Source organism: Arcticibacterium sp. (assembly GCF_055134445.1).
Window position 1 is genome coordinate 1 of the sequence record NZ_JBSRVI010000166.1, and the last position, 57,671, is coordinate 57,671.

Consider the following 57,671-nt stretch of genomic DNA (forward strand, 5'->3'; position numbering starts at 1 on the left):
GGGCTTCCGCTTAAAGTCAAATCTCCTGTTCCCAGATTTTCTATAGTAAAAGTATTGACATTGGTTCCAGAAGCAAGAGCAACAACTCCAAAATCAGTATCATCTGCTGTTCTTGGTGAGTTATCACAATCGGCTATATCTTGGCCGTTTCCTTTTAGGTTTATTTCGGGTGATGAACAGCTTTGAGGAGTTACTGAATTTACTGCATTTGCCGAGGTAGAAAATGGCAAAAAATCAAAATCTCCAGAAGAGTAAACCATGGCACTACCTCCACTGCCTTTTACCGTTGTTTCTTTAAATAGGCCAACACCTGTTCCGCCGGAATTTGTAGAATAATTTGGTCCATTGGATGCTCCCCAATAATTATTATCGAAATTGTATTTACCCAGATTATCAGCTGTTCCAAAAAAACCGTTCGGTGCTATCCCAGCTATATGAGTCACACCATAGCCCCCAGTAAGGCTGTAGAAATTATTATTATTGATAAAGGCGATGTCTTGTGAATCTTGCCAACCCGCTATCTCAATAGCCAGTCCATTAAATGAACTGGAAATGTCATTATTGGAAATTAACACGCCCTGCACATTACTATTTAAAATGGTAATAGCTCCTATACCTAGCTCATGGCTAGTGTTGGCATTCACAACAGTATTATGACTAATGTTTGCATTTTCTGAGTTATACCCATTGGCTGAGGAATATCCAATCTGTATACCAGCATTTACAGTATTTGAAACTCTATTTCCATTAATCTTTAAATTAGTATATCCATCACATAAAATTCCAGCCCATCTAGTATTGTCAATAATGTTGTCGGAAATAACAAAACTATCACCTGCTTCCCCTAACCACATAGCTGAAACGGCGACAGGTGTGGTACAGTGACCAGAGCCGTCATAAAATCCTATATTCTCAAAAACATTTCCCTGGATATCCCATGCTCCCCGGTCAGCTTTATAACCTCCTCCAGAATCCGTCTTTAAACCATGTGAACGTGTATTAGAAACTCTGTTTTTTAATATTTTAACATTACTTGCCGCATAACTCGCAAAAGCAATATTATTAGTATTCCAGAAGGCATTTACTCGTACGCTATCAATATTTAAACCCTGTATAGTTACAGGATTAGTAAATCCATACTTGATATCAAAACCATAACCGACAAGTCTTGCATTTGAGCTACAATAATCTCCCGTCTCTGAACTAATCTTAATTCTCTTATTGGTAATATTTAAATAAAGTGCCTGATCTTGATCAGCTCCATTGAGAGCACAGTTAGTTGATGTTGACTCGACAGCATTTCTATAAACACCATCAGTGATTAAGACGATATCGTCATTTGAGGCTGCATTTATTGCCGACTGAATATCCGTGTAAGTATTTGCAAATACATTATACGTTACTCCTTCTAAAACAATGGTTGCTGGCCTGGTCTCAGACTGATTGTTGACCCATCTTACTTGAGTGGTACTTTGACCCGTTCCCTTTATATCAAAATTATAAACCGCTTCATCAGAATCGTTACTATTTACAGTTACTATTGCATTTCTGACACCTGTAGCACTCGGGTCAAATTTCACATCAAAGTTAGTAGAAGCTCCTGGTGCAATGCTTAAATCAGGATTAGACGTTATTGCGAAATTAGCGGCATGTGTTCCTGAAATGGCAGGATTACCACTTAAAGTCAAAGTCGCACTTCCAGTATTTTCAATAGTAAAAGTATGGGTAACTGACTCACCATTAGTGTAAGCATATAAGAAATCGGTATCTTTTTTAGATGATAGTGAGTTATCACCATCCAGAATATTTGTATTTCTGGCTTTTAAATTTATTTCAGGAGTAACGGCAATAATAGTTGCTGCTTGTCTTGTAAAATCACTGCTATTAGGTATAAAAGCTGTGTATGGGCCAGAAGCGAAAGATTGGGATGACAGAAAATTGCCTGGGTCGGTTTGTACTATCGTTCCCTCTGGAATAGTAAGCGTCTCATTTGTTACTAAAGTAATACCAACGGGAAGTTTAAAATTAATAGCTTCATCATAATTCTTTTCAAACAGACCATAGTCAGAACCGTAGTTACCTATATCACCCCCTATGCCTCTCTTATTAGTGGAGGTTGTAAAAGAAAGACCTGTTGCACTAGAGGTATGTGATCCAGGAAAAGCTGAATAAACATTTTTAACAATAACTGTAACACTATTTTGGCTAGAGCTATAATCTTCATTAAACTTAAAGGTCACTGGCTGATTCAAAACCATTTGAATCTTATAGTTTCCCCCTGTTCCAGGAATTACACTAAAAGTGGCATCTAATTGTTGAGCCTTAGCATGACTAAATATTGACAACAAAATCAAGATCACGCCCAATTTCTTGAGAGCCTTTTCCATTCTATAAATTAAATAAAAGTGTTTCATATTCTTCGAAAGTTTAATATTGATTCAACAGGATATTCCTCACCATAAACTTCGGATTTTCACCACCATTCCATTAACTCATTTCGGACATTCTTTAACTCATTTCAGGCGGAGGGGGGCTAAAGCAGACCAATACACACTTTTTAGGGCATTTGTACGAAAAAGCTAATTTTGAGATTGACTTTAAGAAGCCATTATTCGAAAAGAAAAAAACAATCAGAAGTTTGGGGAAATTCAAAATTTTCAGAGGGGTTTTCACGCGTCTATATTCAGTAAATCACCTACTAGCCTTGCAAAAAAAATAGGCTTATAATCGTTCAATAATCTGGCCAAAAGAAGTGTAAAATCACTGCAATTTTAAGCATGGACTTCCCAATCATTTCATTTGTATAAAATATACAATACAGGACTAAAAAAGTCTTGGAAAAAATATGAGGTGGATACAAAAATAGCCTACTGCGTGACTTTGAAAAGTAAGCTAATCTGAGATTAATTTAAAACCGAATTCATAATCAAATCATGAATGGCTGTAGGGGCAATATTAGAATCATGTTTTTGGCTGCTTATAAAAATAGCTTTGTCTTCATCTTGAAGATTGACAGCACCGTGAGAGCCTTTCACTAAAGTAGCGTCTAAAGGAATCACATCCATCACCATTCTAAAGCCCAGCTTTTTCTTAAGCACTTTAAAGATGATTTTCGGGATAATAAGTTTTTGCTTTGGGTCTAAAAGCATTTCGGCTGGGTCGTAACCCGGTTTTTTATGAATATCTACCATTCTGGCGTAGTCTGGTGCTTTGGCATCATCTTCCCAAAAATAATAGGTAAACCAACTTTTGTCATCCCCTACCAGCACCAAGTCGCCTGAGCGTTCATGGTCTAAATAATATTTCTTTTTACCCTCTTCATCTAAAACTAAGGCTACGCCAGCTTCCGCTTCAAATCGTTTTTTAACAGCCGCTAGCTGCGTTTTGTCATTGACATACACATGGGCTATTTGATGGTCGGCTACTGCAAAGGCTTTTGACGCCCCAGCATCTAATAACTCCAAACCATTTTCCACTCTAATCCCTAACAAACCCATATCACGTAAAACACGATTTGGGTGAATAGGTCTTTCGACATTCGTAATGCCATATTCTGAAATGACAGAAACCTCCACACCTTGTGCCTCTAAATAGGTGATTAGGTCTTCACATACTTTGTCAATCTCCGCGAGGTCTTTTGGCAAGTGTTTTTCATCATGCCCATATTTCTGCAGCACATAATCTAAATGTGGTAAGTAGACCAACATCAAATCTGGATGATACCATTCCTGCACTTTTTTAGAAGCGTCGGCTATCCATTGGCTAGACTTTATAGTGGTCTTTGGTCCCCAAAAATGGAATAATGGGAAAGTACCCAATTCTGCCTGCAAGCGGTCCCTTAAATCTGCTGGAGCAGCATAACAGTCTGGTACTTTTTGCCCATCTGCTCTATACTGCGGCCTTGGGGTGACCGAGTAATCTGCCGTAGAATACATGTTATACCACCAAAACATATTGGCACAAGTAAAACCAGGGTTCGTTTTTCGAATATTATCCCACACATTGGGAGCTTGAACCAGTTGGTTCGACTGTTTCCAAAACTGCACCTCTTGGGCTTCTTTTGAAAACCAACCGTTCCCTACTATACCGTGTTCGTTTGGCCATTTTCCTGTCAAATAAGTGGTTTGCACAGCACAAGTTACAGCAGGTAAAACAGGCTCCACACTTGCTATATTTTTCTTAGCCGCCCATTGGCTCAAAAAAGGGGTATGCTTTCCTAAAACCCGCTTTGACAAACCAATGACGTTAATTACCGCTACTTTTTTCATGCTGTTGCTACTGTTCTAACCCAATCCAACTCTCTAACCACACAGCTCACTATATCGGTTTGCATGGCTTCCGGAAGTACATCCCACGTATAGGTTTCCACCTCTAAATGATTGGTGAAGTTTTCTTCTTTCCAAACAGTCAGCGTATCAATAATATCTTGCTGCGTAGATATTAATTTCTCATATTTCTCTGTGAAAACAGGCACATGAAAATGTGTTCTTATTTCTTGAAAATCCGCCTGCTGAATATCCTTTAAGCCTGGACCTAAATCTTTATACCTTACAAGTGCACCGTCCGTTTTTCTTACCACCGCTTGGTGCAAATAAGTAGGTTCGTCAAATCTTTTCAATTGTTCTTGAACAATCGCTCTATCTTTTGATCTACCTAAAATACCGCTGCTCAATGCCGCTGAAATCTGAATTCTTCCAATACCGATATTGGCCGCTTTTACCTTGGCTATAGCCTCCGATGGTTTTTCAAAACCCACGGCAAAATGGCACACATCATAACAGAGCTGAAAATGCTCTCTGATAATCTCCTCTGCTTTATTTAGGCCTATACCCAATGTAGCACTTATCTGATTTTTACCCGATGGCAGTAAATCGTTATTAAAGAAATCAACAAACTCGTCGCTGGTTTCTAAGATGCCATCTGGCTCAGGTTCCATGTCTAAATGTAGACTTTTTCCTGTTTTCGTTTTGATCTCAGCCAGGTGAAGCATTAGCTGAGAAAGTTGACGCACCGCCACCGCTTTTACTTCTATTAAAGCCGCTTCATCTTTATGCCAAAACCGATAAGAAATGGGCGATGTAGAAACTCCGCCATCTAAACCCTCTGGCAATAGTTCGGCCAAAATATCAAATAAGCGAATGCTATATGCCAGCCTATCTGGCGTACTCCAGTCTGGTGTATGCACCTCATCTTTCACCACTTGATTATGAAAACCACCATAAGGAAAACCATTGATGGTAAACACATACATGTTTTCACTGGCCAACCAGTCCTTGAAAATAGTCAGATTATCATCTTCCAAAAGTTCCAAGGAAGCTTCGTTTGAAAGTCTTAAACCTATGCCAAAGCTTTCGGTTTTTAGGCCATCTCTAACTTTGGTAGTGTACTTTTTAAGGTTTTCAAAAGTGGCCGTCCAAGATTCCCCTGCGTGGATATTACTGCAGTAGCTTAAATGTGCCTGATGTTTATTAATACGCATGGGTCTCTTGCTTTTTCAATAGTGTTAAAGCGGCTTTTTCAATCCAGTCGGTGTTCATTTCGTGCACATCAAACTTCTCGCCTATTTTCTCTACCATGGTGATGGTGAGTTCGCCACCTAAATGCTCTCTAAATTCCTCTAGTCCTTTTAAAAGCTCTGTATTAATATGCGTGCCTGTTTCGTTTAGAAGCACGGGATGAAAAGTATCAAAACCTAAGTTTGATAGTACTTTTAAAATGCGGTCTGCAGTCACTTCCGACATAAAACCGGCATACGTTCCATAAACGATATCTAAACCGATACCGATGGCTACCGCCTCACCATGTTTGATTCCAAAGTTTGTAATCTGCTCCATTTTATGAGCCGCCCAATGGCCAAAATCCAATGGTCTGGAAGAACCCATTTCAAAAGGATCATTGCTATTAGAAATATGGTGGGTGTGCAATTTAGCACAATCGAAAACCAATTTCTCCATAGCCTCCAGATCTCTATTATTAAGAGCAATGGCATTCGCCTCTATCCAATCAAAAAATGCTTCATCCTTTATTAATGCCACTTTTACCGCTTCAGACATGCCTGCTCGCCAGTCACGCTCATCTAAAGACGTCAAAAAGTTCAGATCATTTATCACCGCAAAAGGCGGAGCAAATGTTCCTAAGAAGTTCTTTTTACCAAAATAGTTGATGCTGTTTTTTACACCTACACCAGAGTCGTTTTGAGATAAAACCGTAGTCGGGATTCTAATATGTCTGATACCTCTATGCCCAACGGCTGCGGCAAAACCCGCCATGTCTAAAACTGCTCCTCCGCCTATAGCTAAAAGGAAAGAATGACGGTCTATCTTGGCCTCGTTTATCATGGACAGTGTTTTCTCAAACTCCGACATGGTATTTTTGGCGTCTTCTCCTCCCGTCACTATAATGGGCTTACAGGCCAATTTTAATTTAGGAAAGGCGGACACATATTTTTCAATATTGTGTATAAGCTCTGGCTGACAATCATTCAATCCGCTGTCTATTACAAAAGACACTTGAATGGCCTTTGGCGATTCTTTTTGCTCATTTAAAACATCAAACAGCTCTGTGTTTGATACATCAAACATATTTCTCGTGAAGAGAATTTGATATTTATAATTGATGGAGAAATTCTGCTCTATATTCATTTTATATCTTTCCTGACGTCTATCTTAAAATCAAAAAACCTGGTTTTAAATTCAGGTTACAGCGAATTTTTTAGCCAATAATATGGAAATAGGTAAAAGGCATAATACGGCTAAACCGTATTTCCAGTCGCTAAAACCTGCTACATAGCTAGCATTCAGCGGTATTAAGGAGAGTACACCCATCTTCACCGCATTCATAATGTTCTTAGGTTCGTTAAACCGAATGGCTTTGAGTTTGGCAAGCAAGTTTATCCCTATCCAAAGCAGTACAAAAGGCAAAACCATCCAAAGATTCATAATTCCTTTAAAGCCCAAAGTTAAAACCACCGACGCTACCAGCACATCTAATATAAGGGCAAACGTCACGGCTAGTTTATTATTCCCCAAAACTTCACCTTGACTGGTCAAGGTAATGGCCGCTATAAAAACGATTGGAAGGAAAATCATCATCCACATTTCTGGCCATTGACCGTTGGCCAAAACACTCATCCCTAATGCCAAGTTTAAACCACGACATACACCCATAGCTAAAGGGCCAGCCACTAAATGATGCTTGGCGAATTTATCATATATCACCGCAAAAAGTGCCACTAAGGCCGCTATTACCCCACTCAGAACGCTTACAAAAGAGGCAGTAAATATAGCAATTACAAATAGAAATATACCGAATATTACCGCCTGACGCTGCGTCACTTTACCGCTTGGAATAATCCTTTCTGGTCGTTCTACTTTGTCTATTTCTAAATCAAAAACATCATTAAAAACAATACCTCCACCATAAAGACAAGCCGTAGCCAGTGCCAATAATAAGACCGAAGTCCATGGAAATGGTTGTAATAGAAACGCACCTGCAATGGCCGCTCCTGCCGCTATATCAGACACCGCCGTAATGACATTGGCAGGCCTGGTCATTGCTAAATAATAGAAAAGCTTCATTAATTTTCTATAATGTCTGAGTCTGAAGCCTTTCCTTTTACAGGGTCTTGACCACGTAAAACGCTATTTCCGCCATAAAGTACCGACTGGTCAAAGGTAACACCATTCGCCCAATCACTTTCTTTCATGTTACCACTTTTGGCATAAGCATCTAATGCATTTTGGTAACAGGTCATGTGCACATCTTCCTTAGAAATGCCATTTGCCAACATAAGATGTGCAGTCTTAGGAACCGCCAGCGGGTCGCTTACACCCCAATCGGCTGAGCTATCCACTATGATTCTTTCTGAACCATACTGTTTCACAACCTCCACCATTCTTTCGCTACCCATTTTAGTTCTTGGGTAAATGGTGAATGCGGCCCAATAACCTCTATCTAAAACAGCTTTTGCTGTTTCTTCATTATTATGGTCTATAATCGCCATCGAAGGGTCTATCCCATGCTCTTCTAACACATCCATGCTGCGTAAAGTCCCGTTTTTCTTATCTCTATGCGGCGTATGTATCAGTATTGGCAAATTGACTTCTTTCGCGAGTTCTATCTGAGCTCTAAAAAATCTATCTTCTGCTTCCGTTTGGTCATCATAACCAATTTCGCCTATGGCCACCACATTATCTTTAGTGGCATATAATGGCAGTAATTCCATCACCTGCTCTGCCAAAGGCACATTATTAGCCTCTTTAGAATTCAGGCCAATGGTACAGTAATGTTTGATACCAAACTGAGAAGATCTGAAGGGCTCCCAACCTACTATACTGCTATAATAATCTTTAAAAGCTCCTTTTTCCGTTCTTGGCTGTCCCAACCAAAATGCTGGTTCTATTATCGCCACTATTCCCGCCTTCTGCATGGCTTGATAATCATCCGTAGTTCTGGACGACATGTGTACATGTGGGTCTATAAATTTCATATTTCTAAACTTTATTGGTTCGTATTTTTAAGCTTCCCATATTTCTTTACCAATTTCTTCCCATGTCTTTGAAACGGTAGATAAACCCTGACTTCTTAGCCAGTCTGTTTGATTGGCATCTTCTAAAACTTTTTGAGCGGCTGCTTTACCTAAATCTGTATCATTAAGCACGGCTTTTTTCAAATCGTCTATTATGGATTCGGTTGTAAAACCACTCAGTATTCGCCAAAGTTCTGGAGTAACTAATCTTCCTGCGGCCCATCTTTCATGCACGAAATCCTGTAGAATTCCAGCTAGCTTGTCATTCTTTCGCTCGTCAATACCATAAATTCTATAAATTGGTCTTTCCATAAAAATGGCTTTTAAGACCATGTGATTCCAGGCGTCTTCACCGAAATAGGTGAAAGCGTAGTTGTTTTCTAAAGCAATGGCGTCAAAAACGTCAATCATATTGGTACGGATACCGTCAATGATATTCAACTTGAAATCTCCTGCGTTTTCTAAGTACGGTAGTGATCTATAAATGACTACTTGCTCCTTTATGTCGGCAGAGGCTAACAGCGTTTCTATTTTCTCTTTGATCGCCGAAGACTCCAATTGAAGCAAGAAGGCCAACCTGCAAAAGGAAACTAAGTCCCATTTTTTTTCAGAAAAGGCTGGATTAATTTTTTGCAAACGCTCCTTTAAATCTGGTGAAATGGTAACGCTCGAATTTTCCACCTTCCTATTTAGCATACCAAAGGCAAGAAAAAACGATGCGTTCGTTTCTAATTTCTGTACCTTTTCTTTAAACCAATCTAGCGATGATTGTTCCGCCAAGTTATTTAAGCAACACTTAAATACTTCTTCTTTTAAACTTGTAATTCCGCTCACACTCTCCTGCTGCATTCAGCTTTTTCAATGAAGACTTATTGTCAATAGGTTCAACAAAATTAAGGATTTTACGTTTCAAAACGGTCTTTTTTCACCTCAATTCAATGCTTTCCGTCAAAAACAAAAGAAACATGGATGACTATACGAAATGTGAAGTTCTAAATAAGAAAAGAGGCTTTTTACAAACAGTAAGTGGAAAGAAAATCTGAATTTAATTTTCCATTGCCTAATTTTAGGGTGAACTCTTGAAAAACTTCAAAACAAACAAATGAACAAACAAATCTTATTGAAAGAACGCCCAGTAGGCTTACCTACGGCTTCTACCTGGACCTTAAACACTGCTGAAATACCTGAATTGGCCGAAGGTGAAATTTTAATCAAAACAGAATATATTTCTTTAGACCCTGCCATGAGAGGTTGGCTTAGAGATGTACGCTCTTATATACCGCCAGTTGGTATTAACGAGGTGATGCGTGCAGGCTCCTTAGGAAGAGTGGTAAAAGCCAATAATCATCCAAAATTCAAAGAAGGTGATGTATTAGTAGGTACTGGTGGTGTGCAGCAGTATATCGTTTCTAACGGAAAAGGATTTTTAAAAGTAGAAGAAGGTCATAGACCTTTAACAGAATACCTAGGCGTATTAGGCATGCCGGGCATGACCGCCTATTTTGGGATCTTGGAAGTAGGTGAACTAAAAGAAGGTGAAACCGTAGTGGTTTCTGGTGCTGCCGGTGCCGTAGGAAGTGTGGTAGGGCAAATTGCCAAAATCAAAGGCTGCAAAGTCATTGGAATAGCCGGCGGCAAAGCCAAATGCGACTATCTCGTAAACGAACTGGGCTTTGATGCCGCCATTGACTATAAATCTGATAACATTTATGCTGCCATAAAAGAGCATTGTCCGAAAGGCATTGATGTCTATTTTGACAATGTAGGTGGTGAAATTTTAGATGCCGCTCTTTCTAGACTGGCTATGCATGCTAGAATTGTTATTTGCGGAGCCATCTCTCAATATAATAATACTGAAAAAGTTAGTGGCCCAAGTAACTATATGTCCTTACTGGTCAACAGAGCCTCTATGAAAGGTATGGTGGTTTTTGATTATGCCAACCGCTACCATGAAGCCAGAGAGCAAATGGAAATTTGGCTGGACGAGGGCAAACTAAAAAGCAAAGAAGATATTTACCAAGGCATTGAAAACTTTAATGATACCTTGTTAAGGCTTTTTGACGGCAATAAACAAGGGAAATTAATATTGAAAGTTTCTGAAGATTAGAAACTAAAGAAACGCACAAGCTAAAAAGATTGTGCGTTTTAAAAATTAGCTAGTAACACTTTTACCTCCTTTTGATTTCGCTTTATTTTCATGTGTTACGGTACCAATCTTTATCCGTATTCTTTTCATTCAGACACCTCCAATTATTAGGGACTTCTGTGACGCCAATCACAGACTAAAAACACAAAATGGCACATCTTTGCAGCTATGAAAAGAAATTGGAGCAATATACTCTTTGGAATATTTGTAGTATTATTAGTCATCCCCCAAACCGGAACCCCCATTAAGGTGGCCGTGAATAGACTTTTAGCTTTTAGTCCATCTGTAGAGAAGCCTGAGGATGTTAAACAATTGAGCAACTACGAATGGCAATTGATGGATTTAGATGGAAATTCTATCAACTTAAATGCCTTCAAAGGCAAAAAAATATTGATTAATTTTTGGGCTACTTGGTGCCCACCTTGCATTGCAGAGATGCCTAGCATGCAGGCCTTACATGACGATTATAAAGACAAGGCAGTATTTATTTTTGCGACCAATGACAATCCTGCCGCCATAGATAAGTTCCTCAAAAAATATGGCTATAAGCTACCCATCTATCAGATTACAAGTACCGCTCCTCCGGAATTACAAACAAATAGCCTGCCCACCACTTACTTCATAGATGAAAAAGGCAACATTTTAATTGACAAAACAGGTTCTGCTAACTGGAACAGCGATGAAGTAAGAAGCCTGTTGGATTAAAATCTAAGGTTCACGATTGGAGAAGCTTCCATATATGACCAACTATTGAACATAAAAAACCCCTTAAACAAACCAGTACAACCTGGGCATTTAAGGGGTTTGATTTTTCTAATTATACGTTTTGAGGAACGATATAAGGATATCTATACTTTCTGCTGAGCATTAAATCTGCTTCCTCATTATTGATAAACTCCTCAAATTCTCCATTAAATCTTAAAGTCTCTCCTACTCTGTAAGCGACGTTTGCAATCAGTGGCAATACCGTTGACATATGGCCAACCTCCACTTCGCAGTTCAAACCTTTGTTATTTCCTGCTTTTAAGGAATCAATAAAATTAGCGAAATGCCCATTACTATCTGGTGCTGTTCTGAAAGAACTATCCCCTCCAATGGCTGCACCCGCACCCATTCCAGAACCCGCAAAAGGCTCCTTCTCATCATTCTTATAGGCTTTCCAAGTGCTACCGTTTATCTCCATCCAGCCTTCTGTGCCATAGAACATATTACCTATCTTAATGCCTTCATTAGACTCGGCATTGGTAAACCTTCCTCTTGTTTCAAACTCCAACATTTTACCGTCGGCGTATTCAAAAACAGAAATCTGAGTATTAGGCGTTTCTTGAGAACATTCCGAAGGTGAAATACCAAAAATGTTACCCATAGACTGCACTTTAATAGGGTGTACTTTCTTATTTAAGCCCCAACGTGCCACATCAAATTGATGAGGACCTTGGTTTCCTGTATCTCCGTTTCCTGTATCCCAGTGCCAGTGCCAGTTGTAGTGACCTTTCTTCTCATTATACGGTCTGTATGTAGCTGGTCCTAACCATCTGTCGTAATCTAATGTAGACGGTGGTGTGCTATCTTTCGTTATTCCAAAAGAATTTCTAGGCTTAAAACAGGTACCTCTAGCCATGAAAACATCACCTATTCCGCCATCATGTAAGAATGCAATCGCTTGCATAACATTAGAAATAGATCTGTTTTGAAAACCTACTTGAACTATCCTGTCATATTTCCTTGCAGCTTCCACCATTTTTCTACCTTCCCATACATTATGAGAACTTGGTTTTTCTACATACACGTGCTTACCCGCTTGACAAGCCCAAATGGCAGAAAGTGCATGCCAATGATTTGGCGTAGCCACCACCACTGCATCTATTTCTTTATCATCAAACAGCTTACGCATGTCTGTCGCTGTACCCGGTTTGTTACCATTCTGATTTTTAGCTGAAAGTGCTTGTCTCTCGGCAAAAAACTTGGAGTCTACATCACATATCGTTTTTATGGTTACCCCATCTTTATACATGCTAGAAAAGCTACCTAAAAGGTCTTTTCCTCTTCCTCCAATTCCCACAGAACCTAATATGACTCTGTCGTTGGCACCTAAAATGTTTCTATACGATTTTGCGGATAATGCTGAGGTTCCAAAAACAACCCCAGAGGTCGCCAGTGTAGCCTTTTTAATAAATTCTCTTCTGTTACTCATGTTTGATTTTTCTATTTTATAGGTTTGAATAGTATTATTTATTGGGCCGAAAATTCCGTAAACCTTTTATCCAAGATTTCTTTATTTAAAGCACTGCTAGCAATGATTACTCTATGTTTGAAAGTAACACTTTCCTTATCTGCCAATTTAAGGTTCAACTTCTCTTTTCCATCACTGAAAACCTCTTGACCAAGAGGATTGGCGGCAAATAAGCCGTAACCTCTAGCATGCCAGTAGGTAGGGTAACCCACGTTTTCTTTATGGTCTAGTATAGCCAGAGAAATTTCTTCGTTTCCAATTTTAGAGCCTAAGTTCATCCAATTAGATCTCAATCCCCAACAAGCTTCACCTTCTACACCTTCCGCATTTAAGTAATGACCATTTACACCTTCATTATTCAATGCTTTTACGGTCGTAGCTATACCATTAGCATCTGTAAAAATATCTGGTTTGTCAGAAGGATGTTCCATCTCACGGGTAAGCCTGATGCCTAGGACACCCTCTTTATTATCCTTAAAGTTTACCTCACCATTAGCCGCAGTCAGTTTTGTAATGCGGTCAATTGAATATTCGTTATCTAAAGCTCTAAAAATAAATGTAGTATTTTCTTTAAGTAAAACAGTGCCATCAGGTCCTACCCAGTCCATGGCCACTTCTAATTGAGCTTCATCGTCACCATCTTTTGCAGACACTATTTCTTTATGAACAATAGTCCCATAATGCTCTCTCTTTTCTTCTGGAATAGAATCTGAATTATTCCAAAAATCTAAACCATTTACATCTCCATAATTAAACCACATACCTACATGGTGAGGATGGTCTACACGCTCGCCAACAGAAGGCTCCAAAGGAAACTTCCTTGTTATTTTTGTTCCCTTTGGAGTAATTAAAGGATACAAAACTGGCTTTTTAATGGTAGATGGGTAAATGTAAGAAGTGAATAAATTTCCGTCAATCATCACATCTACTTTCTGCTCAGATGCATTTTGTACGAGTTGAATTCGTGGTGCTTTTTCTTCTTCAGAAGACTTGCTTTCATTAGCACCACAGGAGAATAACAGGAGTGTAAGAACAAATGCCGAATAAGTAGACAAGCTACTTTTTAAGTTTTTCATTGATATTATTTAAATGGGTTGAGATAAATACAAGTCAAATATATTGAAAACTTAAGTTTTACAGGTCGATTACTTCATCAGTTTGAAACAATTTCACTTAAAGCTTAATATTCGCTCGACCAAATCAAGAAAAACGCAACTCTAGTTTTCACATCCCTAAACCTATACCATTTTAAGACACTCAAAATAAGCTTAACAATAATGTCAAGAATCCTATCTAAACAAAAACGGGCTACCTCACCTTTGTGAAATAGCCCGTTTTTAAGTAGTAACCAATTATAGGGACACTCTAGTGCCTATGGCTTCGCCATGGACAATATCAAGTATGACATTCGGCCTATTACCATTGGCTATGATTGTAGGAATATTTTTAGCTGCAGTAGCCTTTGCCATGTTCAATTTGGAAGCCATTCCTCCTCTCCCTTCTCCTTCTCCTTTAGCCTTATCCTCCACGTATTTCTCTACGTTTTCACCCACGCTTACATTTTTTATAAGCTTAGTATGTTGAGCATCCGGGTCTCCGTCATAAAGACCATCGGTACTCGTCAAAATAATAAGCATATCTGCACTTATCAACTCTGCCACTAGCGATGCCAATTCATCGTTATCCGAAAACATTGAACTGGTTATAGAAACAGCATCGTCTTCATTGGCAATAGGAATTACCCCTTCAGAAAGTAAACCCTCATAACAGTTAATCATGTTTTCACGATGCCTCCCAGGATTAAAATCTCTTTTGGTAGCTAGCACCTGAGCACAATTCATTCCATATCTACTAAAAATATTATAGTAATGAAGCATCATTCTTGGCTGGCCTACAGAAGAATACACCTGTCTTTTTTGGGCTTTGTCTTGAATTTTGATTCTTCCTAAAATCTCTCTACCAGCAATCACAGAACCTGAAGACACCAACACACAGATAATATCCTCTTCAAATAAAGCAGCAATTTGCTGTACCAAACCTTCCAAAACAGGCTTAACAAGCCTCCTGGATTTATTGACCATGACATTTGTACCGACTTTTACAACAATTCGTTTTTTATACATAATAACAAAGAAAAACAACCAAGAACAAAATTCTTGGTTACGACTTAAATAAATTTTCAAAGATGTAAGCTGAGATGTTCTTAGAATTAAACATCAAACTGATTTTCCAGCTTTCTCCATAGAGCGGAATATCCTGAAAGTTCCGTGAGGAACCCCTTAGCAAAACCTGCTAAAAACTCTATAAATAATGAAAAAAAAGCAGAGGGAGCGGGATTCGAACCCGCGAAGCCATTGCTGACTTACACGCTTTCCAAGCGTGCTCCTTCAGCCACTCGGACATCCCTCTGTGTTGCTTTTTTTGGTAAATTAACCTACCAAAATCAGCTGCTTTTAGTTTCGGCTTGCAAATTTAACAGTTTCTTTTCATTCCGACAAAATAAAGCTAAGATTAGCATGAACTTTAGGCTATTTTCCTTAAATTATGGGATTAATCTACCACTTCCCCCCTTAAATTTGATTCTAGCATTTCTTTTAGGCGTGGTCTAGCCAAATTCTGACTTAGCAAAAACATGAGTTTACATACAGCCGCCTCCGTGGTCATATCTTTTCCACTAATTACCCCAGCAGCTTGAAGACCTTTTCCAGTATCATAGTCGCCTTGACGCACCTCTCCCCCACTGCACTGCGAAACATTTAAAATAATAATGCCACGCTCAGAAGCATCTTGGAGAATTCCTAAAAATTCAGGATCAGACGACGCATTTCCAGAACCAAAAGTCTCTAGAACTACAGCCTCTAAATTTTCCGTGGCCAACAAGTGTTTTACAAATAAATTTGAAAGCCCAGGAAAGAGTTTTAAAATCAAAACATTAGTGTTTAAATGGGCATAACAAGTAAATTCCCTCTCCGGCTTTGGCATCATATAAGGTCTGTTATAAACACAATAAATACCCACTTCTGCCAGCATTGGATAGTTTTCCGACTGAAAGGCATCAAACTGGGAACTTTCATATTTTTTAGCCCTGTTTCCTCTCAGTAACCTTCCATTGAAATAAATGCAGACATCGAATAAAATAGTTTCACCATCCACTTTGTCTGCCGCTAGTTCTAAAGCCGTCATCATATTCTCCCTAGCATCTGTTCTGGCCACGCCTATGGGAAGCTGAGCTCCCGTTAAAATGATTGGCTTTGCCAAGTTCTCAAACAAAAAACTCAAAGCGGACGCGGTATGAGCCATAGTATCGGTTCCATGTAGTATAACGAAACCATCATATTCATGATAATTATCCTCAATCATTTTTGCCAACTCCAGCCAGATGGCAGGGCTCATGTTAGACGAATCAATAGGTGGCTCTAAAGGGATAATGGTTAATTCAGACTCAAAACGCTCTAGCTCAGGAATGTTTTTTTGAATTTCATCAAAATCAAAAGGCACTAAGGTTTTCTTCTGCTTATCATAAACCATACCTAAGGTCCCTCCAGTATAAATCATCAAAATCCTTGACGCTCCATTTCCACTGGTATTCACTTTTAACTTTTTATACATCACTATAACTTATTTTACACTAAACATCATTTAAAACAACACTCGACCTTAGCTGAGACTTTCAAAGGTGACTGAGGCACCCGATAGTGGCTGAAGCACTCGAAGCTACCATTCCTCCATTTCATCCTTCAGCATCTCATAAGCTCCTTCCAATTCCCTTTGAATCTTCCCGTTATTTTGAGATTTCGCTAAAGCAATGCCTCCTAAATATATTTGCTCTGCTTCTTCTAAATCGTCACTATCAAAGTAGATTTTTGCCAACTGATAATAAGTCGGCAGGTAATCTGGAAACTCCTTCACCAGACGCTCTAAATGGCTTTTTGCTCTTTTCAAATCTCCTTTTAATAGCTCCATAGCTACAGCATACCTATTAAATGGATCCTCAGGATCTGCTTCTAAAAATTCCAATAATAATTTCAAACGGTCTTCTTGCATTCTCTTAATGGGCTCGTTACATTTGTAATGTTATGCATGCATAACAATTTTGAATCTTTTGATTCAAATATCTATATTTCAATTTAACAAATTTTAATAAGCATGAAAATACTCGTTTGTATTTCAAGTGTTCCTGATACAACTTCCAAAATCAGTTTTACAGATGATAATACCGCCTTTGATACCAACGGGGTTACTTACATAATAGGCCCCTATGACGATTATGCTCTAGCCAGAGCGGTGGAACTTAAAGAACAAAGTGGTGGAACGTTGACTGTCATTAATGTAGGCACCGCATCTTCTGACCCTCAAATAAGAAAAGCACTAGCCATTGGAGCAGACGACGCCATCAGAGTGGATGCTGAACCTACAGACTCTTACTTTGTAGCGGAGCAAATAGCCCATATAGCCAAAGATGCCGGATACGACTTGATCATGATGGGAAGAGAAACGACAGATTATAACTCTGGCGTGGTGCATGGCATCGTTGGAGAACTTTTGGGTATTCCTTCTTTATCTCCCGTAATGGAATTGACCATAGATGGTAACAAAGCTAAAATCTCCAGAGAAATAGAAGGTGGAAAAGAGAAGATTGAAGCTACACTTCCTCTAGTTTTAGGATGTCAAGAACCCATAGCGGAATGGAAAATTGCTAGCATGAGAGGTATTATGACCGCCAGAAAGAAACCACTTAATGTAGTTCAGCCGATTGGCGAGAGCTTAACTAGCGTTTCTTCTTATACATTGCCTCCTGCCAAAGGAGCTTGTAAAATGATTCCAGCAGAAGAAGCCGAAAAGTTGATTGAGCTTTTAAGAACGGAAGCTAAGGTGATTTAACTTGTCCTGTGATAGATATCGGATGATTGAAGTTTAAATTTTCAATCATAAGAATGGTTTCCTAAATTACTTGGATATGCATTAGTCAAAGTAGTCACATGCTTACCACAAAGAAGAAAATATATAAATGCAAATCGGTTCATTAAACAGGAAGCAGAAGCATTTTATTTGATGAATATGATGATTGCATTTAACAAAAAAATAGATTAAAACGCTGGAAAACAGACATCCAGTCTCAAACATTAAACAAAAAACATCATGTCAATTTTAGTATTTGCAGAATTAGCAGATGGAGCAGTAAAAAAGACCTCTTTAGAAGCCGTTTATTATGGAGCCAAAGTAGCGGAAATGATGGGTGGCACCAATACGGTCATAGCGATAGGAAACACCACGGAAGCTGAATTAGCAAAATTAGGCAACTACGGGGCAACTAAAGTATTACACGCAGATGACAGTAAACTAGAATCTGCCAGTATTATGGCATATTCTGAAGTACTAATCGCGGCAGCCAAAAGCACAGGTGCTAAGGTTATTATTACAGCAAAGTCTTCCTTAGCAGATGCCGTAACGGCAAGAACTGCGGGGGCACTTAAGGCAGGCGTGGTAGGCAATGTAACAGACTTACCAAACCTAGACAACGGCTTTACGGTTACCAGAAGTATTTTCACAGGAAAAGCCTTTGCAGAAACGTCTATAAGCACAGACATCAAAGTTCTAGCTTTAAAGAAGAACGCCATCACTCCTGTAGTTTCGGATCCCACTGCAACGGTAGAAGCATTTCAAGCGGATGTTAATGAGGCTGCCTTTGGTGCAAAAATCACCGAAACACTTAAAGCTACAGGAACGGTTCCTTTACCAGAAGCAGATTTAGTAGTCTCTGGAGGAAGGGGCATGAAAGGGCCGGAAAACTGGCAACCACTATTGGACCTAGCGGAAGCTTTAGGAGCCACCACAGCGTGCTCTAAACCAGTGTCTGACCTAGACTGGAGGCCTCATCACGAACACGTAGGACAAACAGGCGTTAAAGTTTCACCAAATCTTTATATCGCTTGTGGAATATCAGGAGCCATTCAGCACTTAGCTGGCGTTAACTCCTCTAAAGTGATTGTAGTGATCAATACTGACCCAGAGGCACCTTTCTTTAAGGCGGCAGATTACGGTATTGTAGGAGACGTTTTTGATGTTCTCCCTAAATTGACAGCAGCTGTAAAAGCGGGTTAAAACTAATTCAAAAAAAAGAATCAAAAAAAGCCTGATCTTAGCGGATCAGGCTTTTTACGTATAGACATATCCTGATTTTATTGAAATTGTCCCTTAATCTAAATGACTTTATAGTAAAGCATCTATATCGTTATGAAAAACATTAAACTGCATTTATTAATAATTTCCCCCTTTCTGTTTTTAGTCAGTTCATGTAAAAAAACAAGCTCCAGTAACACACCCATTCTCATAGAAGACGAACCAGCAGTAAAAAAAAGAAGTAGAACAATTTGAATTTCCGCTGGCCAAAACTTCTCGTGACTTTGACAATCCTGAAACGACCATTACCAATTCCTATACCTTTGAATATTCAGAAGGTAATTTTTCAGAAAGAGGCAGAAAAGCAAAAGCATTAAAAGTTGAGAAGATTAGCACAAAGGGTCTCATTGACATCCCAATAACTGTTACCCCCGATTTAGAATTCACCAATAAGGACATCAAAAAACTTCTCCCTCAAAGTTCGCCGATTGCACTGCGTGTATAAAACAGCCCCAATCATGTTTCATTTAGGGATATGGGTAGCCCAACAAACTTAGATATAGAAGCCGATTCCACTTATTCCATCAAACGGAAACGCTTATGGAGCATAGCTTTCAAATGGTTCAACCCGGATTATGTGTTGGGGAGTAGTTAAAATACAATAAATCAGATAATTAAAGGAAATTAGCATAGCACCGCTATAGTGATTGAGTTTAAATGGGTTTACGTACTGATTTGAAGCAATTTAACTACAGTCCCGATAGCTATCGGGAGATTACCTAATGCATAAAGCGGGTTCAACTTACTTTACCTAAAAACTTAGAAAAACTGAATTTGAAATAGAATTGGTCATTATTAGTGATGAAACACCCCTTGGAACTATTACTTTACACTTTCAGGAGATACCAGAGTTACCATTTCCTAAATGGCTCTATCACAAAATCTCCAAATGTAAATTAGCCAAGTGAAGTCTTTCCCGACTTGCTCATTGATGCAAACTCCTATCCTTTTGATTTTCTGTTCTTTGAGCATGGTGTTGGGAGCAATGGATGTCCTATGTCATTATTTAACTTCGATCTAAGTGTTGGCAATTCAATTCCTGGAGATGTACGAGATAATTTCATTTATGTTATCACAGACCTTAATGGAACTGACGCTATTAATATTTTCACTAACTCAAATCATACACCAACCTCTATTGTGCTTAACGGAAATACGTACACTTACTATCAGACAGAAAAGGAAGACGCATTTAGCACCTCATGGGAGTTTAACTGTGTCATAGCGGCCGATGTAAATGCCCACACTTACCTGAGTTTAATGTACAAAAATGGCGATAAATACATAGATGTAATGTTTAAAGAGCTACCCATAAGTATAGGATAAGAGATAGCATCAAATATCATCAGCCTCTCTTCTCACTTTTAATATTTGGCGAAGCCATGCTTTTTTAAGCTCCACCTCTTCTTCACCAGAACTTTCAAAATCGTAAACACCGAGGTCATCCAAATTGGGCTGGCCAGCATCTACCCAGCAGGTGAACCAAAAATCTCCTATCATTTTCACGGAAGAACGCATTCTTTTTTCTACCTGACCTTCTAGCATCTTGTGATATTTCTTGGAAAAGTCCTTAGAGTACTCTCGTACCGTTTGTCCATTCCGCTCTCCTACAGAAAACTTCTTATCGTCATTCATCTTCAGGGTTACTTCTTTCTCAAAAGCAAACACAGAATCTAAGGCAGCATGAGAACTAAAAACCACGCCCCAAATACGCTTAGGCACATTTTCAATGTAAAAAGCCTGTCCCAACCAAAAGGAATACTTGCCTGAAAAGAGTTCTGGTAACCTGGACTCCCAAAAACCATGAATACCAATTTGATTGGTCATTTGTCCATTATAATTTTCTGTGGTATGCAGCGGAACATGTGCATCTGCTATATAATGTCCCACGTCAGCAGAAAGCCTAAGAATATTTTTGACATCCTTTTTGGTAAAAGCTTCTGTTAACTGATACTTCATTCTAATTACTTGCCAAGGCACCACGCCATAAGCCATTAAAGAATCTTCCGAATACTTTTCTACGGCTTTAGACCAACTCAAAGTTGCCAAATCTTCTTGGATGGCCTTAGGATAGACATCTAAATCAATATAATGACGAGGAGCTTCTCCTTCAACTGCGTAACGTCGTTTATCAGGATTGACGGCATTCTCTGTAACGTAATCTATATTGCTCTTAAAAAAACCAAGCATCTCTACTGGCAGGGTGTAAACCGCCAACCTATTTATCTGCTGATGGGCATAAAAACCCCAAATAAAAGAACTGCAAACCGTAAAAATGACAAGAACAAGACTAGTAATAAAGAATTTATTTTTTCTTACCAATGGACAAAAAGCTTAGATGAGTACTAATTTTAGTCATTTTAAAGTATTTGACGGTAATCAAATGAATTATTTTATTAAACTTTCACTTTTTTACAAGATAGATTAGCAAATTATTTTCTTTCTTTTTATCTTTGCACCCCGAAAGAAGACGAATCGTAAATATTTTATATAAATGGCAAATCATAAGTCAGCATTAAAAAGAATCAGGTCTAACGAAGCTAAGACTTTAAGAAATAAATATCAGCACAAAACTACGCGTACTGCAGTAAGAAAATTACGTGCGGCTACGGATGCAGTAGAAGCTACTGAGCAGTTGAAAGCTGTTTCTGCAATGCTTGATAAATTAGCTCGTAAGAACGTAATTCACAAAAACAAAGCTGCTAACATCAAGTCTTCATTGACTAAGTTAGTAAACGGTTTAGCTGCATAAGCCAAAGCTCCGGTGAAAAAGATATCTTAAGTCGCTCTCTATGAGGGTGGCTTTTTTGTTTTGGAATAAAACGGTGTATATTTCAAAATGCAATACACACACAAACCCGCTATCTCTCAATGGGCTGAAGAAGACAGACCTAGAGAAAAACTACTACTCAAAGGAAGAAGTGCTCTTTCAAATTCTGAAATCATAGCCATTCTTATAGGCTCTGGTAGTCGAGAAAAATCTGCCGTAGAACTGGCCAGGGAGATTTTAGATTTTTTCCAAAACGATATCAACAAATTAGCCAAAGCCTCCATACCAGAGCTGATGAATTTCAAAGGCATAGGGGAAGCTAAAGCCATTTCAATAGTTTCAGCCTTAGAGTTAGGTAGAAGACGAAAAATAGAAAATACAGAGAAGATCCAGAAAGTAGACTCTCCACAGAAAGCCTACGAGTTCTTCAAACCCATTTTATCTGATTTATTACACGAAGAGTTTTGGATTTTACTTTTAGACCAAGTCAGAAGACCCATAAAACACTATAAGATTGGACAGGGCGGTGTTGCATCTGTTTTAGCAGACCCTAAAATTGTCTTTAAAATCGCTGTTGAAAATCTAGCTAGTAGCATTGTGCTTATTCATAATCATCCGTCTGGTAGGGCCCGACCTAGCCAGCCAGACATTCAGCTTACTAAAAAAATGAAACTTGCTGCTGAGCTATTAGATATGCTAATTGCCGACCATATCATTTACACCGATTCCGGTTTTTATAGCTTTGCAAACGAAAACGCACTTTAAATAATATGCAGCAGATTAACCAGAAAGAAATGTTTGAGATTTTGAAGAACGAAAACGCCACAATAGTGGATGTAAGAGAAACCTCAGAATTTCTAGACTTTAATATAGGAGGTATAAACATTCCCGCTCATTTAATCAATGAACATTTAAAGGAACTTGCAAATTTTGACACACTAATTATAGCATGTTCAAATGGTAGCCGTAGCCACATTTTAACTAGGGTGTTTCAAAAGAAACTACCTAATAAGAATATCCTACACTTAGAAGAAGGAATTTTTTAAAAACCCTTGTACTTTCTATCGTTCTTAACCAACCACTTTCCAACAACGAAAGCACCTGATAATAGAAGAACGAAAAACAATATTGGTAACCAAGTAGGAAACTGATAATTAAACATGCCTTTTTGCTTTTTTAAATTAGTGCCACAAAAGTACAAAGCTTTCAAAAAGAAGCCACAAATAATAGGAAAAAAATGTAAAAATGGCGGTGAAAAGGGTATATCCACAGAAGTATATACAAACAATCCTTTGGTCTATTCATTACTTAGCTCCATCCATATAAAGTATCCTGTACTATTCAAAGGAGTTAATTTGGCAAAATTAATAATCACTATAATATAGAATAACACTCCATTTATATGAAACCCTTGATAATTGTTGGTGTGCTTTTGGCACTGTTGGTTATAGGAAAAATATTTTTCTGGAATGACTCAGATGCTTCTCCAGCCGCTTCCGGTGCTGGAAAAGGGCCCAATGCCACATTTGTAAGTACGATTCCGGTTTCAATTGACAATTCCGATCAACTGGTTTATTCCTCTGGAACACTCGCTCCCAATGAGGAAGTAGAACTAAGAAGTGAAACCTCTGGAAGATTGGTTCAATTAAATCTCCGTGAAGGTTCATATGTTCAGAAGGGTGCCTTAATTGCAAAAATTAAAGATGACGACATTCGTGCTCAACTGAAGAAAGTGGCGATTGAAGAACAACTTGCAAACCAAATTGAAGCTCGTCAGAAAAAACTACTTTTAATAGAAGCCATCAGTAAAGAAGAATATGAAATTTCCGCCAGTAGAGTAAGCACTTTAAAAGCAGACAAAGAACTACTAGAAGTAGAACTTGCTAAAACGGAAGTCAAAGCACCTTTTTCTGGTAGAATAGGTTTGAAAAATATTTCTGTAGGAGCTTATGTTACGCCTAATACATTGATAGCCACTTTGGTTCAAACCAATCCTTTAAAGATAGACTTTTCCATTCCAGAGAAATATCTGACCAAAGTAAAAGTAGGACAGGTCGTTTCATTTTCTATTGATGGTACCGTGGAAGAATTCAACTCCAAAATATTGGCAGTAGACCCAAAAATAGACGAAACCTTAAGAACGTTGAAGATAAGAGGTATGACGAATAACTCCAGCGGCAAATTATTGCCTGGTATGTTTGTTAAAGTAAAATTGAACTTAGGCCAAGAACGCTCATTAATGATTCCTTCTGAAACCATAATTCCTGTGTTAGAGGGTAAGAAAGTTTACCTTAAAAGAAATGGAAAGGTAGAAGAAGTCATTATTGTAACCGGACTAAGAAATGAGAAAATGGTTCAGGTATTGAGTGGGTTAAGCGAAGGAGACTCCCTTATTACCACAGCTCTCCAGACGTTAAAAGCTGGTACAGTAGTAACTTCTAACTAGAATTAATATGTCGATATCAACGCTCTCCATAAAAAGACCCGTCTTGGCCATTGTGATGAATCTTCTGATTCTTCTCTTTGGAATAGTTAGTTTTCAGTATCTGGGTGTTAGAGAATACCCATCTGTGGATCCTCCTGTAGTAACGGTCAGCACCAGCTACCCTGGTGCTAATGCCGATATTATAGAATCACAGATCACGGAACCTTTAGAAAAAGCTCTAAATAGTGTAGAAGGTATACGTTCCGTAAGTTCTTCAAGTAATCAAGGCTCTAGTAGAATTACCATAGAGTTTAAACTTGGTCACGACATGGAACGTGCCGCCAACGATGTGAGAGACAAAGTTTCTCAGGCGGTTAGGCAGCTACCAAACGACATTGACGGTTTGCCTAACGTAAGTAAGGCGGATGCTGACTCGGAAACTATCCTTTCTTTCACGCTACAAAGCGATAAAAGAGACATGCTGGAGATTTCTGATTATGCAGAAAATGTCATTTCTCCAAGGTTTGAAACGATTGAGGGTGTAAGCTCCGTAAGAATTTGGGGTTTTAAAAGGTATGCCATGAGGCTCTGGATGAACCCAGATAAAATGGCTTCTCAAGGCGTCACCACTCAAGATGTAAAAACAGCTCTGGATAGAGAAAACGTAGAATTACCTTCTGGAAAACTTCAAGGAAACAATACGGAACTGGTGGTGAAGACCATCGGGAAGTTTACCAATGAAGAAGATTTCAACAACATGATTGTCAGAAATCAAGGGCAACAAATTATTCGTTTTAAAGACATTGGCTTTGCAGAGTTAGGACCTGAAAACCCTGAAACTCTTTTAAGATGGAATGGCGTACCCATGGTAGGAATTGCCATTACTCCACAGCCAGGCTCCAACTACCTGAGTATTTCAGAAGAAGCCCATAAAAGAGCCGACCAAGTTAAAGCCATGCTTCCAGATGATTATTCTATGGAAACAATTATGGATAACACCGTTTTTGTGAAACAATCTGTCGAAGAAGTAGCAGAGACTATATTAATAGCCATATGTCTAGTGGTGGTCATCATCTTCCTTTTCTTTAGAGACTGGATAGTGGCCATAAGACCGTTGATTGATATTCCAGTTTCTCTGGTAGGAACCTTCTTTATTATGTGGATTTTTGGATTTTCTATCAATGTGCTCACACTTCTGGCCATAGTGCTAGCCACTGGTTTGGTGGTGGATGACGGTATAGTAGTCACGGAAAATATTTACAAGAAAATAGAAGCGGGTATGAGACCCGTGGAAGCAGCCATAAAAGGATCCAACGAAATTCTATTTGCGGTTTTGTCCACCTCCATAACATTGGCAGCAGTATTCTTACCCGTTATTTTCATGGAGGGTTTCGTAGGTAAACTTTTCCAAGAATTCGGCATCGTATTGGCTTCTGCCGTAATGATTTCAGCCTTTGTGTCTCTTACATTGACACCAATTCTTAATGCCTACATGAACAGAAAGGTGATTAAGAAAACAAAGTTCTGGACTATGACAGAGCCTTTCTATAGTAAAATGGAGCTTAATTATAAAAACAGCCTTACCAACTTTCTTAATAAAAAAGTGGTAGCGGTTTTAATTCTTCTTTCTACTTTTGGTTTAACGTATTATTTCGGAAGTAATCTTGACTCGGAGCTAGCTCCATTAGACGACCGCAGCGATTTAAGCTTAAGAATGACGGGTCCCGAAGGTTCTTCTTTTGAATACATGGATAACTTTATGCAGAAAGTTTCTCAGCGTGTTATGGATTCTATTCCCGAGATAACCGGAATCTTAAGTGTTACCTCTCCAGGATTTTCTGGTTCTGGTGCGGCCAATTCTGGTTTTGGTGCTGTAAAACTAAAGCCTAAAAACGAACGAAAAAAATCACAATCTGAATGGGCAGATTATTTAAACTCCCAACTTAAGTCCATTCCAGATGCAAAAGCATTTGTGAGTGAAAGACAGACTATCGCATTAAATAAAAGAGGGGGCTTACCAGTTCAGTACGTCATTCAGGCTCCTGGCTTTGAAAAGCTGAGAGAGTATTTACCTGCTTTTGCGGAAGCCGTCCAAAACGACCCTACTTTCACTATTGTAGATCAAGATTTAAAGTTTAGTAAACCTGAACTTTCTATTACTATCGACAGAGAAAAAGCGAAAAGTATGAACGTGGCAGTGGCTGATGTGGCACAAAGTATGCAGTTGGCCTTTGCAGGGCAGCGTTTTAGTTATTTCAACATGAACGGAAGGCAATACCAAGTGATTGGCCAGTTTGACAGAAGCAATAGAAACGAACCTATTGACCTCCGCAGCATGTATGTAAAAAATGCACAAGGGGATCTCATTCAGCTCGACAATATTGTAAAAACCGAAGAACAAAGTAGCCCTCCTCAGCTCTATCATTATGACAGGTATATGTCTGCCACCATTTCCGCAGGCTTGGCCCCAGGAAAAACCATAGCCGATGGCATAGCCGCAATGGACAGAATTAGAGACAACATAGGGGACGAAGCCATTCTTACTTCTTTAGCTGGCTCTTCCAGAGATTTTCAGGAAAGCTCTAGTAATACCCTCTTTTCTTTCATTCTAGCATTGGTATTGGTCTACCTCATTCTTTCCGCTCAATTTGAGAGTTTTATTGACCCGTTTATCATCATGCTAACGGTACCTTTGGCCATTGCGGGTGCTGTGATATCCCTATGGCTATTTGACCAAACACTTAATATTTTTAGCCAAATAGGTATTATTATGTTGATTGGTCTTGTCACCAAAAACGGAATTCTTATTGTAGAATTTGCCAATCAATTGAGAGAACAGGGATTTTCAAAGTCGGAAGCCGTTATTCAAGCGTCTAGTGCCAGATTCAGACCTATTTTAATGACCACCCTAGCTACTGTTTTTGGTGCCCTGCCTATTGCCTTAGCTTTGGGTTCGGCCGGAGAAAGCCGAAGAGCCATGGGTATCGTGGTTATTGGAGGTTTAATGCTTTCATTAATGCTGACGCTTTATGTTATTCCTGCCATGTATTTATACTTGAGCAAAAAGAAGGATTTCCAACGTCAGAAAGAAATAGAAGAGATGACTGTAGAGTTCGCTTAAATCATTTCTTTTTCAAAAAATATATCTAACAGCAAAGCTTTAAGAAAGCCGCATGTATACAAAAAATAAGATTTTTCAGAAGTTCAATTTCGTTTCAAAGGTATTTATCGTATTCTTTGTCTGCTCTCATTCCGTATTTTCTCAGAATGTTATCACTTTAGAAAATGCTATCTCGGAGGCGTTAACAGGGAATTTTAATATTCAAATAGCCCAAAAGCAAGTAGACGCAGCCGAAAACCAGATTTACAAAGGGAATGCGGGTATGACACCCATTATAAATTGGAACACAGGCATCACCACCAACTTTAGTCAAGTGAACCAAGTTTTTCTGGATGATAGAAAAATCAACAGATTTGGTCAATCCTTCGCCCCTTCTACCAACCTAGCTCTTAATTGGACCCTTTATGATGGCAGAAGAATGCAAGTGCTTTATGACAAACTTCAGTATCAAGGCCAGCAAAGTATTTTAGAAAAAAAGCTGGTGGTGCAAAATGCCGTAGCCAATGTGATGCAGACTTATTATGAAATACTGCGTCAGAAGAAATCTGTAGAATACTTAACCACTATTATTGGTTACTATAATGAAAGACTAAAAATAACCGAAGAAAGGTGGCAGATAGGCCGAGGTTCCAAACTGGATTTTTTACAGTCAAAAGCCGACCTCAACACCCAGCAGTCAAGCTTGGTTAATGCTAAAAACGAACTTAAAAATGCCAAAATTAGGCTCAATAATATCTTAGGGGCTGAAGCCGATAGGGTATTCGATATAGCGGAAGTGGATGTGATGAACACGCAATATACCTTGGCAGAGATTCTTCAAACCGCAAAAACCTCAAATCAAGATCTTATAGTGCTGAATAAAGCCATGGAAATAAGTATGCTAGACCAAAGGGAGATGGAGTCTTTCAGAAAGCCACGAATAGCCCTTAACTCCTCTTTTGGATACGCCCTAAGTAAAAACAATGCGGGCTTTTTAGCTCTTAACCAAAGTTTAGGTTTAAACACAGGAATATCGGCCTCTTGGACGATATTTAATGGTCAAGTGACTCAAAGAAACATTCAGCTTTCTAAAATAAACACAGACATCATCTCTAAACAAAAGGAGGGTTTATTAAACCAGTTGGAATCTGACATTTCTGCTGCTTATTATCAATTTCAGACTGACCGTGAATTATTGACACTTGAAAATGAGAATAAAGATGTGGCTCAAGAAAATTTGACCATTTCATTAGAGAAATTTAAACTTGGAAGTAGCACTATTTTAGAATTAAATGATGCCCAAAGAAGGTTTGATGATTCGTTAAACAGACTTGTCAATGCTCAATATAACGAACGTGTATCAGAACTGGAATTGCTTAGGTTAAGTGGGGCTTTGGTGGAATAGGTTCTTTATGGTAAAAATGACAACTGCTAAGTTTACTTTCTAACTGGAAAGTTTCATGGAGAAAAAGACAACCGCTGAGTCGCTAGGACGCTAAGTTTGTTCTGAGTCTGGATATTTTCATGGTAAAGAAAGCTAACCGCTAAGTCGCTAGGACGCTAAGTTTGTTTTCTACTTGTACATTTTCGTGGAGAAAAAGACAACCGCTAAGTCGCTAGGACGCTAAGTTTGTTATAAGTCTGGATATTTTCATGGTAAAGAAAGCTCAACGCTAGGACGCTAAGTTTGTTTTCTACTTGTACATTTTCGTGGAGAAAAAGACACAACCGCTAAGACGCCAGGACGCTATATGTTTTCTTCCTTCATGCCTTGGCGTATGCTTTCACTGGTCCTTAAAAATCCTCACGGTGAAAAGTCTGCACCGCTATGAAACTAAACGCCCTCATAATTATTCACAAACCGCTTTATTCCATTTTTAATTAAAGGCACATTAAAATTTATTAAGAAACCGATCTGCTTGTCCAACAGTTTTAAATAAGACAGTAATTGAGCATGATGAACTGGCATCACATATTCAATGGCTTTTAATTCTACCAGGATCTCCCCTCCTACCAACAAATCAATTCTATATTCCTTATCCAATGTTTGTCCTTTATATATGATTGGCACTGGTACTTGAGCATAAACGGGAATATTCTGAAGCTCAAACTCTTTCAACATACAGGTTTCATAGACCGACTCCAACAAACCAGGACCCATATTTTTATGAACTTCGAAAGCAGCATTCACCACCTTCGAAGCCCAATATTCTTTACTAATTTTCATCCTGCTTATGCTTGCCTTTTCTCAGAAATAACCTCTTCCACTTTGTAGGCTTGAATCTCGGTCACATAAACTTTTTGATTGTCTTTGTTCATGTAGTTTCTGTAGACCAACTTACCCTCTACTTTTACAAATTTTCCTTTGGCGATCAAGGCCTCACATTGTTCCGCCGTTTTGCCCCAGGCTATAATGTTGTGCCAGCTGGTTATGGTCTTCTCCTCGTTATTTTGCATGAACCTTTCGTTGGTAGCCAAGCTAAAACTTGCCTTCTTTGACTTATCAAATTTTAAGATTTCTACATTTCCACCTGCGTTTCCAATTAACTTTACTGTGTTCATAATTGATACTGTTATATTTAAATGAATGTTTGATTATGATGCCGATAAGTCTTTGTTTCAAATCGACGATACAAAGGTGCGATGGCTGTCAAGCGTTAGTCGGTATTTAAACACTTGTATTCGAATAAAAGCATTTGTAAGCGTTTGTTGTCGAATTTTGATTCTTTATATACAACTGAAATACAGCACCTTACAAAACATCATGAGTAGAACCACATTTTATAAATCAGTTGAAAAAAATAATTAAAAATGGGGATACAGCAAATTTTAGCAGAAAAAGGAAAAAGATTATCTGCATATTTAATTGATATAATTCCTATTGTTCTTATAGTTTTTGGAGTCTTTTACATGTTTTTTGATTTCGATAAAACATTAAGTGAATATTTAAACCGAGGAGCCAATGTTGAACCAAGAATAAAGTTTTTAAGAGAACGGAATTGGATTAGGGATATATCATTTTTCATTTGGGTTATTTATTGTGTTGCAATGGAGTCTTCAAAGTTGCAGGGAACTTTTGGAAAATACGCAGTCGGGATAAAAGTTATAGATGAAAGCGGAAATCGAATGACATTAGGGAAATCAATAAAGAGAAATGCAAGTAAGATTTTATCGTACTTGGTTGTATTCTTTGGATTTCTTTGGATTTTATTTGATAAAAACAGACAAGGGTGGCATGATAAATTGAACAAAACTTTTGTTGTGAACAATGATTTTAATTTATATAAATCTGGAGAGTAAAATTAACTAATGACATTAAAATCGCTACAAAAGAGCTATTCTAGATTTAAATGCAGCAAGAAAATATTTATAAAACCACAATAAGGGCAGCAATTTCGACGAGAAAGGTTTCAAGTTCAACGATACTAAAACAGATTTATAATACGAGGCTTGAAGTAATACTGGCGGATGTGAAATTTGAAAGTTTATCAGCATTTGAAACATCGACAAATCTTTGAAACCCGTAATGAGCTTGCCTAAGTGTGGCACATTTATTTAAAAACCTAAAGGAATCAAAGACGAGCGGCTCAGCTATTAAATCACACTACCTAAAAAGCCCAATCGCTACCTACATGGCTGAAAGAACAACAGACAAAGATTTGACAACAAAAATAATATCAAACAAATAAAAAAGCTATGACTTCAAAATCCAATCAAATATCGATAGTAATGCTGGGAGCAAGTGGTGCGGTTGGCACAGCAAGCTTACAAGCCTTACTTCAAGTAAAGAACATTCGTCAGTTGACATTACTTGGTAGAAACCCCATTCCAAATATAAATATTGATTTTGTTCAACAGCACAAAATTAGCGTAACTGATACCAGTTCTTACCAGCATTATTTACCTGGTCATACTGCAGCTATATGTACTTTAGGTGTTGGCGAACCTTCAAAAATGAGTAAAGAAGAATTTATAAAAATTGATAAAACAGCCGTATTAAATTTTGCCGAAGAATGTAAAAAAGCGGGCATTCAGCATTTTGAACTATTAGCTTCTGTTGGCATAAATCCAAAATCAAAATCCTTTTATTTAAGAACAAAAGGCGAACTGGTAGATGAGCTAAAAGCACTAAATTTTGACAGGTTAAGTATTTTTCAGCCTTCCATGATTCTAACTCCAACCAATAGGTACGGTATTGCTCAAGCCATTACCTTGAAAGTTTGGCCACTTTTAAAACCCTTTTTTATCGGAAGTTTGCGAAAATACCGTGGAATTTCGGTGAGTGTTCTTGGGCAATCAATGGCAAAAAATATTTTTAATGAAGGTAAAGGATACGAAATATTACAATGGGACGAATTTTATTCCACAATTAACCCAGCATAAGTAAAAGCCTAGCAGGTAACGGTGTTGGTTAGCATAACAGACGACCCAACAAGTAAAATGACAATTGAATTTATTTTGACAAATGGCAAAAATTAACGTAGCACCCGACTGTGGAAATGCTCCGAGAAAACTGTTTTTAAAAGCCCTGAATATTGCTCTAGCAAATGGCGACAGTGATTTTATCACACAAAATATTCAGGACAGCATAACTTGGGAAATTGTTGGGCTTTACCAAGTGACAGGAAAAGAAAACTATTATAAAGCTATTGTTGAACACAAGCTTTGGCAAACTAAAGAACTTAACATTGACACCATCATTACCCATGGACCTGACGCCTCCGTAAGCGGACAAATTATAACGGCCGACAATTCAGCATATACTTTTTGTGAAATTTACCGATTTAAGGGAGCGGGTGGGACAACAATAAATTCAATTAAGACTTTCCTTATTAAACAAAGTTGACTAGCGATAAAAGACCACCTACCTGCGACTTGAAGACAGCATACCCAACCCATCAATGGAACATGATGCTCTCACATCACAATTCCATTGCGGCCTTCTTACGAGACTCGTATTGTGCTGTTCATGGTGACCATTCATTTCTGATAGCTATCGGAAGGGCTTTCGGTTACCTAGCTCTTCTAAGCCCAACATTCTTGTAACACGGGACGGCGAACCGCTCCATCTATATGTTTGAATTGGTCCAAATCCTAGCCTGAGTGGGATGGTGTCGCTTATGCTTGGCTTTTCTCAGAAACAACCTCTTCCACTTTATAGGCTTGAATCTCCGTTACATAAACTTTTTGATGGTCTTTGTTCATGTAGTTTCTGTAGACCAACTTACCCTCTACTTTTACAAACTTCCCTTTGGCGATCAAGGCCTCACATTGTTCCGCCGTTTTGCCCCAGGCTATGATATTGTGCCAGCTTGTTATGGTCTTCTCCTCGTTATTCTGCATGAATCTTTCGTTGGTAGCCAAGCTAAAACTGGCCTTCTTTGACTTATCAAATTTTAAGATTTCTACTTTTCCACCTGCGTTTCCAATTAATTTTACTGTGTTCATAATTGATACTGTTATATTTAAATGAATGTTTGATTATGATGCCGATAAGTCTTTGTTTCAAATCGACGATACAAAGGTGAACTGGCTGTCAAGCGTTAGTCGGTATTTAAACACTTGTATTCGGATAAAAACATTTGTAAGCGTTTGTTGTCGGATTAGTTTATTATATTTAACTGAAATACAACAATTTATAACGACGAGTGCGTAAATCCACATTTTAGAGTACGGACATTGACAACTATGTTTGGAGAGCATATGCTAATTGGCAAGAATAATTATAAGTTAATTGCTTTAGATACTAATGTGCTTAGAGAAGTCTGTATGGATAATGAGGAGTATAAGAAGCGTCTCTTCAAGAAGTTCGTTTTATCTGAAGAGAAGTATGCATTCTGTTTTTCGATATATAATGTATTAGAGCTAAGGCCATATCAGGATATCTTTGAGAGGTTTATTGAGTTCTTTTGCCAGCTGCCAGCTCTAATGTTTTTTCCGTATAGCTTAATACTGAAGAAAGAAGCTGAATGTTATAAAACTGGTTTGGATTTTAAGATTGATAATAGTATTGCTAATGCATTTAGCTCAGAAGGAAAGGAGATAAGCTACAATTTCAGAGGATTTCTTAATGGAATGTTTGAGAATGATGGAATTCGAAAGAACATACAAAAAGAATTAAACCAACTTAAAGGATTCGCCGATACATGGAATAAGCAAAGAGATGATACTATAGAAATGCTTACAAAAAAGGGTTATCCATTGGATATGATTAATGAAAAGTTTTATCGAATACAGGAAGAAGCAACAATTAGGAGGGATTTAGAGTTGCGAGGTATCAGTATAAATATCGGCTCTGACTTCATAAGATTTCCAGCTGCACGTATGATGGAGTATTCACAATTTAACAGAGTTCATTTGACCAAGAAAAAAATAACGTCTAATGATGTTGTCGATGTACAGTTAAGTGCAATGTCACCTTATGTAGATTCGGTTGTTACAGAGAAATTTCAGGCTAATGTGTATAAGAAAGCCAAGAAATTCATAATAGAATTAAAGCAACTTGAAGTTTACACTTTGAAGGATTTAAGGTAGTGCCTGGAGCCTTTGTGAACGCCCTCTAACAATGAATCCCGTAGTCTACCGGATTAAGGAACGTGAAAAGGGAAGAATGAGACTTGTAAACATGGAAATTTACCAAACGTTTTAAAAACATGAATCAAAAATGCTTAGTTTGTGAAACACCTTTCTCTGGCAGAATAGACAAGAAATTTTGCTCTGACTTATGTAGAAATTCTTATAACAACCAACAAAACTCTGACAAGGTAAACCTGGTAAGAAACACCAATAATGCCCTTAGGAAAAACCGAAGAATTTTAGAGAAAATATGCCCTGAAGATAAAGCCAAGACCACTAGAAACTCACTTATGGATAAAGGCTTTGATTTTAACCTAATTACCTCGTTAAGAACCACCAAAAAAGGCAGTACCTATTACTTTGTATACGATTACGGATATCTGGAATTGGACAATGATTTCTTCTTAGTGGTGAAGGATAATAGAATAGACAGTTAAAGGTATGGCTTCTAGCCCACAAAAAACCTCCATACTTTCGCATGAAGGCTTTAAAAAGACTATTTATAAACGTTATAATAATCCATTTAATAGATTTAAGGAAGACCCCAATTTCTTTCCAATAACCTTTTGAGCCATATTAGCAGCCATGCCTGTTTTATCTAAATTATCACTTTTACTACGGACTACATCCAGCATTTTAGATAGCTTGCTCACCGATGCTCCTGAGCCTAATGCACCCAAACCAGTCTGTAAAATATTGACATTACTGCCTACTTGAGAACCCTTACCCAGAAGGCTCCCTCCCAGAAGATTCTTAAGTCGCTGTGCAGCCACTAAGGTTTTTATTGTACTTATCACTTTTTGAATTAGATTCATATCCGCATTTCCATTTCTAATAGACGGGATTAATCCTCCTAAAGCTGTAGCTTGGCCTAAAAGCTTAGTAGCAAAGTCTCCATTTGATTTTTTAGCTTCGTCTTTAAGACTTAAAGTGGCATCGCTTAAAATACCAGCTACCTTCTTATTATCTCCACTATTTATCATGCTCATGGCATTATCTAAAACACCTAAATCAAAAGATTGAGCTTGTAGATCTTCTAAATTTATGAATACGATAAAAGCGAGTAGAATTGTTATTTTCTTCATGTTAAAAATTTAAGGTTTGTTTACTTTAAGACCTCAAATTTTGAATAAGTAACAAGAAATCGTACAAATAACCTATCTAGTGACCTTCTTGCGTCTTTGATTAATGAGCTTTCGCCAAATCCAGATCACAAAATAGAGCACTATGGCTCCTATAAAAAGGGGAAGTGCCAGAGCCAAAATTGACAAAATAACGGACAGGCCGTTTTCTACACTTGCTAAAATGTTATTTCCTAAACCGCCCGTAAACTTGGTACTGCCCAACCTTAATAATGAAGTGCCCGCCTGAATGGTTCCTGCCACACCACCACCAGCTACTAAGCTTAAACCCCACTGTAGCATTGGGTCTTCTACTCTTAAAAAAGAAGAAGTTAAAACCGTACCCGCCACCACAGCGGCAGGCATGGCTAAACTATCTAAAAGATTATCTACCACCGGTATATAATATGCTGCTAGCTCAAAAACGGCAGCTATAGCCAAAACTATGGTAGTGGGTGTATCAGCCATCCAAGACATATTATCGGCCAACTCATATACCCCAAATTTACCGGCTAAATTACCAACTAAAAGAGGCATGAATACCCTGAATCCAGAAGCGGCACTGAGGGCTATCCCCAACATAAGGGGTGGCAAAAATTGAAGTATTTGTTCAAATTCCATTACACCAGAGCTTTTAAGAATTGATGGCTCTTTTTAAAACTAAATATCTTTTACTATTAAACAATATTCAAAGTCTGCTCTTTAATCTTCTCCAGTTCATCTTTCATTTGAACTACTAATCTTTGAATGACAGCATCGTTTGCCTTAGAACCAATCGTGTTAATTTCTCTTCCTATTTCTTGAGAAATAAAGTTAAGACGCTTACCGTTGGTGCCCTTTTCTAATTCTGCAACAAAATAAGTCAAGTGGTTACCTAGTCTTACCTTCTCTTCAGAAATGTCGTATTTCTCTACATAATATACCAGCTCTTGTTCAAACCTATCTTGGTTGAAATTCTCATTTTGCACCAATTCAGAAATAGCTTTTTCAATCCGTTCTCTTATGACAGGAATTCTAGTAGGGTCTTGCTCCGCTACCTGATCTAGACAGCTGCTAATATTAGCAATATACTCCTTAAACTTCTCCGCTGTTACATTTCCTTCTTGGGCTCTAAACTCTTGGCATTTAATGATGGCAGCCTTAACGGTTTCCAAAATCATACTCCACTCCTCTTCTGCAGCCTCTTCCTTTACGCCATTGGCATTATAAGCATTAGGCATCATCGTGGCCATTCTTAACACTTCCGTTGGGGTGGCCTCAAAGCCAAGTTCATTGGCAGTGCTCATTAAATCTTTAAAATAAGCCTTTACCAGTACTCTGTTTACGGTAGTACCTGCCACGCTTTCGTCTTTAGGCACCACATTAAGAGAAAGCTCAATTTTACCTCTTTGAAGCTCAGTAGTAAGCAAATTCCTCAATTCCACTTCCTTATCGGAATAGGCTCTGGGCATTCTACAAAAAATATCGGTGAACTTTGAATTTAGCGTTTTAACTTCTGCAGATACAGCAAGTTTATCGTTCTCTATAGCGGCCGAGCCGAAGCCCGTCATTGATTGCAGCATTCTTTATTTATTATAATTTACTAACCAAAATTATGAAATGTATGGTGTCTATCACTACAAAAAAAATATAAGTACCTCTATTTGGGCAAATTATATGACGTATAGTCTCTTTTGAAGCACAGCAGTGCCTATTTTTAATTTGAACTGCTCACCGTCGCTAGCCTTAAACCATCTGGCGTACCTATATAAATATCGCCTTTGCTATTCACAGCCATGGCAGAAGGATATTCAAAAGAAGCATCTGGCCCCACTCCATCTGTATTGCAATCGGCTAATATTCCTCCTGCTAGCGTAGTCACCTGGCCATCTAAAGAAAGGCTTCGAAGTCTAATTCTTCCTGTTAATTTAAACTGGTCTAAGAAGTAAAGGTTGCCCTGAGGGTCTGATGCCAACAAACTTACGTTGCCCACAAATGCATTAGGAATAAGACCATCTCCAAAGTTAGATGTGGTTTCATCTCCGAAACTAAAATTCTCCGACTGAACATAATGTTTCTGAAAGTCTTTATCTAAATAGGCCAAAACCGCATCATTAAAAATCCCTTCAAAGCCTGATAATTTATAGTAACTCCTGCCTCCTCCAGATGCAAAAATATTACCTTCTAGCTGCACGCCATCAAGCTCCACCGCTTCAGCAATCTTAACCCAGTTTTCTCCATCTTGCCTGTAAACCTCAGAAGCATATCCCAATATATTATTGCCTGAGGCATCGCCGGTAAGAAAATTAATATTGGAATAGAAATCGCTCTCTTGGTTTAAAGGATTTGGAATCGCTTTGATTTCTCCACCCTCTTTATAAGAAAAATAGAGTACATCCGCTTTCTGAAAAAGCCCAACAATACACAGCTCGTCATTAGCACCTATGAAAAGACGATTCGGGCTGTCATACTTAAAAATTTCATCTGAAGACTTTGGGAGTACGGTTATACTACCATCTGTTGACATTTTGAATACCCTATCAGAAGCATCTATTGTGAAATACAGATTATCTTTTGAATCAAAAACCATCGACCTTATATCTGTAGGCTCAAAGCCGTTAATATTGACAAAACCTGTTAATGTCTGTACCGAATAATGTGTGGAAGGACTTACTTCTGCTGGAGTTTTACCGCACGAAAATAAAAATGTTATGAATAAAACGAGGTAGATGTAGTTAATTAGATGTTTCATGATTGTGCTATTAGTAATTAAAAAGCTGCAAAAATATCAGTCTTAAAACACCCAGCCTAGAATTCTCTCCCTAAAAGTTCTAATTTTGCCATTCATTTTCTAAAACACGTATGATGAACATTGAACTACAGCTTCAAAATGATATTTCTAACGCTTTAAAGTCGCTTTTTGCTGAAGAAAGTGAAGTGATCTTACAGCCTACTAGGAAAGATTTTGAAGGCACTTATACTTTTGTGGTTTTCCCTTTGGTTAAAAAACTCAAGAAAAGTCCTGTAGAAATTGGTAAAAACTTAGGAGAATACCTTCAAGAGCATTCTAGTCTCATTTCTGGCTTTAATGTGGTTCAGGGTTTTCTGAATTTAGTTTTAGCAGAATCTGTCTGGTCAGATGTTTTCAATGTTCAGTTGGCCACTAAAAATGAGGCGGCTTTTGAAAAGAAAAACGCAGGTGTATTGGTAGAGTTTTCTTCTCCAAACACCAACAAACCTTTGCATTTAGGCCACTTAAGAAATAACTTTTTAGGCTCTGCCGTCTCAGATATCTTAAAAGCCAATGGCTACGATGTTAATAAGGTTTGTTTGGTAAACGACCGTGGCATCCATATTTGTAAATCCATGATTGCCTATCAATTATTTGGCAATGGTGAAACGCCAGAAAGTGCTGGCATAAAAGGAGACCACCTAGCCGGAAAATACTATGTGGCTTTTAATAAAGCTTATAAAGCAGAAATAACAACAATAGTAGCAGAAGGCCAAACAGAAGACGAAGCCAAAAAAAATTCTCCGCTCATGAAAGAGGCTCAATCCATGCTCATCAAATGGGAAAATGGTGATGAGGAAGTGATTGACCTTTGGAAAAAAATGAACGGCTGGGTATATGATGGATTCAATGCCACCTACAAAAAAATAGGTGTGAGTTTTGATAAAACCTATTACGAATCCGACACCTACGTATTGGGAAAAGATCTAGTAGATGAAGGCTTAGAAAAAGGCGTTTTCTTCAAAAAAGAAGACAATTCTGTTTGGATAGATTTGACCGAGGAAGGGATGGACGAAAAACTGGTACTCCGTGGAGACGGCACATCGGTTTACATTACCCAGGACCTAGGAACCACCGAGCTTAAGTTTCAAGATTATAATTCTGAAAAGGCCATTTGGGTAGTAGGAAACGAGCAAGACTACCACTTCAAGGTACTTTTTGCTATTCTGAAAAAACTAGGCAGAAAATATGCTGAGGGCTGTTATCACCTGAGCTACGGCATGGTAGATTTACCCTCTGGCAAAATGAAATCTAGAGAGGGAACGGTAGTGGATGCAGACGATTTAGTGGCAGAAATGATAGCTACCGCCAAAACCTCTACAGAAGAAAAAGGAAAAGTTGATAGCTTTACCGAAGCGGAGAAACAGGAGCTGTTTGAAATGCTGGCTTTAGGTGCTTTAAAGTATTTCTTACTGAAAGTAGAGCCTAAAAAGCGAATGCTTTTCAACCCTGAGGAATCTATAGACTTCCAAGGCCATACAGGACCTTTTATTCAATATACCCATGCCAGAATAAAATCTATTCTAAGAAAAGCTGCTACCGAAGGACTTTCTGTTCCTGAAAAAATAGACGCTATTTCTATGGCAGGAATTGAAACCGACTTAGTGTATTTACTGGGAGATTACAAATCTACTATTGATAAGTCGGCTGCTGAATTTGCACCATCTATCATGGCAAATTACTGTTACGATTTAGCCAAGACGTTTAACTCTTTCTACTCAGAATTATCTGTCATGAATGAGACTGATTTGGCAAAAAGAGATTTCAGATTAGCACTTATTCAACAGGTAGCTTCTACCCTTAAAAAGGGAATGAAACTTCTAGGAATAGATGTTCCAGAAAGAATGTAAATCATTCTTTCTGAAGAACTTATTTCACTTTCTCACTCTGGAGAAATATATAATCTTTTTAAGAGAGGTGGAGTTTCTTATTTCCTTTTCTGGTAGCTGTCCTTCCAATAAGAACACGGCATCCTGAATGAGATTACCCTCTGAACTATTGTGAGAATAATCAAAAGAAAGGCTTTGAACAACTGGAGAAACAGCCTCCAGTGCGTCATCGGTAATATTCAATAAATAAATCTCTGGATAAATTTTATATCCTGTAATAGTTACCTTGCCTTCGCTAGGGTTGAAATCGTAGTTCTCTGAAATGGTTCTTGAATTGAGAACCTCCTCTAAAAGGTTGTTTTCCTTAAAATTCCAAACCAATTGGCTGATTTCGGCTAAATACAGTTTTCTGGTTTCTGCTTGGAATGACTTGCCGTCAATCACAAAGCTAATTCCGTTAATCTCCCATTCGCCTAAAAGTTTTAAACTTTTAAGGTCGTCTTTTGAATCTACATTACAAGAAATAAGAAAAGATGAAAGTAGAAGAAGTATGGCTAATCTCACTAATTAAAAGTTTTATGGTTCTAATGAATAGACAATTTAAATGCCATATTTAAATATTCGTTATAGAAATAAAGACTTTTTTCACAAAGTTGTACTTTAAAAAGAATTTAGCCTTGAACATGAGGTTTGACGCAGGCTTTTGAAAGCTATTTTTATAAATTGAAAGTTAAATAAAATTCAACTATGATTAAAAAAAGTACATGCTGCGTAATTGGTCTTTTACTGCTCTGCAACTTAAGTTTTGCACAGCAAAAATTTAAGACGATAGCTTATTATACACCAAACACAAATCCAGAGGATATACCTTTTGATAACATCACGCATCTCAATTATTCGTTTGCAATACCTTCCAAAACTGGAGATACCTTAGAACCCTTAAAAGATGACAGTGTTTTAAGAAAAATGGTGCCCTTAGCCCATAAAAACAATGTGGAAGTATTTATCTCCATTGGTGGCTGGGGTATAGGAGACGGCGGCGGAGAAGATAGCAGATTTCATAGAATGTCCGAAACGGCAGAAGGAAGAGCCAAATTCATCAAAGCAACCATGGATTTTGTAATAAAATATAACCTAGACGGCGTGGATCTAGATTGGGAATACCCAGACCCAAACCACCGCTCTGCAGACGATTATATTTTACTTTGCAAAGACTTACATAACGCGTTACATAAAAGAGGTGGTAAACTAACCGCCGCTGTGGTTTCTCAGGGTAAACAAGCTTACGGAATTAAGGAAGCCGTATATCCCTATATGGACTGGCTAAACATTATGGTATACGATGGCGACTACGGTCCTGCAGAACTTAAGCATCATTCGCCATATTCTATGGCGGTTAAGTGTATTGACTTTTGGTTAAACGAGCGAAACTTACCTGCTGAGAAATGTATATTGGGCTTACCTTTTTATGCAAAGAAAGGACACGGAAATTTTGGATTTACCTACAAGCAACTGCTAGAAGCTGGAGCTAGCCATTATGACGACTACTGGAACGGGCACTATTATAATGGAACCATCACCATTGCTAATAAAACCAAACTGGCTATGGACAAAAACTTAGGTGGCGTCATGGTGTGGGAGCTAAGCTGTGACACTACAGACGAGTATTCCCTTTTCAAAACCATACATGACACCATTTTAGAGTATAAATAGAATATTACTCTAGCATTAATTTATAAACATGCTTCTTATTACGCTCCGTAAGTGACAAAACATGTACACCCGGAGTGTAATGAGGAACATGAAGTTCCAGTCCCCTTTCTACCATTTCATAGGTAAAATGGATTTGTTGTCCTCGCATATTCACCAATTGTACTTTCGAAATGTTTTCATCATTTAACGGGACAAGAAAACCACCCCTATTAGGATTAGGATAAGGTAATACATCCCTAAAAGTCATCTCATTTGCTAGTGGACTTAGAATATCTAAAAGCAGATATTGTTCTGCTGAAGTGTAATAATCATTCCTCTCAACTCGTAAATAAAGTCCAAGTTTATTCGATGATCTATTGGGATTGACTTGAATACTATCTGCATATTCAGTTCCGCCAATACCTAATTTTACATAAACCGGTTCACCAGAAGACGACGAAAATTTCAACCATGTTGGTCCCTGAAATGCATATAAGTCTGGCAAATCATGTATAAAAAAAGGAATTGCTTTATTAATATTAATGTAGTTCCTATAACTAAAATAACCATTTTCAGTATTGATGTCTACCGTAGCATAGCCTGGTTTGGAATCTATGTAAAGACTATCATTTTCGATTTTGGCGTTGTTTGACAATGTAATGGTATAGAGCTCATCCGTTGAGTGAACTTTAAAAAAAGTAGGCCCCAACTGGTTCCAAGAGATATTGCTTTTTACATCAGACTCTACATGAAAATAAGGAGCTTCCTTTTTGTCATTTTTAATAAATCTATACAGTCCTGAGGAAGTTATCGTGAATAATGTGTCCGCATTTTGTTGAGAAAAATGGTTAATGGGTTCTTTACTTAAAATGGCAAAATTATTATCAACATGACCATTGGGCAAAAGCTTTATCGAATTAGAGCCTACCGAACCATTTTCCTCCCTTATGGTTAAGGCATTGATAATTAAAGAACCATCCTGATTTAGGAAATAAAACTGCCCTCCAGAAATAGATTTTGTTTCAAAATTCGCATCCACTGCACCTTCTGTATTAATCTTGGTCAGTTCATAAGAGTATGAACCAGTCCCACCAACTCTAACATTCTTAAGATAAATGCCCTCTTCCGTTGGAATTAATTCTAAATACCTATTTAAACTAAAGTCCTTATTTACATTGGGAACCACCTTTAATACCCCGGCAGTCTCTATATTAAAAAAGTCGATACTTGGTTCTGAAAGCATGGTAAACAAAGCCAATTCATTAGAACTAGGTAAAAACTGAAATGAAGAATAATTTGAAGTGGACTTAAGTACAAAATCTGTATTTCTTATACCTTCTAAATCGGTTTCGATTATTTCATAATAGTTTAATTCGTTTTCATTAAATCTATTTTCATAAAAAACATTTCCGTTCTTCAGGTCGAACTGAGCATTTGTTGGCCACTTGTTGTCGTACTCCGTCAAAACATCTGAATTGCCTAAAACATAAACCTTCTCCTTACCTCGAATTAAAATGAGCTCACCCTGCTTCGAACAGTTCCATGTACTTTCATCATCATACAGTTCTCTTATTTCTTCTCCTATCTCATTAAATATTTTTAAAAGAGAAGGATAATACGAATGATAGAACAGAAAGGAATATTGTTCGTTTCTAGTATATTCTACCAACCTGAGACCATTCTCTGAAGCAAAAACCTTAGTTGGTTTAAACTCTAATTTTTCAGTAAAGCTTAATGCTACTTTTCTCTTAAATCCACTTTCAAAATCTTTTTCAAAAACCTCAAAATCTGTTCTAATTAAGAAAAATCCATTCTTCTGGAAATTTATAATTCCGAGTTCCTTCGGGTAGATTTTATGTGAACCGTCGGTATTAATCTTTATCCAGTCATTGTCGTAATATTTAAAAGCCAAATCTCCACCATCAGACGAGAATATTTCGGGAATAGAAGACATGAAATTACCCACCTTGCCAAAACTCACATCTCTGATTTGATTTCCATCTGCGTCAAATTCGAACAGATGATTTTCTTCATCATTAAGACTAGAGGTATACAAATAAAGCTTACTGGCAATCTTGAAAAGCTTATTTTGAGGGGCAGAACGATTATCCAATGAAGGCAAACTAAAATCCTTAGGATTGGCTAAAAAAGCATCTGTTCTTTTTATAATGACTTTTCCAGAGTCATTTTGTACCAACAAAAGATAGTAAAAGCCATCTAAGAAAACCACATCATTTAAAGTGGTATTACCCTCAAATCCAAGCGAGAATAAACTTTCAAACTTTCCAGAAGCAGAATAAATCTTATAAGAGCCATCACCAAAACGAGCAAGGATTTTTCCTTCCGCCAGCTCCATCACTTGATATAGAAAGCCCTCCTCTTTGAAATCGAAACCGGCAATTTTATTTCCTTCGAAGTCGATTTTCAACAAGGAGCTTTCTGTAATGCCATTATCTGTATATGAAATAGACTTGTAAAACAGAAACGCCCCTGTATTGGATAGTTGAGAATTATACAAAGGTCCGTTACTATCATTTTTAAAAGCCTCAAAAGGTTCTATTTTATCGACTTTTGGCTCCCAAACAAAAGTGGTCATTTGAAGTGAGTCGTTGACAAAAGTACCCTCATGGTTAAAAATAACTTTACCGCTGGGTAAATTGATAGCCGACACCCTTTTACTAGTCACAAACTTGGTAAGACCAGAAAACTCAAAACTCATGTCTTGCTCAAAAACTTGTGAGAAAGCAGAATGAACTACTAAAAGGAAGAAAATTGTGTTACGCATGGATAAAATACATCTTAATTACTATAAAATTAATCCTTTAAAATCGCAATATTTGTTTTACGCATTCGGTTTTTTCTTGTTGGCTTTATCAGCTAAACAGTACAAAATCGGATATGTCAATTTCACATACAATGCAAAGACCTAGAATAGTCCAATTGGTATAGAAAATGGATTCAAAGCCTTTGCATATTGAAAACTTTATAATTTTCCTGAATCTACCGAATAGCAAGTCCAAATGAGTAAAATCACTTTTTTTATTCTTTTCTTCTTCAGCTTTTTACTTTCTGCACAAGAAAAAACCAAACGCCTCCTTCTGAAAGCAGATAGCCTCGCCTTATGCGGTTACTTCAAAGAGGAAATAATTTTAAGAAAGGAAATAGTTTCACTGGAAGAAACTAGAAAAAAAGAAGCCGTACTAATACTACATATAGCCCAGCTGAATCAATTAAAAAAAGAATATAAAGAAAACGAATCCGCTAAGCTGTATGAACAAATTTTAGGTAAATACAATCAGCTTCCCAAAGAAAGTCAAAACAGGATATCTTATGAAATCAACATGCTTAAGGCTCATGCGTTTATAGAAAAAGAACAATACGAGGAAGGACTGTCCTTGTTTCAGAAAGAACTTTCTTCTGCAAAAAAGAACTCCATAGCAGCTGGCAGCATTCATTTAAATGTAGCTCAATATTTTGCCCGTGTTTATAATTATTACGACGCCATAAAGCACTTTCAAAAGGCCATTGAAATATTTCAAAAGAATGGCATGCAGCATCATTATGCCATGGCACTGGCTTATAATGACTTGGCTTTGGCCTATGACTACGCCAATATTGAACAAGAAATGCTTCCTACTTTTGATAAAGCTTTAAACATTTGGAGGAAATATTATGCCCAAGATGCCGAAATAGTTTCGGTGGCCTATAACGACGCTATTTTTGCCGCATTAGAATACGGCGATAGAGAAAAATGTGCTACTTATCAGCTTGGTTTTGAAAAGTATATGGCGGATTATATCCATCCAAAAAACAAAAATTTCTATAAAGCCACCACTCCCTTTAGCGACTTCCACGCCAAAGCCATGTATAGGCTTAATAATTTAAGATATTATAATTTTGAGTTTAACGAATCCAAACTCTTAGAAAACCTCAAAGAAATAGAAATCCTCTTTGCTCAAGCTCCCAAAGTAGCAAAAGACAAAGAGTGGAATGTCCTCATGGCTTCTTATGACGAAATCTCGCATGCGTTTTACGTAAATTATGAATCGGAAAGGGCTTTAGCCTATACCAATACGCTTGAAAAACTAGCCCGAGAAGATTTCTATAGAATGAAGGCATCGGCCAATAGAGCCATGCTCTATTATTACAAATTTGATTATCCCGAAGCTCTAAAACATACCGAAAAGTCTCTAAACTTCTTGGAAATCTTAGGCTACAGATCTAGCTACCTCACCTTGTTGGTTTTAAAGGCTGAGCTCCTAGCCAATCTCAACAAAACGGAAGAAGCAAAGGCCGCTTTAAAGGAACTATACTTTAGGCAGTTTGAAAAGCATATTGAATTTCAGAAAATTAAAAACAAAGATTTCGGAGACATCAATAATTCTTCTTTTATAAACATATTTATACATTCTGGATTGGCGTACCGCAAAATTTATGAAAGCACAGGAAAGAAAAAAACAGACCTTTTAAAGATTAGAAACTTCTATGGCTTGGCGGCTGAAATGTTTCAGAACTACTATAAAAAAGGTTTTTTTAATCCTGATTTAGAAAGGCAACTCAATAACATAAAAGAGGGTTTACTTTATGTGGGATTAGAAAACCCCTCCGACCAAAATTTCATAGCCACAAGCTTAAGTGACATAGAAAATATGGGCTCCCAGCACCTTTGGAAACAGTTTATATCCAAGTATAGCGAAAACCTAAATCTTCCGAAGGCAGTTATAAACCAGCGAAACGAACTACTCTTAAAGCTGAATTTTTTCGAAAACCAAGAAGAGCTTAGCACAGAAGAAAAAAATAAAGTAAGCCGTTTAGAAAACGAAATTAACCAGATTAACGAAAAAATAAATCAAGAATACCCCGTTTATGAAAAATACAGCAAAGCCAATTTTGACATAAAAGATTTACAGAAAAACTTAAAGTTAAATCAAGTGGTGCTTAAATATGCGGTAACGGACAGCTCCGTTTTTGCCCATAAAATCTCGTCTACCGCTATTGAACTCTTCTATCTTGGAAAAAGAAATGAAACAGAGGAGCTCACCAGAAAATACTACCAAAACCTCAACAACATTAGCTCAGAATATTTAAAAGAGGCTAAGCAACTTCACGGAATCTTGATTGAAAAACTAAAGATCAAGAAAAACGATAAGCTCATTATCGTTCCAGAAAACTTCTTGAGTTTTTTGCCTTTTGAAACACTTTATGGAAAAGAGATTCTGGCTCAGAACCATTTTATAGCATATGCTACCTCCCTAAAATTTCTAAATCCAGTAGAGCATGCCACAAAAAAATACGCTTATAACTTGGTAGGTTTTGCTCCAAAGTACGGTAAGCGTCTAGTGCCAGAAAGAAGCAGTAATGGCGAGCTTATTTATACCGCTAGGGAGCTGGAACTAATCAGTTCTATTTTTAATAAATCCAACTTGTTTTTCAGCGAAGAAGCCACTAAAGCCAACTTTATCAGCTCTCTAGGCGAAAGTAACATCCATCATTTGGCCATGCATTCTTTACTGGATGAAAAAGACTATAGCCACTCCAGTTTATTATTCCAAAACGAAGAAAAACTATACTTTAACGAACTGTACGCCCTAAACTTCCCATCTGACTTGGTGGTTTTAAGTGCCTGTAATACGGGTGTGGGAGAATATTTAAGCGGTGAAGGTTTCATGAGCATCGCTAGGGCTTTAAATTATGCTGGGGTCAAATCTACCGTTTACAGCCTTTGGCAAGTGCCCGATAAAGAAACCTCTGTTTTGATGGGCTTTTTCTATAATTTCTTATCCAAGGGTTATCCAAAAGACGAAGCTTTAAGCTTAGCAAAAAGGAAATTCCTTAATGAAAATCCCTTAAAAAGCCATCCTTATTTCTGGGCAGGTTTTGTTTTGAATGGCGACACCTCCGCCCTTTCTATAAATCAGAATTACTGGTTCATAATTGGAATAATTGCTTTTCTACTTCTAGCTGGTCTAGCAGTTTATTATTTTAAAAAATCAAGGAAGACGCTTTAATAACTCTTCACCCATTTTCTCTTGCTGGTATGGCGTTTTACTTAACTCATCTAAAAGCGTTTTTGCCTTGGCGGTTTCTCCTACTTTTAGATAACTTAAGGCCAAATACCACTGTCTATTGGTTTCAAAAGGATAAGGTTCGTCGCTAAATCTATTGGATTCTAGCAACTCAATGGCACTGCTTGAATCGTCCAGCTCTAGGTAACAAAGGGCCTCATAAAACACAGCAAAGTCTGAAGGTTGTTCTTTATGGAGTTGCTGAAACAAACGGAGTCCCATCTGGTAATCTTCTTTATCATAGGCACTAAATGCTTGCTGTTTTAAGGTACTGCCGTTTTCTCCCCTAACCGTGGGCGAAACCACATTAGGATATGTCTGATAGTACTCCTGAAAAAGGTTTTCGTGGTTCTTTGCTTTAAAGATAAATTGGTACGCAAAAGCCCCCACCAAAAACATGGATGCAGCCGCGGCTAAAACCCACCATGGCTTTATAACCTTTCCTTTAGGAATATTGGTTTCAATGGCTTTAAGCTCCATTTTCAACTTAGCTCTTTCTTTATTTCTTAAAGCATTTTTCAGTGCAAGCTGCATAGCTACTTCTTGAGCAAAATCTTCCTGCTCCCCTATTAAAGCATCAAACTTTTGCTGTTCTTCTGGGCTTAGCTTTCCTTCAAAATACTTATCTATAAGCTCTTCTTTTAGGCTCATTTTCTTAAAATTATTTCTTTCAATTGCTTTAAGCAACGCCACTTTTGGCTTTTCAACACATCTTTATTGGGGTAGTTCATTAGATTTACAATCTCTTCAGACTTTTTAGACTCAAAATAAAAGAGCTTTAAAATCTTGTAGCATTGTTCCCCTAAACTCTCCAAAGCCAGTTCCAGTTTAGCCGTTAAGTCTGGATTATCATCTTCCTCCTCCCACTCAAACCAGCCCTTCAGTTCTTCGGAAACTTCTCTGGCCTTTTGATTATTTTTTATCCTCTTAAAAATCATATACTTGCCTATGGCAAATAAATAGGTTTTTAGATCGGCCTTAAGATGGTCCATTTTGCCCTTTTTAGCATTCTCTACCATCGCTAAAATGGCATCCTGATAGATGTCTAAAATATCTTCATGCTCTAAATTATATTTTGACGCAAAGCTTACAAAGCTTAAACGATGCTTTGTATAAATCTCTCGTAAAACCTGACCGTCATTTGCTTTTAGAAGTGGAATACTCACGCTTCTCTGTTTAGTGTTATTTCTTGCTTAAAGTAAACCTAAATATTTTTTATTTTATGGCGGTTTACTTTTTAAGTTTTTAAAGACTAAGAGAAAAATGAAATCTAAAAATGAAAAAAATCATCTTTCTCTTAAGCCTTTGTGCCTATTCTTTTTCTCAAGCCCAAATCATTGACCCTAAAGATACGGCAAAAAGAAAAGTAACAGACCGTACCAATAGTGGCATAGACCGTGGTATTGACAAAGGCCTAGACAAGATAGAAGAAGGCATTGGTAGTATTTTCAAGAAAAAAGATAAGACAAAATCAAGTTCAGATAATGGTGAATATGATACTGAGGAAACACAATCAAACGCTCCATCAAACTCTGAATCTGAGAAGGCTTCAGAAAATAAAACCCCTACATCCTCAAAACAAGAAGCCAAAACTACTTTTACCGCCAACTCCAAATTTGATTTTGTCTCTGGAGAAAAGGTAATTGGTTTTGAGGATTTTTCAGAAACCAGCGTGGGCGACTTCCCTTTGGGCTGGAACACCAACTCTTCCGCAGAAATCATAACCTTTAACGACAGCCCAGAAAAATGGCTCTATATGTCTCAAGACGGCTTTTTTCAGCCTGATTTTGTAAAAGACATGCCAGATAACTTTACGCTAGAATATGACATTTTTACGCGGTATCGCAGCAGCAACATACTTCGTTATTATTTCTACATCTACGCAAGCGACAATGTACGCAGAGACTTTGCCAGTGAGTATATACAAAAAGGTATCATATTCAATTGGCTCGGTGGTATGGACGAGGCCGCTTTTATGGTGTATGAAGCTGGAGAAGTTATCAATAAAAACGAAGGCCTCAATGTTAAAGCATTAAAGTGCGAAGGTGAATATGGATCAGAACCTAGCAAAGTACATTTCTCTCTATGGAGACAAAAGAATAGACTCCGCGTTTATGTAAATGAAGTAAAGGTGCTGGATTTGCCACAGGCATTTGACCCAAAAGCAGCATATAATGCCTTTAAGTTAGGCTCACAGTATATGAATTTTGCGACAGCCGATAACAAAGATGAATACATGGTGGCCAATGTACGCTACGCAGTAGGAGCACCAGATACCAGAAGTAAACTAATAACAGAAGGGAAATTCTCCACCACCGGAATATTATTTGACGTGAACTCAGACCGTATCAAACAATCTTCTGAAGGCACATTGAAAGAAATAGCCAAAGTTCTTACTGAAAACCCAGCAGTGAAAGTGAAAATAATAGGTCACACAGATGCAGATGGTTCAGATGGTGCGAACTTAACCCTATCCGCAAAACGTGCCGAAAGTGTAAAAGACGCCTTGGCCAATAGCTTTGGAATAGAGGCCACTAGAATGACTACAGAAGGTAAAGGCGAAAGCCAACCCGTAGATAAAAATGAAACGCCACAAGGAAAGGCAAATAACAGGAGAGTAGAATTCATTAAACTTTAAAAAATCATGAATAGAATAATTTTAGCATTACTCTTAGCGATAACATTTAGTTTTTGCAATGCCCAATCCGTCACTATTGAACCATCTAAAAGTGCGTTTCAACAGGATAGTACAAATGGTGTTCATATTAACAGTAAAGAAAGCATCCCTTTAAAGCTGAGTACAGAAAAGCCAAATATGTATATGCCCTTTTATACCTATAACACACTTATTAACAAAAAAGAAGGTGAAATAATGGCTGGTTTCGGTGGATTGAGCATCCAAGGTACAGAATACTTACAATTGGGAACCAGAGGTTATGTCTCTGTGACAATTGACAACATCGGTAAACTAAAAGTGGGCAGCGAATTTAGAAAATCCGGTTTAGAGGTTTACGCTTTCACTAAACTAGGAGATGATGCCCCAGCTATTAAGATTAAGAGAATAAACGGAATTACCAGAAGCACTCAAGGTACCCAACAAGCTATAAACCATGGGCTAGACGAAAGTAAAATTTTAAGTATTTCGGTTATGGTTGACTATGAAAGCAATGATTATATACCTGCCTCCTTTAAAAGTGCTGCGGGCTACGAATTTGAATGGACGCTTTTTGAAAATTCCATTATTATCAAAAACATAACTGATAACAGTGCCAATATCCTCTCAAAGCCTGTGAAAATCTTAATCACCTACGAAGAATAAGCCCATGAAAAAACTATTAAAACTGGCTCTCATATATCTGATAAGCATCAGTTCATTTTCACAATCGGTCACCATTGAGCCAACATTGTCGGGTTTCGTTGGAAATAATGTTGAGATTCATGGAAACAGCAATTCTTCTACCCCCCTAAAGCTGTTTTCAAACAGCCAATATAACTTCTTACGATTTTATACAGCAGGCGGAGAAGAGCAAGGACAAATCTATTCCGAAAGCGGAATTATAGGGATTAATGGTTTAGGAAAGACCGCCCTAATGGTTAATACTAATCCGAAATTAATAGTTAGTTCAGCCGGGAATATTGGAATAGGCGATAATTATGACGGAGATACCTACAAACTAAGTGTAAGAGCAAATAATAGCTCTATCGCTTCTTTTTTCAACGAAGACCCCAATGCCGATATCAATATTAACTATCAAAATAAACATTTCTTGCAGGTTAGCCCTACAAAAGCAACCTATTATGGTGCAGTAGACTTTGAGTTTCAGGCTAACAACACAATTGATTTTCAGACCAGTGGTACATCCAGGCTTTTCCTTGGCGGAAATCAAGGAAATGTGGGAATTGGAACTACTACGCCCTCGGAGAAATTAGATGTAAATGGTAACATAAAGGCTAAAGGATTAAGTGTTGGAAACAACAACCTTGTTTTTGGAGATTATTCAGTTGCATTTGGTAATCAGACATTTGGCTTATCAAAATCTTCTTTAACAATTGGCGAATTCAATGATATTTCTGATACTCCAGATGCAGCAATTTCGGGAGTGACCGACCGAGTATTTCAGATAGGTAATGGTTCATCCGATCTTGTAAGGTCAAATGCATTAACAGTCTTGAGAAATGGTAAAACCGGAATTGGTGTACTTGCACCCACGTCTAAGCTAGAAGTAAACGGAGATATTAAGTCAACAGAACTAGGTTTTGTAGGGACTACAGACCGCAGACCGGTTTTTGCAAATAAAGATGGCATTCTTAAAATTGAAAATACCTCTAACCACTACATGAGTTATAATTTCACGAGTGTTCTGCCACAAAATTATGACGACCCACTTATTAGAGGTAGCGGCTATGCTTGGTTCAATAGCACTACCAGCCCCAAAACTTTGTATTTGCCTGTAAATCTTCCAGATGGCGTTAAAGTAACCAATGTGAAATTGTATTTACGAGATAACTCCGCCTCTAATTTATCATTTGATTTCAACAACTATTCTCATACCGTGAATGCTTATTTAACATTAGCTACTGCTACGAGTTCCGGTAGTAGTGCCAATATTGTGAATATCAACAGTAATGCCTCTGCAATCATTGACAACCTAAATTATTCCTATTATATAAACCTCTCGTCTGCAGGAAACTGGACAGGAAACACGCTTCAATTTCACAGTTTAGTTATTACTTATCAATACCAATAAAATGAAAAAAATAAGCATCCTTTTTCTCTTATTAATCATTAGCCCGTTCTGTTTTTCGCAGCAATGCAGCAATTACTTTCTTCTAAAAGAAGGCTCTAAAATAGAGATGCAAAACCTTGACAAAAAAGGAAATATAAGCTCCATTTTGAAATATAATGTGCAGCAGCTAAAACCTGTCAATGGTGGGTTTTCTATACAAATGCTCACGGAAACGTACAACCCCAAAGGCAAACTTATTGTAAAAGGTGAAGCCTTAGGAAAATGTATTAACGGCGACCTTTATACCGATGTTCAAAACATTAGCTCAGATATGTTTTCAAAGTCTTCTGATATAAAAATGAGCATAGACGGAGACCAGCTAGTATACCCTGCCAATATGAAAAAAGGCGATATACTGAAAGATGCCAAAATCTCTATTCGTTCTTCTCTTCCTTCTGGTGCCTCTTTAATGAATGTCAGTGTGAACATTACCAACAGAAAAGTAGAAGGCTCAGAAACCGTGGAGACACCAGCTGGCAAATTTGATTGCATTAAAATGTCTTATGATTTAAGCTTAAAAATGATTGTAAAAAAAGAAGTACATGTGGTAGAGTATTTCTACAACGGCATAGGCGTGGTAAAAAGCGACACCTTCGACGCAAAAGGAAAAATGGAGTCCTCTTTGGTTTTAAGCAAACTCGACAAATAAGAGATTTATCAATCAATCAAAATAAACGCATGAAAACAAAAATAGCTCTTTTAGCCACTGTAATAAGCATAAATGCCTGTCAGTCTGCCAAAGAAAGTGCTCAGGATGGTGTCACTTCGGCTCTAGAAAAACTAGTTGAAAGTCAGACAGGTCAAGAAATTGATTTAGCAGATGTGGCCAGTTATGGTGACCAAAAAACTGACATCACTTATGAATTTGATGGAAAGTCTCAAATAAATAAAGAGGACTTTACGGGCTCCATAATAGCCCTAAAAGAAAATGAAAAACTAAATATCTCATTCCAAGTAGTGAACCAGAGCGGGCATTCGCTAATGGGTGTTTTTTCTAACGTTCCACTCGATTTCACTTTGCCCCTAACGGCCAAGTTTACATTGAATGAAAGTGAGCTAGAAGGAAAGCCAAAGGCCACTTTGGTTTTTATGAAAGTATCTGAAACAGGGATGGAAGCCACACCTATGCCTTATGAAGGCACCATGACCATAACCAAGTTAAATGAAACGGTGGCAGCATTTGAAATAAAAGGAAAGGGTGGTCAGTCTTCTGAAATTGAAAACCCTGCAGCCTGGAAAAACCTTAATGGAAATGTTAAAATGACCTCCCCTGTCATCCAAAGTATGGGACTTTCTAAAGACGAGTTTTTGAAATAATTAAACCATACCATCATGATGACTAAAAACATACTTTTCGCAACAGCCTTTTGCTCTCTACTATTATCCTGTTCTGGAAACTCTGAAAATAAAACCGAAAACAAGGAAACAGAACTTCAAAACCCCTCCAAAGCAACCTGCATCTTTGACTATGTCGGTAAATACGACCAACTCTTGTCTCTAGAAACGATAAAAAAGCATTATACCGGAGAAATGACCAATGCTAAAATGAAGTATGAGGTAAGCCCCAAGCCTAAAGACCAACTAAGAGATACCTACAAGTACTCTTGGGAAAGTGACAGAATTAGAAAAATAAAAATGGGTAATACGACCTTAGAAATGCCAGTATACAACGAAATAGGTATTAAATGGTTAGCTGATGACTTATACAAGATTATGGACCGCGAAAACAGTGTAGCTTCTTTCAAGGCTTTCTATCGTAATGTGTCGCAAGAAGAACTCGAAAATGCTCTAGGTAAAGCAGAAGAGAAGATTTCTGAAAACAAGGAGATACCAGAAAGCACTAAAAATCAGGCCATGAACATGGCCAAAGGAATGGCAACTACAAATAATTTTGAAGCCGTTAACGTAGTGGGCGATGCCGCATCATGGAACTTTAAGGAAAACAGTTTAATCGTATTGGTAGGCGACAAAACCTTTCAGATTTTGGCAGATGTTAGTTCAGATGCTGATTTCAACAAAGACTTGGCTATAAATCTGGCTAAAGAAGTTTTGGCTTTCTGTAATTAAGAATCCCTTATTTTCAATATCTAAAAAAAGCCCTCTCATGAAATCTGCTTAAATGTGAAATTTAAGCTATTTTTGAATAGTATAAAACAACAAACATGAGACTAACCCTTACATTATTATTCCTTTTTTCACTCAACTCCTTTGCCCAAGAAAGCTATGCCGATAAACTCGGATATCCTGAAGGTTCCAAAGTTTTAATTCTCCATATTGACGACGTAGGCATGAGCTATGACTCCAATTTAGGAGCCATAAAAGCCATGGATGAAGGTGTAGCAAATTCCCTCAGTATGATGATGCCATGCCCATGGATACCAGGATTTTTCAAATATCTAAAAAAACATCCAAACACAGACGCTGGTTTGCACTTAACCCTAACTTCGGAGTGGGGTGATTATAGATGGGGACCTTTGGCAGGAAAACCAATGGTACCCGGTTTAGTTGACAAACAAGGGGCTATATGGCCGTCTGTAGTGGCCACCGCTACCCATGCCAATCCAGACGAAATTGAAACAGAAATAAGAGCTCAACTTGAGAGAAGCCGTACTATGGGTTGGGAACCCACCCATTTAGATTCTCATATGGGAACGCTATTTGCCACCAAAGATTACTTGGAAAGATATTTAAAGGTGGGGATGACAGAAGGTATTCCTGTGATGTTTCCTGGAGGTCATAATACCATGATAGCACAAACCACTGCCGCAACTGGGTTGACACAAGAAATGACCACTACCATAGGACAACAACTGTGGAATGCTGGACTACCAGTTCTTGATGATCTTCATAATATTTCCTACGATTGGAAAGGTGAGGAAAACATGACAGATGCTCAGCTTCAAACCTACAAAACCGAACGATACATCAATACCATCAATGAATTAAAGCCAGGTATTACAATGGTGATAATGCATTGTACGTGGCCTACGGAAGTTTTTGGAGAAATTTCTACCTCTGGTGTAACACGAAAAGGAGACATGCTGGCCATGATGGATCCGGCATTCAAGAAGTATATAAAAGATAATAAGATAGTGCTCACCACCTGGAGAGAGCTTAAAAAGAGAAGAGATGCTTTAAATAACTAAAGTTTAGACTCTTCGATTGGATAAATATTAACCTCTAGTGAAGCATCTCAAGTCTAAGTTTCCTAGAGGTTTTTAATGTCTTAGCAACTATACTTTCAAATATCCTTTAATAGCCTCTTTCAAAGTTCTGGATTTATTGGTCTTTTCTTCTATGATGTCCACTTCCCAGTTCATGGAACTGGCAAGCTGGGTAACCATTAATTTTATTTGACGATCAGCCGAAACTGGCAAATCGCTTTCCATGGCTTTTTCCAGCATGAGTTCTTTAGCTTCGCCAATAATCTTGGTGTAATCCTCAGGCTTGAATTTACTCAAAAGTCCCTGATTGATGTCATAAAATTTATACTGGGGGTCAATGGAAAGCACTTCCGCCTCTGGAAAATGTTCAATGATAATCTTTTGGGTACCTTCTTCTACCCTCCATTTCATTTTAGAGAAATCGAAGCCTATAGACACCTTGGCCTTAGCCACAATCAAAGCTTTTTTATGTGTTTCAAAAAGACCCCAAAAGTCCTTCTTATGGCTATGGTCGTAGATTTCGGAGAAATAACCTTCTGACAAAATCACTTTAAAAACCTTCTCGATTCTTTCTAAAAGAATATTAGATTCTGTTTCAATACGCTCCTTCTTTTTACGTTTACTTACACCAAAACGCCAAGCAAATATTTGCCAAGTGGCTAAACCACCTATGCCCAAAGCAATAATAAAAAGTAGGGATTCCATTTTGTTATTAATTAATTCAAATAGCCTTTAACTATCTTTGTGACGTTAATTTACTATTTCCGTCATTGAAAAAAGAAAAATATTTAGTTTTGGTGGTTGGTCCTACTGCCGTAGGGAAAACAGATTTATGTATTAATCTGGCACAAAAACTAGATGCCGAAATCTTCTCTTGCGACTCTAGACAGTTTTATAAAGAAATGAGTATTGGCACTGCCAAACCAACAGATGAAGAACTCGCTAAAGTTCCACATCACTTTATTGACAATCTCAGTATTAAAGATAGTTACTCCGTATCAGATTTTGAAAAAGAGGCACTAAAAGATTTAGAGAACTATTTTCAAAAGAAAGATGTGGCTATTATGACTGGTGGTTCTGGACTATTTGTAAAAGCCATTACCCATGGTTTTGACGACATCCCAGATATTCCAAAAGAAATTAGGGCGACTTTAAAACAAAGATTGGAAAACGAAGGAATAGATAATCTTGTTTCCGAGCTTAAAGAACTGGATCCCGACTACTGTTCAACTTCCGATTTATCGAACAAACAACGGGTAATAAGAGCTTTAGAGGTTGCTCTATTTACTAAGAAGCCATTTTCTTTCTGGCAAAAAAAGCAAACAAATCGTCGTCCTTTTCAAATCATCAAAATAGGATTAGAGAGACCACGAGAAGAACTTTATGAAAGAATCAATCATAGAGTAGATCTAATGATAGCAGCCGGACTAGAAGAGGAAGTTAAAAACTTAATAGATTTTAGAGACAAAAACGCCTTACAAACCGTAGGTTACAAAGAGGTGTTTGCTTTTTTAGATAAAGAGATAAATTACGAAACCATGCTTGAACTGATAAAAAGAAATTCCAGACGTTATGCTAAAAGGCAGTTAACTTGGTTTAGAAATCAAGATCAGTTTAATTGGTTTAAACCTTCTGAGCAAGAGCAGATTTTCAAATTTGTTATAGAACAAAAAAAGAAATTTGCAATACACTAAACTATTTTCTGGAAAAGTTGTTAAGTGATTGTGTGTTCTTACATACAATTAAATTTAAAATAGAAAAAAATGAAAAAAATCACTCTTTTAGGCCTTGCCTTAGTATCAGCACTTTCTTTTCAATCTTGTACTTCTTCTTCAACTGAAACTACCGAAACAGAAGAAACAGTTGCAACATTAGCAGACGGAACTGCAAACTTAGATTTAGCATCCAGTACCGTAGAATGGACAGGTGTTATGCTTGGAGTAAAAGAACATACAGGTAATGTAAATATTACTGAAGGTACTTTAGAAATTAAAGACGGAGCAGTAGCTGGTGGTAGATTTGTTGTTGATCTTTCTTCAATTGCTCCTACTGACACTGTTTATGACGAAAAACAAACTAAAGAAAAATTAGTAGGTCACTTATCTTCTCCAGACTTCTTTAACGTAGCAGAGTTTCCAACGGCTACTTTTGAAATCACTGGCACTGAAGGTACTTCTGTACTGGGTAACCTTACTGTAAGAGGTATCACAAACCCAGAAACAGTTAAAGATGTTGTTATTGAAACAGTAGGTGATGTAACTAACATTACTGGAACGCTTACTTTCG

52 protein-coding genes, 1 tRNA gene and 1 pseudogene (1 of these 54 running past the window's edge) are annotated in these 57,671 nt (G+C 37.8%); 28 read left to right on the plus strand and 26 right to left on the minus strand.

Going from position 1 to position 57,671, the window contains the following annotated elements; all coding sequences use genetic code 11:
* From ACTBZY_RS21740 to ACTBZY_RS21770, 7 genes and pseudogenes are all read right to left on the minus strand, one after another.
* Positions 1–2,387 (minus strand): choice-of-anchor D domain-containing protein (locus tag ACTBZY_RS21740; RefSeq protein WP_463048495.1); only part of this gene is annotated, 2,387 nt, incomplete at its 3' end.
* A 516-nt stretch (positions 2,388–2,903) separates the two neighbouring features.
* On the minus strand, positions 2,904–4,268 hold the full coding sequence (locus ACTBZY_RS21745; RefSeq protein ID WP_463048496.1) for an alkaline phosphatase family protein: 1,365 nt from the start codon (positions 4,266–4,268) through the stop codon (positions 2,904–2,906).
* Positions 4,265–5,479, minus strand: coding sequence for a metabolite traffic protein EboE (eboE, locus tag ACTBZY_RS21750; protein ID WP_463048497.1), 1,215 nt, complete (start codon positions 5,477–5,479; stop codon positions 4,265–4,267). The genes ACTBZY_RS21745 and eboE overlap by 4 nt, the downstream gene beginning before the upstream one ends.
* Positions 5,469–6,644 (minus strand): annotated as a pseudogene (locus ACTBZY_RS21755) (3-dehydroquinate synthase); the annotation flags it as partial. The gene eboE and the pseudogene ACTBZY_RS21755, both read right to left, overlap by 11 nt.
* Positions 6,645–6,692: 48 nt before the next feature.
* Positions 6,693–7,577 carry a UbiA-like protein EboC gene (eboC, locus tag ACTBZY_RS21760; protein ID WP_463048498.1) on the minus strand — a complete coding sequence of 295 codons (885 nt, stop codon included), beginning with the start codon at positions 7,575–7,577 and terminating at the stop codon, positions 6,693–6,695.
* Positions 7,577–8,488, minus strand: coding sequence for a TatD family hydrolase (locus ACTBZY_RS21765; RefSeq protein ID WP_463048499.1), 912 nt, complete (start codon positions 8,486–8,488; stop codon positions 7,577–7,579). The genes eboC and ACTBZY_RS21765 overlap by 1 nt, the downstream gene beginning before the upstream one ends.
* Before the next feature lie 27 nt (positions 8,489–8,515).
* A complete protein-coding gene (locus ACTBZY_RS21770) occupies positions 8,516–9,376 on the minus strand; it encodes an EboA domain-containing protein (protein WP_463048500.1) in 861 nt (286 codons plus the stop codon).
* Positions 9,377–9,629: 253 nt separating this feature from the next.
* On the opposite strand from ACTBZY_RS21770, the gene ACTBZY_RS21775 reads away from it, so the two are divergent.
* Complete coding sequence (locus ACTBZY_RS21775; RefSeq protein ID WP_463048501.1) at positions 9,630–10,634, plus strand: NADP-dependent oxidoreductase; 1,005 nt, start codon at positions 9,630–9,632, stop codon at positions 10,632–10,634.
* 207 nt (positions 10,635–10,841) lie between these two features.
* Positions 10,842–11,378 carry a TlpA family protein disulfide reductase gene (locus tag ACTBZY_RS21780; RefSeq protein ID WP_463048502.1) on the plus strand — a complete coding sequence of 179 codons (537 nt, stop codon included), beginning with the start codon at positions 10,842–10,844 and terminating at the stop codon, positions 11,376–11,378.
* 112 nt (positions 11,379–11,490) lie between these two features.
* On the opposite strand, the gene ACTBZY_RS21785 is transcribed toward ACTBZY_RS21780, so the two are convergent.
* The 6 genes from ACTBZY_RS21785 to ACTBZY_RS21810 form a co-directional block, all read right to left on the minus strand.
* On the minus strand, positions 11,491–12,867 hold the full coding sequence (locus ACTBZY_RS21785) for a Gfo/Idh/MocA family protein (RefSeq protein WP_463048503.1): 1,377 nt from the start codon (positions 12,865–12,867) through the stop codon (positions 11,491–11,493).
* A gap of 38 nt (positions 12,868–12,905) precedes the next feature.
* Complete coding sequence (locus ACTBZY_RS21790; protein WP_463048504.1) at positions 12,906–13,982, minus strand: DUF6807 domain-containing protein; 1,077 nt, start codon at positions 13,980–13,982, stop codon at positions 12,906–12,908.
* Positions 13,983–14,258: 276 nt separating this feature from the next.
* Complete coding sequence (gene proB, locus ACTBZY_RS21795; protein WP_463048505.1) at positions 14,259–15,029, minus strand: glutamate 5-kinase; 771 nt, start codon at positions 15,027–15,029, stop codon at positions 14,259–14,261.
* Positions 15,030–15,228: 199 nt separating this feature from the next.
* Positions 15,229–15,315: transfer RNA gene (locus ACTBZY_RS21800), tRNA-Ser, on the minus strand.
* A 141-nt stretch (positions 15,316–15,456) separates the two neighbouring features.
* On the minus strand, positions 15,457–16,515 hold the full coding sequence (locus tag ACTBZY_RS21805; RefSeq protein WP_463048506.1) for an asparaginase: 1,059 nt from the start codon (positions 16,513–16,515) through the stop codon (positions 15,457–15,459).
* Between the two features lie 105 nt (positions 16,516–16,620).
* Positions 16,621–16,950, minus strand: a complete 330-nt coding sequence (locus ACTBZY_RS21810; protein ID WP_463048507.1) for a tetratricopeptide repeat protein — start codon at positions 16,948–16,950, stop codon at positions 16,621–16,623.
* A gap of 102 nt (positions 16,951–17,052) precedes the next feature.
* Here ACTBZY_RS21810 and ACTBZY_RS21815 point away from each other — a divergent pair, with 102 nt between their 5' ends.
* From ACTBZY_RS21815 to ACTBZY_RS21825, 3 genes are all read left to right on the plus strand, one after another.
* Entirely contained in the window at positions 17,053–17,787 is a 735-nt protein-coding gene (locus tag ACTBZY_RS21815) for an electron transfer flavoprotein subunit beta/FixA family protein (protein WP_463048508.1), read from the plus strand.
* 258 nt (positions 17,788–18,045) lie between these two features.
* Positions 18,046–19,008 carry an electron transfer flavoprotein subunit alpha/FixB family protein gene (locus tag ACTBZY_RS21820; RefSeq protein ID WP_463048509.1) on the plus strand — a complete coding sequence of 321 codons (963 nt, stop codon included), beginning with the start codon at positions 18,046–18,048 and terminating at the stop codon, positions 19,006–19,008.
* Positions 19,009–20,082: 1,074 nt separating this feature from the next.
* Positions 20,083–20,412: a hypothetical protein gene (locus tag ACTBZY_RS21825; protein ID WP_463048510.1), complete on the plus strand. Its 330-nt coding sequence runs from the start codon at positions 20,083–20,085 to the stop codon at positions 20,410–20,412.
* A 9-nt stretch (positions 20,413–20,421) separates the two neighbouring features.
* Here the strand turns inward: ACTBZY_RS21825 and ACTBZY_RS21830 are convergent, their stop codons facing one another.
* Positions 20,422–21,408, minus strand: a complete 987-nt coding sequence (locus tag ACTBZY_RS21830; protein ID WP_463048511.1) for a zinc dependent phospholipase C family protein — start codon at positions 21,406–21,408, stop codon at positions 20,422–20,424.
* 172 nt (positions 21,409–21,580) lie between these two features.
* Here ACTBZY_RS21830 and rpsT point away from each other — a divergent pair, with 172 nt between their 5' ends.
* From rpsT to ACTBZY_RS21860, 6 genes are all read left to right on the plus strand, one after another.
* Entirely contained in the window at positions 21,581–21,838 is a 258-nt protein-coding gene (rpsT, locus tag ACTBZY_RS21835; protein WP_463048512.1) for a 30S ribosomal protein S20, read from the plus strand.
* A gap of 87 nt (positions 21,839–21,925) precedes the next feature.
* Positions 21,926–22,621, plus strand: a complete 696-nt coding sequence (gene radC / locus ACTBZY_RS21840; protein WP_463048513.1) for a RadC family protein — start codon at positions 21,926–21,928, stop codon at positions 22,619–22,621.
* A gap of 5 nt (positions 22,622–22,626) precedes the next feature.
* On the plus strand, positions 22,627–22,902 hold the full coding sequence (locus tag ACTBZY_RS21845; RefSeq protein ID WP_463048514.1) for a rhodanese-like domain-containing protein: 276 nt from the start codon (positions 22,627–22,629) through the stop codon (positions 22,900–22,902).
* Between the two features lie 356 nt (positions 22,903–23,258).
* Complete coding sequence (locus ACTBZY_RS21850; RefSeq protein ID WP_463048515.1) at positions 23,259–24,302, plus strand: efflux RND transporter periplasmic adaptor subunit; 1,044 nt, start codon at positions 23,259–23,261, stop codon at positions 24,300–24,302.
* Between the two features lie 7 nt (positions 24,303–24,309).
* Entirely contained in the window at positions 24,310–27,402 is a 3,093-nt protein-coding gene (locus ACTBZY_RS21855; protein ID WP_463048516.1) for an efflux RND transporter permease subunit, read from the plus strand.
* A 52-nt stretch (positions 27,403–27,454) separates the two neighbouring features.
* Positions 27,455–28,786 carry a TolC family protein gene (locus tag ACTBZY_RS21860; RefSeq protein ID WP_463048517.1) on the plus strand — a complete coding sequence of 444 codons (1,332 nt, stop codon included), beginning with the start codon at positions 27,455–27,457 and terminating at the stop codon, positions 28,784–28,786.
* A gap of 429 nt (positions 28,787–29,215) precedes the next feature.
* Here ACTBZY_RS21860 and ACTBZY_RS21865 read toward each other — a convergent pair whose 3' ends face one another.
* Both ACTBZY_RS21865 and ACTBZY_RS21870 read right to left on the minus strand, forming a co-directional pair.
* A complete protein-coding gene (locus tag ACTBZY_RS21865; RefSeq protein WP_463048518.1) occupies positions 29,216–29,608 on the minus strand; it encodes a GxxExxY protein in 393 nt (130 codons plus the stop codon).
* Between the two features lie 5 nt (positions 29,609–29,613).
* Positions 29,614–29,943: a single-stranded DNA-binding protein gene (locus ACTBZY_RS21870; protein ID WP_463048519.1), complete on the minus strand. Its 330-nt coding sequence runs from the start codon at positions 29,941–29,943 to the stop codon at positions 29,614–29,616.
* A 249-nt stretch (positions 29,944–30,192) separates the two neighbouring features.
* Between ACTBZY_RS21870 and ACTBZY_RS21875 the strand changes: the two genes are divergently transcribed.
* The 3 genes from ACTBZY_RS21875 to ACTBZY_RS21885 all read left to right on the plus strand — a co-directional run bounded on the left by ACTBZY_RS21875 (position 30,193) and on the right by ACTBZY_RS21885 (position 32,227).
* Positions 30,193–30,681 (plus strand): RDD family protein, encoded by a 489-nt coding sequence (locus tag ACTBZY_RS21875; RefSeq protein ID WP_463048520.1) that lies wholly within the window; start codon positions 30,193–30,195, stop codon positions 30,679–30,681.
* Positions 30,682–31,077: 396 nt separating this feature from the next.
* Complete coding sequence (locus tag ACTBZY_RS21880; RefSeq protein WP_463048521.1) at positions 31,078–31,764, plus strand: NAD(P)H-binding protein; 687 nt, start codon at positions 31,078–31,080, stop codon at positions 31,762–31,764.
* An 82-nt stretch (positions 31,765–31,846) separates the two neighbouring features.
* On the plus strand, positions 31,847–32,227 hold the full coding sequence (locus ACTBZY_RS21885; RefSeq protein ID WP_463048522.1) for a nuclear transport factor 2 family protein: 381 nt from the start codon (positions 31,847–31,849) through the stop codon (positions 32,225–32,227).
* 272 nt (positions 32,228–32,499) lie between these two features.
* Here the strand turns inward: ACTBZY_RS21885 and ACTBZY_RS21890 are convergent, their stop codons facing one another.
* Positions 32,500–32,829: a single-stranded DNA-binding protein gene (locus tag ACTBZY_RS21890; protein WP_463048523.1), complete on the minus strand. Its 330-nt coding sequence runs from the start codon at positions 32,827–32,829 to the stop codon at positions 32,500–32,502.
* Between the two features lie 240 nt (positions 32,830–33,069).
* On the opposite strand from ACTBZY_RS21890, the gene ACTBZY_RS21895 reads away from it, so the two are divergent.
* Both ACTBZY_RS21895 and ACTBZY_RS21900 read left to right on the plus strand, forming a co-directional pair.
* Positions 33,070–33,915: a hypothetical protein gene (locus tag ACTBZY_RS21895; protein WP_463048524.1), complete on the plus strand. Its 846-nt coding sequence runs from the start codon at positions 33,070–33,072 to the stop codon at positions 33,913–33,915.
* 119 nt (positions 33,916–34,034) lie between these two features.
* On the plus strand, positions 34,035–34,394 hold the full coding sequence (locus ACTBZY_RS21900; RefSeq protein WP_463048525.1) for a hypothetical protein: 360 nt from the start codon (positions 34,035–34,037) through the stop codon (positions 34,392–34,394).
* A 72-nt stretch (positions 34,395–34,466) separates the two neighbouring features.
* Here ACTBZY_RS21900 and ACTBZY_RS21905 read toward each other — a convergent pair whose 3' ends face one another.
* The 4 genes from ACTBZY_RS21905 to ACTBZY_RS21920 form a co-directional block, all read right to left on the minus strand.
* Positions 34,467–35,042 carry a hypothetical protein gene (locus ACTBZY_RS21905; RefSeq protein ID WP_463048526.1) on the minus strand — a complete coding sequence of 192 codons (576 nt, stop codon included), beginning with the start codon at positions 35,040–35,042 and terminating at the stop codon, positions 34,467–34,469.
* A gap of 72 nt (positions 35,043–35,114) precedes the next feature.
* Entirely contained in the window at positions 35,115–35,699 is a 585-nt protein-coding gene (locus ACTBZY_RS21910) for a DUF4126 domain-containing protein (protein ID WP_463048527.1), read from the minus strand.
* 56 nt (positions 35,700–35,755) lie between these two features.
* A complete protein-coding gene (locus tag ACTBZY_RS21915; RefSeq protein WP_463048528.1) occupies positions 35,756–36,640 on the minus strand; it encodes a YicC/YloC family endoribonuclease in 885 nt (294 codons plus the stop codon).
* 134 nt (positions 36,641–36,774) lie between these two features.
* Positions 36,775–37,809: a hypothetical protein gene (locus tag ACTBZY_RS21920; protein WP_463048529.1), complete on the minus strand. Its 1,035-nt coding sequence runs from the start codon at positions 37,807–37,809 to the stop codon at positions 36,775–36,777.
* A 113-nt stretch (positions 37,810–37,922) separates the two neighbouring features.
* Here ACTBZY_RS21920 and argS point away from each other — a divergent pair, with 113 nt between their 5' ends.
* The gene (argS, locus tag ACTBZY_RS21925; protein ID WP_463048599.1) at positions 37,923–39,698 is read left to right on the plus strand and encodes an arginine--tRNA ligase; all 1,776 of its coding nucleotides are present in this window, start codon (positions 37,923–37,925) and stop codon (positions 39,696–39,698) included.
* A gap of 24 nt (positions 39,699–39,722) precedes the next feature.
* On the opposite strand, the gene ACTBZY_RS21930 is transcribed toward argS, so the two are convergent.
* Positions 39,723–40,241 (minus strand): hypothetical protein, encoded by a 519-nt coding sequence (locus tag ACTBZY_RS21930; RefSeq protein ID WP_463048530.1) that lies wholly within the window; start codon positions 40,239–40,241, stop codon positions 39,723–39,725.
* A gap of 183 nt (positions 40,242–40,424) precedes the next feature.
* On the opposite strand from ACTBZY_RS21930, the gene ACTBZY_RS21935 reads away from it, so the two are divergent.
* A complete protein-coding gene (locus ACTBZY_RS21935) occupies positions 40,425–41,390 on the plus strand; it encodes a glycosyl hydrolase family 18 protein (protein WP_463048531.1) in 966 nt (321 codons plus the stop codon).
* A 4-nt stretch (positions 41,391–41,394) separates the two neighbouring features.
* Here ACTBZY_RS21935 and ACTBZY_RS21940 read toward each other — a convergent pair whose 3' ends face one another.
* Positions 41,395–44,154 (minus strand): T9SS type A sorting domain-containing protein, encoded by a 2,760-nt coding sequence (locus ACTBZY_RS21940; protein WP_463048532.1) that lies wholly within the window; start codon positions 44,152–44,154, stop codon positions 41,395–41,397.
* A gap of 235 nt (positions 44,155–44,389) precedes the next feature.
* Between ACTBZY_RS21940 and ACTBZY_RS21945 the strand changes: the two genes are divergently transcribed.
* On the plus strand, positions 44,390–47,377 hold the full coding sequence (locus ACTBZY_RS21945; RefSeq protein ID WP_463048533.1) for a CHAT domain-containing protein: 2,988 nt from the start codon (positions 44,390–44,392) through the stop codon (positions 47,375–47,377).
* On the opposite strand, the gene ACTBZY_RS21950 is transcribed toward ACTBZY_RS21945, so the two are convergent.
* Both ACTBZY_RS21950 and ACTBZY_RS21955 read right to left on the minus strand, forming a co-directional pair.
* Positions 47,360–48,085 (minus strand): hypothetical protein, encoded by a 726-nt coding sequence (locus ACTBZY_RS21950; protein ID WP_463048534.1) that lies wholly within the window; start codon positions 48,083–48,085, stop codon positions 47,360–47,362. The two genes, ACTBZY_RS21945 and ACTBZY_RS21950, sit on opposite strands and share 18 nt — an antisense overlap.
* Entirely contained in the window at positions 48,082–48,600 is a 519-nt protein-coding gene (locus ACTBZY_RS21955) for an RNA polymerase sigma factor (protein WP_463048535.1), read from the minus strand. The genes ACTBZY_RS21950 and ACTBZY_RS21955 overlap by 4 nt, the downstream gene beginning before the upstream one ends.
* Positions 48,601–48,710: 110 nt before the next feature.
* Here ACTBZY_RS21955 and ACTBZY_RS21960 point away from each other — a divergent pair, with 110 nt between their 5' ends.
* The 7 genes from ACTBZY_RS21960 (at position 48,711) to ACTBZY_RS21990 (ending at position 55,367) form a co-directional block, all read left to right on the plus strand.
* Positions 48,711–50,072: an OmpA family protein gene (locus ACTBZY_RS21960; RefSeq protein WP_463048536.1), complete on the plus strand. Its 1,362-nt coding sequence runs from the start codon at positions 48,711–48,713 to the stop codon at positions 50,070–50,072.
* A gap of 6 nt (positions 50,073–50,078) precedes the next feature.
* Positions 50,079–50,753, plus strand: a complete 675-nt coding sequence (locus tag ACTBZY_RS21965; protein WP_463048537.1) for a hypothetical protein — start codon at positions 50,079–50,081, stop codon at positions 50,751–50,753.
* A 4-nt stretch (positions 50,754–50,757) separates the two neighbouring features.
* The gene (locus tag ACTBZY_RS21970; RefSeq protein WP_463048538.1) at positions 50,758–52,182 is read left to right on the plus strand and encodes a hypothetical protein; all 1,425 of its coding nucleotides are present in this window, start codon (positions 50,758–50,760) and stop codon (positions 52,180–52,182) included.
* A gap of 1 nt (position 52,183) precedes the next feature.
* Positions 52,184–52,870, plus strand: a complete 687-nt coding sequence (locus ACTBZY_RS21975) for a TapB family protein (protein ID WP_463048539.1) — start codon at positions 52,184–52,186, stop codon at positions 52,868–52,870.
* 29 nt (positions 52,871–52,899) lie between these two features.
* On the plus strand, positions 52,900–53,538 hold the full coding sequence (locus ACTBZY_RS21980) for a hypothetical protein (RefSeq protein WP_463048540.1): 639 nt from the start codon (positions 52,900–52,902) through the stop codon (positions 53,536–53,538).
* A 15-nt stretch (positions 53,539–53,553) separates the two neighbouring features.
* Entirely contained in the window at positions 53,554–54,288 is a 735-nt protein-coding gene (locus ACTBZY_RS21985; protein WP_463048542.1) for a hypothetical protein, read from the plus strand.
* Between the two features lie 95 nt (positions 54,289–54,383).
* A complete protein-coding gene (locus ACTBZY_RS21990; RefSeq protein WP_463048543.1) occupies positions 54,384–55,367 on the plus strand; it encodes a polysaccharide deacetylase family protein in 984 nt (327 codons plus the stop codon).
* Positions 55,368–55,454: 87 nt separating this feature from the next.
* On the opposite strand, the gene ACTBZY_RS21995 is transcribed toward ACTBZY_RS21990, so the two are convergent.
* Positions 55,455–56,090, minus strand: coding sequence for a DUF4230 domain-containing protein (locus ACTBZY_RS21995; RefSeq protein WP_463048544.1), 636 nt, complete (start codon positions 56,088–56,090; stop codon positions 55,455–55,457).
* A 65-nt stretch (positions 56,091–56,155) separates the two neighbouring features.
* Here ACTBZY_RS21995 and miaA point away from each other — a divergent pair, with 65 nt between their 5' ends.
* Both miaA and ACTBZY_RS22005 read left to right on the plus strand, forming a co-directional pair.
* The gene (miaA, locus tag ACTBZY_RS22000; protein WP_463048545.1) at positions 56,156–57,079 is read left to right on the plus strand and encodes a tRNA (adenosine(37)-N6)-dimethylallyltransferase MiaA; all 924 of its coding nucleotides are present in this window, start codon (positions 56,156–56,158) and stop codon (positions 57,077–57,079) included.
* Positions 57,080–57,148: 69 nt separating this feature from the next.
* Positions 57,149–57,671, plus strand: partial view of a YceI family protein gene (locus tag ACTBZY_RS22005; RefSeq protein ID WP_463048546.1) — the 5' portion only. It continues 98 nt past the right edge of the window; the window shows 523 of its 621 coding nt (coding positions 1–523); its start codon is at positions 57,149–57,151; its stop codon lies beyond the right edge, outside the window.

Excerpts from the sequence above, each read along its gene's own strand:
- ACTBZY_RS21875 (WP_463048520.1), top strand. The coding sequence starts at position 30,193 with ATGGGGATACAGCAAATTTTAGCAGAAAAAGGAAAAAGATTATCTGCA.
- ACTBZY_RS21745 (WP_463048496.1), bottom strand. The coding sequence starts at position 4,268 with ATGAAAAAAGTAGCGGTAATTAACGTCATTGGTTTGTCAAAGCGGGTT.
- ACTBZY_RS21995 (WP_463048544.1), bottom strand. The coding sequence starts at position 56,090 with ATGGAATCCCTACTTTTTATTATTGCTTTGGGCATAGGTGGTTTAGCC.
- ACTBZY_RS21905 (WP_463048526.1), bottom strand. The coding sequence starts at position 35,042 with ATGAAGAAAATAACAATTCTACTCGCTTTTATCGTATTCATAAATTTA.
- ACTBZY_RS21870 (WP_463048519.1), bottom strand. The coding sequence starts at position 29,943 with ATGAACACAGTAAAGTTAATTGGAAACGCAGGTGGAAATGTAGAAATC.
- ACTBZY_RS21885 (WP_463048522.1), top strand. The coding sequence starts at position 31,847 with ATGGCAAAAATTAACGTAGCACCCGACTGTGGAAATGCTCCGAGAAAA.
- ACTBZY_RS21935 (WP_463048531.1), top strand. The coding sequence starts at position 40,425 with ATGATTAAAAAAAGTACATGCTGCGTAATTGGTCTTTTACTGCTCTGC.
- ACTBZY_RS21890 (WP_463048523.1), bottom strand. The coding sequence starts at position 32,829 with ATGAACACAGTAAAATTAATTGGAAACGCAGGTGGAAAAGTAGAAATC.
- ACTBZY_RS21915 (WP_463048528.1), bottom strand. The coding sequence starts at position 36,640 with ATGCTGCAATCAATGACGGGCTTCGGCTCGGCCGCTATAGAGAACGAT.
- ACTBZY_RS21810 (WP_463048507.1), bottom strand. The coding sequence starts at position 16,950 with ATGCAAGAAGACCGTTTGAAATTATTATTGGAATTTTTAGAAGCAGAT.
- ACTBZY_RS21950 (WP_463048534.1), bottom strand. The coding sequence starts at position 48,085 with ATGAGCCTAAAAGAAGAGCTTATAGATAAGTATTTTGAAGGAAAGCTA.
- ACTBZY_RS21850 (WP_463048515.1), top strand. The coding sequence starts at position 23,259 with ATGAAACCCTTGATAATTGTTGGTGTGCTTTTGGCACTGTTGGTTATA.
- ACTBZY_RS21790 (WP_463048504.1), bottom strand. The coding sequence starts at position 13,982 with ATGAAAAACTTAAAAAGTAGCTTGTCTACTTATTCGGCATTTGTTCTT.
- radC (WP_463048513.1), top strand. The coding sequence starts at position 21,926 with ATGCAATACACACACAAACCCGCTATCTCTCAATGGGCTGAAGAAGAC.
- ACTBZY_RS21880 (WP_463048521.1), top strand. The coding sequence starts at position 31,078 with ATGACTTCAAAATCCAATCAAATATCGATAGTAATGCTGGGAGCAAGT.
- ACTBZY_RS21815 (WP_463048508.1), top strand. The coding sequence starts at position 17,053 with ATGAAAATACTCGTTTGTATTTCAAGTGTTCCTGATACAACTTCCAAA.
- ACTBZY_RS21895 (WP_463048524.1), top strand. The coding sequence starts at position 33,070 with ATGTTTGGAGAGCATATGCTAATTGGCAAGAATAATTATAAGTTAATT.
- ACTBZY_RS21805 (WP_463048506.1), bottom strand. The coding sequence starts at position 16,515 with ATGTATAAAAAGTTAAAAGTGAATACCAGTGGAAATGGAGCGTCAAGG.
- ACTBZY_RS21860 (WP_463048517.1), top strand. The coding sequence starts at position 27,455 with ATGTATACAAAAAATAAGATTTTTCAGAAGTTCAATTTCGTTTCAAAG.
- rpsT (WP_463048512.1), top strand. The coding sequence starts at position 21,581 with ATGGCAAATCATAAGTCAGCATTAAAAAGAATCAGGTCTAACGAAGCT.
- ACTBZY_RS21945 (WP_463048533.1), top strand. The coding sequence starts at position 44,390 with ATGAGTAAAATCACTTTTTTTATTCTTTTCTTCTTCAGCTTTTTACTT.
- ACTBZY_RS21845 (WP_463048514.1), top strand. The coding sequence starts at position 22,627 with ATGCAGCAGATTAACCAGAAAGAAATGTTTGAGATTTTGAAGAACGAA.
- argS (WP_463048599.1), top strand. The coding sequence starts at position 37,923 with ATGAACATTGAACTACAGCTTCAAAATGATATTTCTAACGCTTTAAAG.
- ACTBZY_RS21975 (WP_463048539.1), top strand. The coding sequence starts at position 52,184 with ATGAAAAAAATAAGCATCCTTTTTCTCTTATTAATCATTAGCCCGTTC.
- proB (WP_463048505.1), bottom strand. The coding sequence starts at position 15,029 with ATGTATAAAAAACGAATTGTTGTAAAAGTCGGTACAAATGTCATGGTC.
- ACTBZY_RS21920 (WP_463048529.1), bottom strand. The coding sequence starts at position 37,809 with ATGAAACATCTAATTAACTACATCTACCTCGTTTTATTCATAACATTT.
- ACTBZY_RS21785 (WP_463048503.1), bottom strand. The coding sequence starts at position 12,867 with ATGAGTAACAGAAGAGAATTTATTAAAAAGGCTACACTGGCGACCTCT.
- ACTBZY_RS21980 (WP_463048540.1), top strand. The coding sequence starts at position 52,900 with ATGAAAACAAAAATAGCTCTTTTAGCCACTGTAATAAGCATAAATGCC.
- ACTBZY_RS21765 (WP_463048499.1), bottom strand. The coding sequence starts at position 8,488 with ATGAAATTTATAGACCCACATGTACACATGTCGTCCAGAACTACGGAT.
- ACTBZY_RS21990 (WP_463048543.1), top strand. The coding sequence starts at position 54,384 with ATGAGACTAACCCTTACATTATTATTCCTTTTTTCACTCAACTCCTTT.
- ACTBZY_RS21780 (WP_463048502.1), top strand. The coding sequence starts at position 10,842 with ATGAAAAGAAATTGGAGCAATATACTCTTTGGAATATTTGTAGTATTA.
- ACTBZY_RS21965 (WP_463048537.1), top strand. The coding sequence starts at position 50,079 with ATGAATAGAATAATTTTAGCATTACTCTTAGCGATAACATTTAGTTTT.
- ACTBZY_RS21865 (WP_463048518.1), bottom strand. The coding sequence starts at position 29,608 with ATGAAAATTAGTAAAGAATATTGGGCTTCGAAGGTGGTGAATGCTGCT.
- ACTBZY_RS21960 (WP_463048536.1), top strand. The coding sequence starts at position 48,711 with ATGAAAAAAATCATCTTTCTCTTAAGCCTTTGTGCCTATTCTTTTTCT.
- ACTBZY_RS21855 (WP_463048516.1), top strand. The coding sequence starts at position 24,310 with ATGTCGATATCAACGCTCTCCATAAAAAGACCCGTCTTGGCCATTGTG.
- eboC (WP_463048498.1), bottom strand. The coding sequence starts at position 7,577 with ATGAAGCTTTTCTATTATTTAGCAATGACCAGGCCTGCCAATGTCATT.
- ACTBZY_RS21770 (WP_463048500.1), bottom strand. The coding sequence starts at position 9,376 with ATGCAGCAGGAGAGTGTGAGCGGAATTACAAGTTTAAAAGAAGAAGTA.
- ACTBZY_RS21970 (WP_463048538.1), top strand. The coding sequence starts at position 50,758 with ATGAAAAAACTATTAAAACTGGCTCTCATATATCTGATAAGCATCAGT.
- ACTBZY_RS21940 (WP_463048532.1), bottom strand. The coding sequence starts at position 44,154 with ATGCGTAACACAATTTTCTTCCTTTTAGTAGTTCATTCTGCTTTCTCA.
- ACTBZY_RS21900 (WP_463048525.1), top strand. The coding sequence starts at position 34,035 with ATGAATCAAAAATGCTTAGTTTGTGAAACACCTTTCTCTGGCAGAATA.
- ACTBZY_RS21825 (WP_463048510.1), top strand. The coding sequence starts at position 20,083 with ATGTCATTATTTAACTTCGATCTAAGTGTTGGCAATTCAATTCCTGGA.
- ACTBZY_RS21775 (WP_463048501.1), top strand. The coding sequence starts at position 9,630 with ATGAACAAACAAATCTTATTGAAAGAACGCCCAGTAGGCTTACCTACG.
- ACTBZY_RS21985 (WP_463048542.1), top strand. The coding sequence starts at position 53,554 with ATGATGACTAAAAACATACTTTTCGCAACAGCCTTTTGCTCTCTACTA.
- ACTBZY_RS21820 (WP_463048509.1), top strand. The coding sequence starts at position 18,046 with ATGTCAATTTTAGTATTTGCAGAATTAGCAGATGGAGCAGTAAAAAAG.
- ACTBZY_RS21910 (WP_463048527.1), bottom strand. The coding sequence starts at position 35,699 with ATGGAATTTGAACAAATACTTCAATTTTTGCCACCCCTTATGTTGGGG.
- eboE (WP_463048497.1), bottom strand. The coding sequence starts at position 5,479 with ATGCGTATTAATAAACATCAGGCACATTTAAGCTACTGCAGTAATATC.